Origin of the sequence: Gracilibacillus dipsosauri (assembly GCF_003176895.1) — a bacterium.
Taxonomy (GTDB): domain Bacteria; phylum Bacillota; class Bacilli; order Bacillales; family Amphibacillaceae; genus Gracilibacillus; species Gracilibacillus dipsosauri.
The window spans coordinates 403,700-461,370 of record NZ_QGTD01000005.1; the positions used below are offsets into that span (position 1 = coordinate 403,700).

Here is a 57,671-nt window from a genome sequence, read left to right on the forward strand (position 1 = left end):
TGGTAGGCTTCCTTTGAAGTATCACTAAGATGGATCTTATTAATGCGATTCAGTTTTTCATAGTAATTGTTCGGCTCTACATCTAATGGAACATGTGCCACATCAAAGGTTACCCGAATGCGATCAGGTAGCCCCTCCAATAGGTCGTTCATATCATTCGGAGTGGTGATAAGCTCCTTTTGCTTCTCCTCCATTAACTCTACGGATAGGTGGACATTGTATTGATTTGCTTTTTCAGCTAGTCTGAGCAAATTCTGTCTTAAGACCTTTATATAATGCTTTCGATCCACATGCTCGATCGTCATTTTCCCTGGATGAATTGTTATATTCCTTGCATCCAGCCTATCTCCTACTTCCATCGCATACTCGATTTCCTTTAATGAACTTCTTTGTACTTCCGGGTTTAATGCACAAGGATTTAGATCCCAGCTTGATGCATGAATTGTTAAGGATTGATTCGTATACTTTTTAGCTTCTATGATCTCTTCAAGAGTGGATTGATGAAAATGTATCTGGTCTATCCAAACCTCTACTCCATCTAAATGAAATGCTTCTGCTATTTGCAGCACATCAGGTATTGGGTAGTTCCAACAAAGGGTTGAAGACAGATATAAGTACATCAGCTACACCTCCTGTTTCCATTGGTCGATACAGTCCGATTCAACCAAAACACTTCCAATCGGATAAGGATTTCGGGAGCTTGGTCCATGATGATCACTTCCTCCAGATTGACGGCAGCTATATTTTATGGCGATTCCCTTCCAATATTGCGTGTCACTTACAGAATGCTTTGGATGATAGACCTCTATTCCATCAAGGCCATTCTCCATCAATTTTTTTATAGGAGGGATTTCAGGATAAATACCTGGATGTGCTAAAAAAGCTTGTCCACAAGCTTCATGAATCAAGTCAATTGCTTGTATTGCTGTGAACGGAGCTCTCGGCACAAATGCATCTGCGCCTTTTTTTAACAGTTTTTCATGGGCTTGCTTACTTGTGTGAAAATAGCCTTTTTCGACTAAAACATCTGCTATATGTGTCCGTACGATAATATCTCCAGTTGCTTTCTGAAGACATTCCTTTAAGGAAACAGCATAGCCTAACTGATTTAATTTTTCGATAATATCTTGAGCCCATTGCTTCCGTTCCTCTTTACGCCAAGCAATATGTCTTATTAATGCCTCACAGTCAGGGTTTATATAATAGCCGAGTATATGTAATTCGCCATCTTCCCCGTCTGTATTAAGCTCTATTCCGGGAATCACATGTAAATTAGCTGGCGCATTTTTTCTTGCCTTAACATAACCAGCCATTTCATCATGATCTGTGATCGATATTATCGTGATCTCTTTTCTCACTGCTGTGGCCACAATTTGCTCAGGGGTTAGCTCTCCATCGGAAAAAGTGGAATGTATATGCAAATCGATTATCATCACTCACCTCACTTCTAGTTGTCTGTATCTATCATTCTACTAGGCAAGTTTTAATTACGATTAAACAGAATGTCTAAAGTTTGTGAAGGAAATGTAAAGGGAAGGAAAACAGAATTCCTTGGAAAAGTATGATTTTATAGGTATTGGAAAGGAAAGGATGTAAATTAATTTACGTTTGGTTCATATGTTTGGGGTAGCTTACATCTAATTATCGAATCCATTTTTTAGAGGAGCTCGCGTTAGCTTTTCTTATACTACTAAAAAATCCCCGAGAATTGTCTCGGAGATCTATTTATTGCATTGCTAAGTATAGTGCACCTTTTACGCCAGCCTCGTCGGTTAGACCTGGTGGCACGATGTATTGATCAATTTCTTTTTCTGTAAGATAAGGAGAACTAACATAACCATTTAGCATTTCTAGTACATTTTTGCGAATGAGTGGGAAAAGCTGTTCTTGCTTCATTACACCACCACCCATAATAATTCGTTCAGGAGACAGAATATAAATATAGCTTGTTAATGCTTGGGCTAAATAATATGCTTCCATTTTCCAAACCTTCTGGTCATCTGCTAGCTCATGGCCCTTCTTACCCCAACGTCTTTCCAAGGATGGACCTGCGGCGATTCCTTCCAGACAATCACCATGGTATGGGCATGTGCCACTATACGTGTCATCTGGATGTCTTCTTACCTTAATATGACCCATTTCAGAATGAGACAGTCCCTTCAATGTTTGACCATGGAAGTAGGCACCTGCACCAATGCCTGTCCCAACCGTAATATATAGGCAGCTATCCACATCTGTCGCATTGCCCCATTTCGCCTCAGACATTGCTGCTACGTTTACATCTGTATCGATAATGACTGGTACGCCTAATGCTTCCTTTAATTTAGCTCCTAATGGATAGTTCACCCAGTCCGTTTTTGGTGTTCGCTGGAGTTGACCATATGTTGGACTCGTTTCATTGATATCGATTGGACCAAAGCCTCCTAAACCGAGACGTTCTATTCCTTTATCTTGAAAAAACTCGATGACTTTAGGAACGGTTATGTCTGGATGCTCCGTTGGAATGATGATTTTTTCTAAAATTTCCCCTTGCTCATTGCCAATTCCTAGTACAAATTTGGTTCCTCCTGCTTCAATTGCGCCTAACTGCAACCTTACGACCTCCCTATTGTAATGACCAAACCTTTAGATTACCTTCTCCTGTAATGGAGAGGCTTCTATTCTGTTTTTGTGGAAAAATTCTTGCTGTAAACACCAATTCTCCATGGTTCACAAAAATTTCTAGAGACGAGCGATCAAGATAGCACCGGATCTCCAATAAATGATCGGCCACAACAGCCACTCGTTCCTCTCGTTGATGACTACTCAGTTTTGGTCTTGTTAATTTGACTTGTTTTGTTGTTGGATCAAAATCTATTGTAGCATAACCAAACAAGTCTATGTGAAGGTTTTCTCTATTTTCTGGCGTGATAATAAATTCACTAACAGCAGGAACATCACCTGTCCAATTTATCTTTACCTGTGTATCTACTAGTTGATGTTTGCGCAATGCTTGCAATTCTTTGACAGGCTTTTGATAGATTCGATCCTGATGCATAACTAATTCTCTTGGGAGCGTAAGCTGGTGAATCCAATCATTTTCGATCGTTGGATGAAATGGCTCATTTTCATCTGCCATCCCCATCCAAGCAATTAAAATGCGTCTGCCTTTCTTATCTAAGGTTGTCTGTGGAGCATAAAAATCAAAGCCATGATCAAGCTCAAAGAAAGGTCCATGCGTAAAGTCAGTGGTACCCTGCTGCCAATTTCCAATCATATAGCCTGATTGAAAAGTATTCTGATAATGAATGCCATCTGCTTCGATTCCTTGTGGGGAAAATAGCAAGACATCCTTTTCGCCTAATCGAAAGAAATCGGGACATTCCCACATATAGCCAAAGCCCCCTGCAAGCTGTCCATGAAATTGCCATTCTTCTAAATCTTTGGAAGAATATAAAACTACACAACCTTCTTCCTCTATTGTCTGTGCACCTAGCACCATATAGTAGTGCTCCGCTTCTTTCCAAACTTTTGGATCACGGTAATGGGCTGTATATCCTTCTGGGACATCGAGCACGACCCCTTTCTTGTCAAATTTCCTTCCATCCGTAGAAACTGCTAGGCATTGGTACGATTGACGCTGCCCATTAATTTTCACATTCCCAGTATAATAAAGCTGTAATTTATTTTCGATTGCAATTGCACTCCCTGAATAACAGCCATCCTTGTCATACCATGAACTCGGGGCTAAGGCAATTGGTTCTTCCTTCCAATCAATCAAATTACTTGAGCTAACATGTCCCCAATATTTTGCACCATGTCCTGTCTCAAATGGCATCCATTGATAAAACAGATGGTAAGTGCCTTTCCACTCGATCCAGCCATTTGGATCATTTATTAGTCCTGTTGGTGGTGCGATATGATAGCTAGGAAAATAAGGATCCTGCTTTGCTTTTCCTTGAAATTGTTCTATTCGTTTGTATGCAAGTTCTTTCAGTTGTTGATCTTGATTCATGTTTAACATCCCTTAATAGATTTTATTTCTTTTTTTATTCATCCTTGTAACCGAACAGATACGTAAGTACAAAGGCAACAGCAATACCAACAATATTTACGATTAAATAGAGGAAGATTTGCTCATTTAGATATAATAACGTTCCTGGAATGACAGTAATCGCCATACCAGTTGCTTGTAAACGTAAAATATCTGCAAGAAATCCTCCAATCGCCCCACCAATTAACCCCATGATGAATGGTTTCCCGTAGCGTAGGTTCACACCAAATATTGCTGGCTCTGTAATACCTAGAAATGCCGACAGGGAGGATGGATAAGCTAGTGCTTTTAATTTTTTTGATTTTGTTTTCACGGCAACCGCTAATGCAGCCCCACCTTGTGCGGCAATGGCAGCAGTAACAATTGGATTAAATGGGTTAAACCCTAGATTCTCTAATAATTGGATCTCCAAGAAATTAAAAATATGATGAACACCCGTTATTACAATAATTTGATTGAAAAAGCCTATAATTAATCCAGCCAATCCAAACGGTAGCTCTAATACGGCTATCACTCCATCGAAAATGCCATTTTCTACTAGGTGGAGAATTGGCCCTAACACGAATAGAGACAAAGTAATCATAATAAGCAATACAATAAATGGTGTAACGATTAGATCCAATGCCTCTGGCACCCGTTTACGGAAAAACCTTTCTACTTTAGCACCAATCAGACCTGCAAAGAATGCCGGTAAGACAGAGCCCTGATAACCAATAACTGGGATAAAGCCAAGAAAATATAATGGATCTGCATTGCCTTCTGCTACTGCCCAAGCATTCGGAAGTGCTGGGGAAACCAACATTAACCCAAGTACGAATCCAATGATAGGAGTTCCACCAAATACTCTAAAGGTCGACCATGCTACAAGTGCTGGTAAAAACACAAAGGCTGTATCTGTTAGCACCTCAGTAAATAATAGAAAGTTATCGGATATACTATCGGGTGTCAGTCCAAAAAGAGATAAGACCTGTTCCTGTGTCAATAATCCGCGAAGTCCCATAAACAAACCTGTGGCAACAAGAACAGGTATAATAGGAACAAAAACGTCACCAAATGTACGAATCGCTCGTTGAAAGGCTGTTCCTTGTTTTGCCGCTTCCTGTTTCATTTCGGACTTTGTCGTTCCTGAAACTCCTAGATTGTTGACTTCTTCATAAATACGGTTGACTGTCCCTGTACCAAAAATAATTTGATATTGTCCTGAGTTAAAGAAGGCACCTTTCACCTTATCAATCTCTTCTACTTTTTTTTCATTAATTTTGTCTTTGTCATGAACCATAATTCTAAGTCTTGTCGCACAATGTGCCACAGATTGAACGTTTTCCGGTCCACCTATTGCTTCTACGACTTGTTTGGCAATGTCCTGATTGCTACTCATAAATATCCTCCTCTATACATGGTATCGATTCCACAACGAGCTAAAAAAATTTTAAAATAGGATTGCTTCTACTTCACACCTAACAAGGAATCGTTCCCATATTCTTTATTAAAAAGAACAATATGGTATCGATCTCATATTGTTCACGTTTTCATCATACACTATCTCGTTTTAAAAGTCTATAGCTGTGAATAACCTTTTTTTCTACTTCATCTTCTCCCTCTAATGCTTTCACCATTAATTGTGCCGCTAACGTACCCGCTTCCTCATTTTGAAAATCAATGGTTGTTAGACTCGGCTCTAAATATTTCGATAAAGTCGACGCACCCGTTGCTCCAATCGCGACATTCTCTGGTATACGGTACTGATGATCCTTCAAATATTGAATAGCACCAATTGCCATTCGATCTGTGACGACAAACACAGCATCAGGTCTAGATGACGAGGTTTCCATCAATCGCCTCATCGCTTGATATCCTGATTCAATACTAAAATCCCCTAGCTGAATCCATTGCTCTCTGACGGTAAGATGATATTTTTTCAATGTATCGACATATGCTCTTTTTCTCTCTATTCCGATAGCCGGATCTTCCTCCCCAACACCGATATAAGCAATTTGGCGATACTTTCTTTCTAGCATATATTCGATCATTTCAACGGTAGCTAGATAATCTGGATAGATAACCGAAGTAGTCTCAGGCATATCTTGTCCAATGACGACAATCGGAACGCGACTTTCCTGAATGGCCCTCATTAATTCTGTTGAAATATGTGTACCTAATAAGATAATTCCATCGACATTACGCGATTGAAGTAAGCGGATAAACTCAATTTCTTTTTCATGATTTAGGGACGTATCGGCTAACAGCACCTGATAGTGATTCTTTTGCAAGAACTGATTAATCCCGCTGACTACTCGACTGGCGGTTTCTGTGCTGATCTTTGGTAAAATCACACCAATCACACCTGACTTTTTCGTTCGTAATGATTGAGCAGACTGGCTCGGCATATAGCCGGTATCATGGATGACGTCTTGGATTCTTTTGGCAGCCTCCTCACTCACATAACCATTTTTGTTTAAAAATCGAGAGACGGTAGATCGAGAAACTCCTGCCATCTTCGCGATATCGTTAATTGTTGTCATTACTTATCTCCTTACACAACCTATTTCCCCTTATTCTATCGCATTCTATCTTCTAGGAAAAGTCATTCTTAGAAAGAAGGCATCAGAAAGTCTAAGTTGGGAGATGCTGTTCACTCTTTTCTTCGCGAATGGATGTCAATAGATAAGTTCATATTTTTCCACGATGAACCCCTGATTATTGTTTTTTATCACTACATCAAAATGCTGATGATATGGATGCATGAATAATTCATATTGTATTCTGCGCTCTTGATGAGAATCTCTTAGGTATTGAATATCTGTCCCTCTTTCAGATATATCTCGAATTTCTCTTCTCTTGAACTCCGTTTCTCCGTCCGTATATAAATAGACCGTCAAATCAAATAATTGTTGACTCAAAAAAGCCATACTCATTCCCTCTATAATAGTTACTTTTTTTGCGGAAGAAATAAACGTGCTTTCTTTAAAATGTGTGCCAATTGTATAAAAATCTAAACCTTTTCTAATCATGTGAATATCTCTTTCTAATGCGGACAAATGATGGGCTGTAGGATGACATGCGGTCATTTTATAATGATGTTCTTCATGGTTATATTCATAATTCAATACGGTGTACTTACGCAGATCCGAGCCGATAATATATGGGTCTGTATTCATGAAATTTAGCGCTTTATCTCCTAGATAATGGATAAGTTTATTGGCAAAGGTGGTTTTCCCAGAAGCACCATGACCGGAGATTCCTATGATTACTTGTTGATCTTTACTATTTATAAAATTAGCTATGTCATCTATTATTTTATCCATTATTCTCTCCTTTTTATATTGCATAAGGATTTATGCTGAATGCCTTTAATTTTTAATGATCAACATGTTAGAGTCATCGAATTCCCAGACTGAGCCATAGGCTACCTCCCAGTAATAACCATCAGGGTCAATGAAATACCCTCCGTATCCACCCCATGATAAATTTTGCGGCTCTTTGACTACTTGGGCACCGACTTTTTTGACTAATTGAAAAATATGATTCACCTCGATTTCAGATTTTGCATTATAAGCAAGCGTGATACCCGAGAATCCCCCTTTTGACAATTCTGGAGGATGATTTTCGTTGATATCCTTTGCCAATTCCTCGATTGGAAATAACTCTAACTTTGATCCCTCATTTTTAAAGAACACAATAACAGGCTTTTCCTCGTCACCCGTCACAGATGCTTCAAAACCTATGTCTCGGTAAAACTTCAGCGATTCCCCAATATCCTTTACACCTAAAGTAATAAGATTAATTCTGTTCATATTAGGCATCAACTCCTAGATAAGATATGACTACTACCATTAGTAGGTCTTACGATGTTCTTCTAGTTAGATTCGACAAATGATTAAATTTTCCTCTTTTAGGGTGCTAACCTTTGTCTATTTCAAAAGGACGTACTTATTGATAGGCGCGTCCTACAAAGAATTTTTCTTTTGTGGGTTAACTCTAAGAATCGTTCCACAGGGATCTGAAATCCAATAGCCCTCTGAATTCTCGTGAACCTCTACTTCGTCTCTTCTATTAATATGATTCTCACGCAAATAGTCTGCCGCTACCTTCACATTGTCTGTCTGGAGCTCCAGCCATACATCCTGTTTAGAATAATTGTCCATACAATCCAACCATAGTGTGACATCACCAAATTGAAAGGCATGTGATCCGGCCATATTGCCCAAATAGGGTAGCTTGATGACTTCTTTATAAAAATGGACTGTCTCGCTGTATTGATATTTAGGAATTTTTAGTGCAATGTTATTTCCACCTTTGAATTCTCCCTTTGGTTTGTTCAAACAGACAACCTCCTTTTATCTTTACTCTACCATCTGTTGTTATTCTTCGTTTCTTCTATATTGCTGTATTGCTACTCCATCACGTAAGAATCATTGTAAAAAACGGGATCTCTATGCAAAATAAAAGCTATTTTGGGGATAGTAAGCATAAAAGGTGGTGAAAAGAGAATGGATATGGAGATGTTTATGATTATCGGGATTTTAACTGGTAGTATGATTGTTTTATTAAAGCATTGGCCATTGCTTTTACTTCAGGTTATATATCTGATTATGGCTGGATTTACGGATGGTCTCCTTTTTGTCATTTTGTTCATTGGGCAAATACTGTTTGGTTTCTGGATACTTTATCGATTGTTCATGGCGGTTGACTATGATTATACCCTTCAGATGGATCAGATTGAAGTCATTCCACAAAAATACACAAAAGGCGGAAAGCTTGGACGGAAAAGAAATTTTCTTTTTTAGATTACATCGAACCCTTTTCCCATCATATTTCGGTATTTTCTGCTATAATATGTGAAGCCAAATATCTATAAAGGAGTACACATTCACATGTTAAAGCAATTTTTTTCTTACTATAAACCACATAAACGGCTATTTATGATTGATTTTACGAGTGCAATCATTGTAGCTATTCTAGAGCTTGCATTCCCGCTTGCTGTACAATGGCTGATCGATGATTTGTTGTTAGAGGGTAGCTGGAACGTCATTCTGACTGTCTGTATTCTCCTGTTTGCTGTTTATTTATTGAGTACCTTCCTTCAATTTATTGTGAGCTATCTTGGACATAAGCTTGGAATAAATATTGAAACAGATATGCGTGAGGAATTATTTGTTCATGTACAACGTCAGTCCTTTCGTTTTTTTGATAATACAAAAACAGGACATATTATGAGTCGGATCACGAATGATTTATTCGATATCGGCGAGCTTGCGCATCATGGACCAGAGGATGCCTTTATTGCAGTAATGACATTCGCTGGGGCTTTTGGAATTATGTTTACGATTAATCCGACACTTGCTGTCATCGCACTAGTCATTGTTCCACTGCTTGTTGTATTAGTTACCTATTGTAATATGGCAATGAATAAGGCATGGCATCAAATGTATGGCAAAATCGCGGATGTTAATGGACGAGTGGAGGATGCCGTTTCTGGTGTTCGTGTCGTTCAATCCTTTACTAACGAGGAGTTTGAAATTAATCGTTTCAAAAAAGACAATGGCCTGTTCCGTAAAGCAAAGATTAAAGCATACAAGGTAATGGCAGGAACGCATTCCAGCATTTATATGATGACAAGATTTCTTACTTTAATCGTCCTAGTTGTTGGTGCATGGTTAAGTCTTCATAACAAGCTCTCCTATGGCGAGTTAGTTAGCTTTGTGCTTTACACTAATGTTTTGATTAAACCAGTTGATAAAATCAGTGCATTGTTAGAGCTCTATCCAAAGGGCATGGCAGGGTTCCGTCGTTTCCGTGAGCTTCTTGCCAAGGATCCGGAAATTGTCGACGCTCCTGATGCCGTTGATGTAGCTAGTTTATCTGGTAATATTCAATTCCAACATGTCGATTTTTCCTATGATCAGTATCAGCGTGTCTTAAAGGATATTAGCTTAAAGGTTAACCCTGGTGAGACCGTTGCATTTGTGGGGCCATCTGGTGCAGGAAAAACGACGATTTGTTCCCTTATTCCTAGATTTTATGATGTGGATAGTGGATCAATCACCATTGATGGAATCGACATTCGGAAGATGACTAAAAAGTCATTGCGTGATCAAATTGGAATTGTTCAACAGGATGTCTTTCTATTTACCGGTACTGTACGGGAAAACATCGCGTATGGCAAGAAAGAGGCGACAGAGGAAGAAATTATTGAAGCCGCTAAAAAGGCACACTTAGATGAGGTTATTGCCAGTCTACCTGAAGGATATGATACTCAAATTGGTGAGCGCGGCTTGAAGCTTTCTGGTGGTCAGAAGCAGCGTTTAGCCATTGCGCGAACATTTCTTAAAAACCCACCGATTCTCATTTTAGATGAGGCGACTTCTGCCCTAGATACGGAGACAGAAAGATTAATTCAACAATCCTTAGATCAACTGGCAGAAAACCGTACAACACTTGTCATTGCTCATAGACTTGCTACCATTCGGGATGCCGATCGTGTAGTTGTTGTAACGAAGGACGGCATTGCAGAAGAAGGCACGTATCAAGAATTATTAGCTCGAGATGGTGTTTTTGCAAGACTACATGCGATTCAGTATGAACAGAAAGAGGACTAGATTTGTCTTCTTTCTTTTTTTTGCCATCGAGGGGGCTGTGTGCTAGCAAGGATAAAAAGATTCTACCAAACATATATATTTAGGGAGTATTTTTTTAAAAGGGGCTGTTTTGATGAAATGTAAGGTGAGGATTTTTATTTATTTTATTCTTCTCGGAATGATGTTAATTGGGTGTAACCAAAATGATCGCACTACACAGGAGGAGTCAAAAGTAGACTCAGAAATTACAATATTAACACCACTCCATACAGCCGAAACACCCGATCCCAAAATCGAAGAAAAAATAGAAGAATTAACAGGCGTTCAATTAGACCTTCAGTATGTGCCTGCTAGTAATTATCAAGATCGTATGAGTACAGCCTTTGCAACCGGCAATATGCCAGAGGTTGCGAACATACCTATCGAAGGGAACTTTAAAGAAGCAATAAGGGATGGACAGTTTTGGGAGATTGAGCCCTACCTTGATGAATTTGAAAATTTAAAGAAGCTAAAGAAGGAAATTTTAGATAATACAAGAGTGGATGGAAAGCTGTATGCTCTCTATCAAGGGCGCCCATTGTCTCGACAAGGCATTATCTACCGAAAGGATTGGGCAGATAATCTAGGGTTATCCACACCACAAACTACCGAAGAATTTTTTAATATGCTGAAGCAATTTACCGAGAATGACCCTGATGGCAACGGCAAAGATGATACAATCGGTTTGGCTGATCGCGGTGATCTAGCATATGGTTCCTTTAACACGATCGCCTCTTGGTTTAATACACCGAATGAATGGGGAGAAAAAGATGGGGAGCTACTTCCCGCATTTATGTTCCCTGCATATAAGGAAACACTACAATTTATGAGGCAATTACATGAGAAAGGCTATATTAATCAAGACTTCCCTGTTACGAGTAAACCGGATCAGCAGGATATGATTAAATCGGGGAAAGCTGGAGCTTATATCGGCTGTATGTGTGATGTTAGTGCTTTATACAGTGACGGGGTAGCGATAAATCCGGAAATGGAGCTGGATGTCCATAACCAAATAAAAGGACCTCATGGAGAATATCAAATATGGAGTATTCCAGGATACAATCATCCCTATTTCTTTCCAAAGTCTTCTGTCGAAACAGAGGAGGAATTAAAAACAATTTTGGCCTTTTTTGACAAGATGATGGAGCCTGAGGTTGCGAATATCGTTTATTGGGGAATAGAGGGGGAGCATTACACGTTAGAGAACGGGAGAGCACTTGCTATCGAGGATAGCGGGAAGCTTGAGCGAGAAGTTATCCCCTATCAAACACTTGAAATTGGCGAGTCTGATACAAACGGACGCTATGAAGGCGCCTTTCCATTAGAAGCAAGAGAAAAAGCAGAAGCGTTGTTTAAAGACAATGAAAAATATATTATAAAAAATCCGACCGTTACGTTAGACTCAGCAAACTTTGATTTAAAAAGCGAGGAACTAAATACGATGATAACAGATGCAACCTTCAATTATATCTTAGGCGAAATAGACGAAGAAGGCTTTGATCAAGCAATTGCGGATTGGAAAGCAGCTGGTGGAGATGATGTAATCATGGAATACAATCAAGCAAATTTAGAAAATTAAGCGAGGAAGATTGGAAATCCGAACCATCTTCTAACTAGCGGTCACAATCCTATGGTTTGGATTCCCCCCTTCCTCTCATCCATCTTCCTCCCAAAACAAATCATCTAACGTTTTATTTAATGTACGACAAATCGTTATACATAATTGTAGGCTAGGATTGTACTTACCTAGTTCAATTAGCCCGATCGTTTGTCGAGTGACGCCGACTAATTTGGCTAGTTCTGCTTGTGATAGATCATGTTCTGCTCTGGCCATCTTTAGCTTTAAATTTTTCATCCTCTCACCTATTCCTCTAGCTGCTTCTCTATGACTTTGTCACTCTTTTTCTTTGCTGCAGAATAGCTTCCAAGCATTAACAATAATAGAATTGGCATATAAATGATCAGAGTGACGATAAAAACTAGAAAGAAATAATAATAGGCTTGCATTTGACTGTCTGCATATTGATAGGCACTATTTACTCCGAAAATAATACCAAGCAATACGCCAATTCCAATTCCTGAGAAAATCGTTTTTGACTGGTAGCTCCATTTGTTTTTCTGATCGTGAATTTCCACCTCAGCTGAAAAAAGTCCAAGCTTAGCTGATCGTATCGCATAATAAATTCCGCTAACTAATACGATTAACATCTCCGTTCCTACAAGATTTAATGAAATCTCCCCATTCATAATGAACTTATAAACAATAGATAAAAAACAAATTACATATATCAATAAATAAATTTCTCGATAAATCCTATTTTGTTCCGCTGTTACTCGCTCATCTTGATAACGTTTTTTGCGAAATAGCATCTTCATTCCTCCATGTTTTTCTTTTATTATAATTCAACACATTACATTTTGCAATATATATTTGCCTTTAAGAATAATAAATCAAACAAAAAGACTCCTTTTCTATAAAAGGAGTCCCTTCGCTATCGGATTTTATGAAATTTTTGTTCCATTCTCTACTTCCTCATCAGGATGCAGAAGAACAACATCTGTATCATTTGGCACTCCACCTAATACGAGAACCTCTGACTTATACCCTGCTATTCTCATTGATGGAAAATTGACTACAGCAGCTATTTGTCTACCGATTAATCTTTCAGGGGTATAGCGTTTGGTAATTTGAGCAGATGATTGTTTGATCCCTAATTGTTCCCCAAAATCAATTTTTAGTTTGATGGCTGGTTTTCTTGCTTCCGTAAATGGCTCTGCCTCCAGAATTGTTCCTATTCGTAGATCCAGTTTCATAAAATCATCAAATGTCGCCATGCTATCACTCCTATCAATTTCTATCTATTAAAAATATCATAATTAAACAACTTTTTTAATTGGACGATATAGTCTATTGGGGCTTATAATTATTTTTATCGTTCATTAAAACACATAAAATTCCTTATTTTATCACTATAAAAAACAGGAAAAAAGTCCTGTTATGGAGATAAATATCTCTATATCAACTATTAGCACTATCTTTTCTATTAAGCTTAATATTTTCCCGAGTTTTTTCTATTGTAAAAAAGAACATTTTAAGATAGAATACAATATATAGTTAAAAAACAAAGAAATTCATCAATATATTGTATTATTTATAATTCTTTCTTTTAAAAAGATAATGATATTTTCGCTCTGATATGGGCGCTTTTATTATGTATATGGAGGTTTTCTTATGACAACAGAAGTTCAATCAATGAAGCAAAGTGTTTCAAAAGCACTGGAAGAGGCGACAGAAAAATATGGTCTAGACACAAAGGATATTCAAAGTAAAATTAACGAATCCATGAAATCTCATGATGAATTAACACAGGAAGCACTATTCTATTCTTTGAACAGAATCTCCATGGATCAACCAAACTGGACGTTTCTAGCGGCACACTTACATTTAACTCAATTATACCAGGAAGCAGCTAAAAATCGAAGCTTTTCTGAAACAGAAAAATATGGTGATTTCTATTCCCTTATCCAAGCATTAACCGATAAAGGTATTTACAATCCTGAATTATTAGCTAGCTATTCTAAAGAGGAAATGGACGAATTACATAAAGCCATTGTGCCAGACAGAGATAAATTATTCAATTATATTGGACTCTTCCTTTTGGCTGATCGATATTTGGCACGTGATCATGACCGTAATTTATACGAGCTACCACAAGAGCGCTTCATGATTATTGCGATGACATTAATGAAAAACGAACCAAAAGAAAAACGTATTGACTTCGTTAAGGAAGCATACTGGGCTCTAAGCCATCTCTATATGACAGTAGCTACTCCAACATTATCTAATGCCGGGAAAAGCTATGGCCAGCTATCTTCCTGCTTTATTGATACAGTAGATGATTCCTTAGATGGTATCTATCTTAATAACTGGGATATCGCCCGCCTGAGTAAGGATGGTGGAGGAATTGGTATCTATTATGGCAAGGTTCGTGCACTAGGATCAGATATTAAAAAATTCAAAGGGAATTCCTCTGGTGTTGTTCCTTGGATTCGTCTGATTAACGATACGGCAGTGAGTGTTGATCAGCTGGGTCAACGTCAAGGTGCTGTCGCTATTTACCTAGACGTTTTCCATAAGGATATTATGAATGGATTTTTAGATCTGAAAACAAATAATGGGGATGAACGCCGTAAGGCACATGATATTTTTACAGGTGTTGCGATTCCTGACTTATTTATGGAGCAACTACAAGAAAAAGATGCGAATGGAAAAAGTATTGGGGAATGGCATACCTTCTGTCCACACCAAGTGAAGCAAATAATGGGCTGGAAGGACGAAGCTGGTAACCCGCTTGGATTAGAAGATTTCTATGATGAAAAAGATCATAAATATTTTACCGAGAAATATTGGGAGGCCGTGAATCATCCACTACTTCCTAGAAAAACGTATCGTGCGATGGATATTATGGCACGTATTATGGTAGCACAATTAGAAACAGGTACACCATATATGTTCTACCGTGATGAGGTAAACCGTCAAAATCCAAACAAGCATAAGCGCGGAATCGGTAAAACGTCTATTTATTGTAGTAACCTATGTACGGAAATTGCGCAAAACATGTCACCAACTACTATTTCAAAAGAATACCAAGATGAAGATGGCAATATTGTGATTGTCCGTAAGCCTGGTGATTTCGTTGTGTGTAATTTATCCTCTATTAACTTACCAAATGCGGTGCGCGAGAAAGTATTAGAGCGTCTCATCAGCATCCAGGTCAGAATGTTAGATAATGTTATTGACTTGAATACTATTTCGGTTGGGCAAGCACAGGCAACGAATAAAAAATATCGTGCAGTTGGTTTAGGAACTTTTGGCTGGCATCATCTATTAGCATTAGAAAGCATCCATTGGGAATCTGAGGAAGCGGTAGACTATGCTGATAAAGTATATGAAGATATTGCTTATTATACGATTAAAGCATCCATGGAATTAGCGAAAGAAAAAGGAGCTTATTCTGAATTTGAAGGTTCTGAATGGCAATCAGGTGTTTATTTTGATCGTAGAGATTATCACTCTGATCGCTGGAAGCAACTACGTGAGGAAGTTGCCGAAAATGGGATACGCAATGGCTGGTTGATGGCTGTAGCACCAAACTCCTCCACTGCAAAAATCGGCGGATCAACAGATGGAATTGATCCATTATATGCAGTAGAGTATGCAGAGGAAAAGAAAAACTTTAAATTTAAAGTAACTGCACCTGATTTAGACCACGTCACGTATAACTATTACCGCCGCGCACGCCATGAGCTTGATCAAGTATGGAGTATTAAACAAAACGCTAAGAGACAACGCCATATCGACCAAGCGATTAGCTTTAACTTCTATGTGCGCCACGATATAAAGGCAAAGGATTTACTCAACCTACACATTAGTGCATGGGAAAATAAATTAAAAACAACCTATTATGTTCGTAGTACATCACAAACAGAGATAGAAGAATGTGAAGCATGCCATAGCTAATTGTTATGGCTTCGCTTTTCTACTGATTGATATGAAAAAGGAGGCACTATCATCATGGCAAAAACAGACGAAACTTTAACGAAAATAAAGCTACTTAATCCGACATATCCGAATAAAGCAACAGGGATCATTAATGGGGAATCATCAGGACTATTAAACTGGAACGATATTGCTTATCCACAAATGTATGATTTGTATCAAACATTATTGTCTAATTTTTGGAAGGCACAAGAAATTAATATGCAGGATGATATTAAACAATGGGATCATTTAAGTGAAACGGAAAAAGATGTTTTCCTACGTATTAATACACAATTGGCATCACTCGACAGCCTACAAACACCGACAATGACACATGTAATGGACTATGTAACAGACTCTAGCTTCAAATCAATTTTTGCCGTTATTGCCCAACAAGAGGCTGTACACAATGAATCCTATTCTTATATCCTTAGCTCACTTGTACCATTACGAGAGCAAAACGATCGCTTTAACCAAGCGAAGGATGACCCAATTGTTCGAAAAAGAAATCAACTCATTTTAGATAGCTATGATGCTTTCCGAGATAATCCAACACCTCAGCGTCTTTTTGAGCTAGCGATTAACTCCATTAACTTAGAAGGTATTTATTTCTATGCAGGATTTGCCTTCTTCTATCATTTAGCTCGTCAACAAAAAATGTTAAAAACAAGTACAATGATTAGCTATATCCAACGTGACGAAATGCAGCATGCTTATTTCGTTTCACAATTTGTGCGCATTCTACTTACGGAAAATCCGGAGTTAAATACAAAAGAAAATATTGATTTTGTTTACAAAACAATCGATCATGCTGTTCAATTAGAGAAGGAATGGGCAGACTATATTTTAAAGGACATCGATGGAATTAATCTGGAAGAATTCCATGGCTATGTAGAATATTTGGCTAACAAACGTTTCCGCCAAATTGGACTTGATAATTATTATCCAGACCGCGAAAATCCGATGGCATGGATTCATGTTTTTAGTGATGAAATGATGAATGAAACCAAATCAGATTTCTTCGAGCAAAAATCTCGTACGTATACAAAGGTTTCCTCATCTAATGGTTTTGATGAACTATAAGGGATTTTTTATCTAGGCGATCATTTTATAACAAGGAGGTTTCACCAATGAAAGCAGCCATTATCTATACATCTGTAACAGGAAATACATCTACCCTAGCTGAAATCATTCATGAAAAAATGGAAGCACGTGATATCGAAACAGATCTCCTACTAGTGGATGAATGTGATTTTAGTACACTGAAAGAATACGACATGATAGCAGTGGGAACATACTCGTGGGATAATGGAGAATTACCGCTTGAAATGGAAGACCTTTTTGAAGCATTTGAACAGGAAGATATGAAGCATGTGACCACAGGTGTGTTCGGAACCGGTGATAGCTTCTATCCATATTTCTGTGGTGCTGTTGATATTTTCCGTGACATGCTTTATGTGCAAACAAATCTTGCTGTCACCTTAAAGGTCGAACTTACTCCACAAAATGATGACTATTTGCGCTGTGAAAAATTCTGTGATCGTCTAGCACGCGAGCTCGTCTATGCATAAGAATGGCTTAACTATTTGACATCTATCTAAAAAATCGATAATCTTATTTCAAGATCGCAAGCAAAATATTTTGTTTGCGATTTTTACATATTCGAGCTCCACTGCTATTTTGCGAGATTCTGGATTATTTTTGCAACTTCGGCTACTTTTTTGCAGCTTCGGCGATTATTTTTGCAACTCTGGCAATTTATTAAGAGGGTGATCAAGATGGAATCCATCTATCCAATACTAGTACTGATTCATATCATATCTGCGATTGTTGGCATCGGGCCTGGCTTTGTATTAACAAAAATAATTAAGTCGGCGAAAACGATGGATGAAATTCGTTATGCTTTTAGGTTAAAAAAGAGAATTCATGTATTCGTCATGACTGGTGGCATTCTACTGTTAGTCACAGGGCTGCTGATGGGGTTCATCCATCCAATTTTATTTAAACAAGGCTGGTATTTGACAAGCTTAACGCTCTATTTTATTGCGATTGGACTTGGACCAACGTTATTAAAAAAATATGCAGCACCGATTAATGAGATGCTGAAAACACATAAGGGAGACGATGTACCAGAATCTTATGCCGATCATGTTCAAAAGCTACTACGTACAGAATATGTGGAAAACACGTTGCTACTGTTTATTATTATAATGATGATACTGAAGCCATTTTAAGACAAATCCCCTACCCTCCTCCTAGAACTTGTATATTTAGTGGATAGACATAGGGCTGCTCTGGTTGATCGATTGTCTGGTATTCCTCTATTTCTAGTAAAGGGATGGACGTGCCCTGGTATTCCGTTAGACGAATTGTTCCTGTCACCTCCATCCACGTATCCTCACTCACCGTCATTTCCTGATCAAATTCTGCTAAAAAGCCGATCAAGCCTGCATCTGCTATACAATGTGTGATCAAAAATCTACCAATAACTAGCTGATTGGATGCAAAGTCTTGCTCTCGATAAACAAAACCATTTAAGGTGATTTTTCTCCCATTGAACATATTTATATTTTGTGTGACCTCTTGGTAGATGAGGGCATACAGGGTATCTTCCATTTTCAGATGGGGTTGATGGAACAAATCCTGTTGTATCCACTCATACTCCTCTTTTGAAACCTTATTCTTATAAACATTTGGATCTATTTGATTTGGATCATTCGTAGGTAGAGGCGCAGATTCAACCTCTCTTTCTCCTTGGTTCCTTAAGGAAAGTGTTGCCCCCTTATTCTTAGCAATGGAAGCATCTAATGTTGCAAATGGTAGAAGGAAGCCCGTTGCTAATGGAAAAAGGATGATGAGATAGCTGATTACTTTTTTGATATTTATCGGCTTGTCACCATGATCGTGTCGATGATCTGTATGCTCACAATGGATATGGTTACTTGATACTGAGAAAATGCGAAAAAGCTGCACGAAAGACAGAACGAAGAAAATGGTAGCCCCTATCATACTTAGCGTCTCGTACTTCGGATTGATGAGCTGTAGTATTTCCCCACTATGATGTAATCGATAAATAAAAAATGCAAACAAGAAAAGGATGATCGCTCGTACTAATTGCTGGACATTTATTTTCATCTACCTCCCCTCCATTAAAATAAGAGTTGCCAGCAGCTGATGCTGATAAATACAATGACTGTTACGATCATGACAAAAGCAAAGACAAATCGTGCTTTGAACACACTTAGCATCATGAACGTATTTTTTAGATCAATCATCGGTCCATAGACAAGAAAACCGAGTATGGCACCCTTCGGAAAAATATTGCTGAACGAGGAACCGATAAAAGCATCCGCCTCCGAGCATAGGGAAAGGAAATAGGCTAATCCCATCATAACGAATAAGGAAGTGAACGGCCCGTCCCCAATCGAGACAAGTAGCTTGGTGGATACATATACTTGAACAAAAGCGGCGAGAAATGCTCCAATAATTAAATATTTGCCCATATCAAAAAATTCATCTACCGCATGAAGCAATGTTTTTCTTGCTTTGGTTAGAAGGCTTGTCTCATAATTAATCTGAGTGGTTGTATGGACAGCTTCTTGTTTTAATTGATTGGTTCGATAGAGAAGGCTGATGATAAATGCGATAATAAGTGCTACAATAAAACCAATTCCCATACGTAGTAAAGCAATTTCTAGGTCATTTCCGAATGCCATATAGGTAGAAAAAATGACGATCGGATTGATCAAAGGACCTGTAAGAAGAAAACCAATCCCCGCAAAAAGTGGTACACCTTTAGCAATTAATCTACGAACAATAGGAACAATTCCACATTCACACGCTGGAAATAATGCCCCAACGACACAGCTCATTAAAATCGCAGCATATTTGTTTTTTGGTATCCATCGCTTCAATTGATTTTCCGTAATAAACATTTGAATAAAACCAGCAATCAACACACCTATTAAAACAAATGGCAGCGCCTCAATTAATATACTAAGAAAGATCGTATTCATTTGATAAAAGGAATCAGGTATTTGAAAAACGCTGTTGTTTGGATTAAGACTAACAAGACAAACAACAGCCGCAAATAATAACAAGAGACAACTATCAATCGTAAGAGAGGACAGGTTTCTTTTCATAGCTTCTCCTTCCATTTTTTTATTAAAACGTAATCATTACGATTCTATGCTAGATTCCCGAATAATAGAACCAAAAACTAGCATTCTATTCTGTTTTTATCTTTAAAGCTGATTATGGTACAATGTTACACGTTATCTGTTTTTTTAATAGTTTCTTCTAAGATAGAATAATATAGAGCAGGTTTGGTTATAAGGAGGGAAATACATGTCACAAGAAAATTTGGCACGCACAACAGGTGATCGAAAAATAAATCAGCTAACCTTTCGTCTTGGCCCATTGGGTGCTGCCATTCCTTTATTGTTTTTTGTTATTTGGGCCATCACAACAAGTGTTCTTCAATTATCATCTGAAATCGGCTTAGTGCTTGGAGCTGTATTCGGTATTACACTAGGATTATTTTTCTGTAAAAGTAAATGGGCTGATTATGCACAGGGGTTATTTGACGGACTTGCGCAACCAATTGGAGTTGTAGCAATGGTTGCATGGTTCTATGCAGGGATGTTTGCACAAGTCCTGCAGGTAGGTGGTTTAGTAGAGGGCTTAGTATGGATTGGATCGATTACTGGATTTACTGGTGGATTATTTGTTGGCATGACATTTGTGCTTGCAGCGGTTTTTTCTACCGCAGTCGGAACTGGGTATGGTACTACAGTTGCTTTCTGTACTTTAATGTATCCAGCAGGGGTTGCAACGGGAGCTGACCCAACGATTCTATTTGCTGCGATATTGGCAGGAGCGGTTTTTGGTGATAACTTAGCACCTGTTTCCGACACGACAATTGTTTCTGCTACTACACAAGATGCAGATGTCCCGGGTGTTGTTCGTAGTCGATTCAAATATGCAATTGCTGCCGCTATCCCGACACTCCTTTTATTCATCATTTTTGGTGGTGGAGGCACCATAGAAAATCAGGCGAGTATTGAATCTACAACAAGTCCTACTGGCTTAGTAATGCTGATTCCATTTGCGATTGTTTTAATCTTAGCTCTTTCAGGACATCATATTATTACATCACTGACCTGGGGGATTCTAGTAGCAGTCGGGACGATTGCTCTGTTCCCAATTGGTTCTATTGGTGATATTCTAAGCTTTAATCCTGATTCTGATAGCATTGTCGAAGGCGCCTTAATAGACGGTATTAGTGGTTATATTAATATGGCCATCCTTATTCTATTAATCGTCGCTGCTGCCCATCTTCTTAAGCTTGGTGGGACAATGGAGGTTATAACTAAAACCTTAGTAAAATGGATTAAAAACTCTGTAAGAAGAGCAGAACTTGCCATCTGGAGTATTGTCGCATTACTCAACAGTGCGATTACGATTAATACTGCTGCTGAAATTGCTGCAGCACCTTTCGTTAAAGAAATCGGAGAAAAATACCATATCCATCGCTATCGACGGGCAAATATGCTAGATGCGGTCACTTCTGCATTAGGTTATATTTTTCCTTGGGGAGCGCCAGTTTTACTCGGCTGGTCTACGATTACGATGATGAAGGATACGTATGAGTGGTTGCCTATCGTTGCACCTACTTCCGTATTCCCCTTCGTCTTTCAAGGATGGTTCCTCGTTATTGTCATGCTTGTCGCGGCACTTACTGGCTGGGGACTACGTTACCAAGGCAAAAATGGAGAAGAATTAAAAAAACAAAAATAAGCAAAAGGATCGATGGGGGCTCCATCGATCCTTTGTTTTTATGATTGACTGAGCTCGTCTAGTTGATTTGGCGATAGTTCTCCTTGATAAATACGTAAATCATCGATAGCACCTTTAAATGGTGAATCCCAATGATTCACTGCTAGCCCAAAATCTGCCTCAGCATTGGTGAAAATATCAGGGAAATTAGCTCCTGAAAATTCCTCTTTTCCATTTAGATAGAGCTTAACCGTTCCATTGCTAACCGTAAATGCGACATGTGTCCACTCATTTGTTTTGATTTGGTAGCTAGCAGGTGCATCATACCAAGCTTCCCCAGACCAAAGCATTGTATTATCACCAGTTGGTCCTTTCGGAACTAAACTAAGCCAACTATCGGCTGTTCCACCAAAGAAGGTGGTCGTATAAGTGGTCAGCTGTTCTGGTTTCACCCAAAAGGAAACGGAGTACTCATGACTTGTAATAAGATCATCAGGTAATAAAATACCAGATTCCCCATCAAAATAGACAGCCTCTCCAGCTACCCCTTGCTCGTAGGAGATAGATCCACCAGTATTCGTGAGTCGATCACCAGTGACCGTCCCACTACCAAAATCACCATGCTGATCTGTTAAACTACCATCAAAAGAAAAATGGCTCGTCATCGATGCATCCTGATATGGCAATACCGTAATATCAAATGACTTTGTTGCTGACTCACTTCCTTTTGTGATCGTAGCTGTTAATGTTGCTGTAGATGGCCCTTCATCTGCAGATGGTCGATGAATCTCACCTGTATTCGTAATCACCAATTCATCGGAAGTTTGCCATACAATGGCAGCCCCTGTCGTGCCCTCGGTTGGAAGCACTAAATGACTAACCACCTCTGATGTGTTCCCAAGATCTAGATCCTCTACAATTGCTTGAACTACCTCTTCATCAAATCTGTTTTCTTGTTTACTACCCCAAACGGTTATTCCTTCATCAGATAATGCAGTAAAGGTCATCACATATTTTTCAGCTGCTGGATCCCACTGTGGAGCGAATACCCCTTTATATGTTTGACCATCCAGTGTTAATTCCGCTTGATTGTGGCTTGTTTTTTTCCAGCTACCTTCTACGGCACCTGTTACTTTGTTATTTTTGTGCAAGGTTATATACTCTGATTTTACTATCTCGCCAGAATATTCATTACCATGGTTGATATATTTATAGATTCCAGCAATGTCTTTTCTATTCACCTTTTCTAATTGCTTACCAGTATAGCGGAAAGGTGAAACAACTGGCCATCCCTCTTCATTCATGAAAATGGAGTGAATCCTTACTTCATGTGCTTCCCCTTGATTAGGAAAACGGGTATGGAAGACTAAAAGTTGCTCGTTTGTTTCTTCATCTACATAAACCGAATTATGACCAGGAGATTTATAGCCGAAGCCCTCTCCTTCTCCAGGGTCGCCTACTTTTTGATCAAATAAGAAATTCCCCATTATTTTATTTCCATAAGTATGATTAGATACATTACCTGGTAGTACCGCATCTTGTCCCTTTGCATCTAGATAAGGCCCATCTGGATTTTCGGAGCGGAATACACGCATATTATAGCCCCCATCAGCGCCTAACCATCCATACGTTACGTATAGGTAGTAGTAGCCTGTTTCTTGGTTATAGACAATGTATGGTCCTTCTCCAGATTTAGTATAACCCCCAGCTATTTTCGTGCCGAAATAGCGATCAATCATTCTACCATCCTTTGTTTGTCCATCTTCTCCAGGATGAATTAATTGACCCGTTTCTTTATCAACCTCTAGTAAGAAAATACCTCCAGACCATGAGCCATACGTCATCCAGAGCTTGCCATTCTCGTCATAGAATAAGTTGCCATCAATAGCATTCGGATACATCGCATTATTATAGGAACCATCACTATTAAACCAATTTTGATTTTCTGCTGTTAATGTTCCTTCCTCAATCATAGGTTGAATATTCGTGTTTTCCCACTGTTTATTTACATCACTATTGTTATCATATGCCTCATGCTCAGTAAATCCAGAATAAACGACTGTATCCACATATTCATACGGACCCTCAATCTCCTTTGATACAGCGTAACCGATCGCAGAGCGTATATACGTTGAGGATGCACTATAATAAATCATATAAGCCCCTTTGGAGCCATCCTCATTGACGTAATCCTTATTGTAAAAAATATCAGGCGCCCATACGGCAAATCCACCTGCACTATCGGCATCATCCTCCCCTGCCCACTCGAAGGATCCTGCCAAGTTTTCTGAAAGGTCTCCATAAAGTGCATTATTCGGTGTTGTATAACCATTAGTGAATCTCTCCCAGCTCATCAAATCCTTTGACTTCGCCGCTTCAATATGCGTCCCAAATACATAATACGTATCCCCCTCCTTAATGATCGAAGGGTCATGTACAGATACATCTTCAAAATTTGCTGGAGGGCCTTCCAAGGATTGTTCTGGTTTATTACTATTTTTATCCTTCATACTAGCACCTACTGTTGACGGAATAATGATCATTGCAAGAAATAATAAAAAAGCCTTAGAGAAAAGTGATTTCACATTTCCACTCCTTTCCATAGTTTAGATCTTACAGGTCTTACCATTACTAATTACTGAAGTATTGCATCCCCCCTTTCAAATAGTAAAAATAAGATTGAATTCGCTTACATAATATGTATGATTAATTTATTAATTAATTAAATTTTATATATTCAGAAAATACCTTTTTAGAGTTTACTTAATTGTTAAGTTCATAAACTATTTATGTATAAAAATATATTCATAGATTAACAATAGGATACAACAAGTTATCGCTATTTTCAACAAAAAAATAAAAATGTACGTACGAATAAAAAGACCTATATTCATAGGATCATAGATTAAAAAATACCACTTCACATGTAAAGTAGTGAAATGGCCGGACAAAGTTATCTGTACAAATTTTGATATTTTTTATTGGGAGAAAAGCGAATTTTAGCGAGATACAATTGTGCCTTTTCAAAAATTTAAGTAGTGATCAAATGTGCATTAAAAAAGGCAATCGCTTAGTAGCGATGCCTCCAGATTGATTACATCATTTCTTCTATACTTCCATTTTCTTTATTCACAATATACCAGCCCATTGTAGCTGTATGACTAACGTCTCCATTGGATACGGATTCGTACACTTGGATCACATAATTTCCATTCTCGTCCAAATGGTCGACAACGACATTAATTTCGCTATTTGCTCCAATTTGCAAGTGTTCTTTCACTTTATTTATGGCGACGTCCTCTGTTATTTCTGTATTTTCTTCTTTATCAGAAGGTTTTTCAGAGCCATCTGTATTTTCACCTGCTTGTTCTTCATTTGACGGCACACTTACTCCATCTTCCTCTAGTTGTTGCTCTTCTGTTCCCTCTTCTTGATCAGTTGGATCTTGATTTTGTTTGGGATCGTCTGTAGTTTGCTCTACTTTATTCTCTGAATCGGTTTCTTCCTGCGCCTTCCCTACTTGTTCCTCTTCATTTTGTGTACAGGCAACTAATACAAATAATAGTAAAAATAAAGATAATATTTTCTTTTTCAATGTCACCAGCCCCCTTTTTCTAGTATATTTTTACTACTTTTCGTTTCTACTCTAATCATAGCAGATTCCACTTCATGATGACAATTAGTAAATAAGGGTAGTTATTGATTGATCAATTACTAAGGGTGAATTCTACCTCTCTTTAATGCATAAATTGTCTCACTAATGCCTTGTTCAAATGGGGTTTGAGGGATGGTACCCAATTTATTCTTTGTCTTTTCTCCGTTTAGTACAAAAGGTTCTTCTGTTAAATAGAGCATTTCCACTACTTCCTTCATGACAGGCTGAAACAACCCCAAGATAGAAAGACTAAATTTTCCAAGTGGTAAAACTATTTTGTTCGATCCATTCACTTGTTGTGCAATTTTAACAATGTCCCTTCCTGAAATGAGCCCGGGTCCAGGAATATGCCAGTTTTGGCGATAAGCATCGTCATGATAAGCAAGTTCTAGAATCATTTTTGCAGCGTCTGGTAAATAGACAAATTCCCGGGGTATCCTCATATTTCCAAGGAAAAAAGTGGATTTATTTCTTGCGATATCCTTCATCGTCATTCCTAAATAAGAAGCATCATTAGCTGTTGGACCATAGTAATCTGGCAATCTTACTATCATTGGCATTGCATTAGCAAAGCGATTATCGAAGACTAAATTTTCATAATCTAATCTTACCTTCCCTTTTCTTGTATGCGGATTTTTCGGATGAGCTTCTGTTGCCGGTGCCATTGTTCTTTTTCCATAAGGATATATTCCATCTGCAACAATTACTTTCTTTTGGAACCGATGAGCGAATGTCATCACACTTTCCCCAAGGTCTAGTAACTGCTCCTCCATTTTGTGATAGGGAACATTTGCACAATGGAAAATAACATCTGCATTTATCCCTGCTTTTTCGAGATCTGTTGTCTTCATTGCATCCCCAACTGCCAATGTGAACAAATGTGGATGATGGAGTTTCGATTTTAATTGTTCCAATTTTTCCTTTGAACGGCCAAAAAGGATAGACTTCACTCCTCTAATGTCTAATTCATTTGTAATAGCAGCCCCTACACCGCCAGTTGCACCTAGAACCATTGCTACTTCCATTTGTTCTTCCTCCTCCTTTTTAGTGATTGATTAATCACTAACTAAATCCAAGTATAATATATAGTTAGTGATTAATCAATCACTTTTTTATAATAAAAAGAAGATAAGCGTATAAATCACTTATCCCCTTTTTTTATGAAGTAGTTCAGGCATGTCTAATGCCATGGATACATTACAGAGCATTCCTCTTGCCAAAAAGAGAAAAGCCCGCTCCTCTGAATTTTCTATATTTGCTTCTTTAAAAGCATCTACAACCAATGAATTCACCTCTCGAAATCCCCTTTGCATTTCTGTACGAATGGAGTCATCAGGAATGGTTTGGGACTGCATTTGCAAGAGAATCTCACTTTTATAGGATCGTAAAATCTCTTCATAGGCCTCGATTAGCTCCCATTCTAATTTGTCTGCTGAAGTTATCTCTACCGTTTTTCGAAAGCTTTTGATAATTCTTTCCCAAGATAATTGAAGTGCATTTAACAATAGCTCTTCCTTTGAAGAAAAGAATTTAAAAATGTACGGTTGGGAAATACTTGCTCGCTCTGCTACTTTTGCTGTTGTAGCACGATAATATCCAATTTCTGCGAATACTTCGATAGCAGCAGATAATATTTCATTTTTGCGATTTGTTTTTTTTGATTCTTTTTCCAATCTTTCTCAACACCTTTTTTTAGTAGTTAGAGATTTCCTCATCATTCTAAAACAAATTCAATTGCCCAATTCGTGCCACTGCGGCCACTAGACGCTCTTCCTTATCCAACAGACCAATCCTTACAAAGCCCTCTCCCGCTTGTCCAAAGCCAATTCCTGGTGCAGTAACGACATGTGCCTTTTCTAATAAAAGCTCCGAGAATTGCTCTGAAGTATAGCCTTCTGCGACTGGCATCCAAACAAAGAAAGACCCTTTTGCCACTCCTCCATGCCAGCCTATTTGTGCAGCAGCCTTCAGAAAAGTCGCTCGTCTACCTTCATACACTTGGTTATTTGTTTGCATTGCTTTTTCACCGTGAAGTAAGGCTTCCTTTGCTGCATATTGAATCGCACCAAATATGCTCACATAGAAATGATCCTGCATTCGTTCTATGCTCTCAATTACGGAGGCATTTCCTACAGCAAAGCCGATTCTCCAGCCAGCCATATTAAAGGTTTTCGAGAGGGTATACATTTCCACCCCAATATCCTTTGCCCCTTCTGCCTGTAAGAAGCTTGGTGGCTTCCTATCCTCAAAGCCGATTGCTCCATAAGCAAAATCATGGACGACACAAATATGATGCTCTTTGGCAACTGTGACAGTTTCTTCAAAAAATTCCAGTGTTGCCGTGGCTGCTGTAGGGTTATTGGGATAATTTAAAAACATTAATTTAGCACGATCCAAATCCTCTTTATCCATTAAACCATAGTCAGGTAAAAAATCATTTTCCTTTAACAAAGGCATATAAACTGCTTGCGCATTGGCTATAGCGATTCCAGACATATAATCCGGATAGCCTGGGTCTGGAACAAGCACCCGATCACCAGGATTGAGGAGACATTGGCTGATTTCTACTAGACCTGTCTTCGCACCAAATAAAATCGCTACTTCTTTGTTTGGATCAAGATTGACGCCATACTCTCTCAGATAAAATTCCGCCACTGCCTCCTTTAAAAAGGAATAGCCTTGAAAGGGCGGATATTTGTGAAATTTTGGATTTTTACTTGCTTCTTGTAATGCCTTCACAATAAATTTAGGTGTCGGGAGATCAGGATTCCCTTGCCCTAAATTAATAACATCATGCCCCTCTACTACTAAGGTTTGCACCTTTTTAACGAGATTTGCAAAAAACTGCTCTGGTAATCTTTTTAAAGTGTCTGAGACGTCAAATTTATGCATGGAAATCTCCCTTCACTGATTCATATAAATGTGGGACACGACTTGTAAATATCGGAATGCTTTTACGTGTTTCTGTCACTTTTTCTAGCTGTAGTGTCACATGGAGGCTCGCTTCTTTTTCACTCGGACCACTTGTAACAAGCTTACCTGCAGGATCAATCACAAGTGATTCGCCAGCGAATTGTGTTTCCTTACAACTGCCAGAGCTATTCACTGCAATGATGTAGCATTGATTTTCAATCGCACGAGCATGCAACAGATACTTCCAATGCTCAATCCTCGCGCTTGGCCATTGGGCTACAATATGGATTACCTTTGCACCATTTAATGCTAATGGTCGTAATAGCTCAGGAAATCGGAGATCATAGCAGATGACTACTCCCATCTTCACCCCATCTAATTCAAAATGACCTGCTTTATTTCGACCACCTTCTAAGTACTTAGGTTCATCGAGCATAGGAACTAAATGAATTTTGTCATATCGATGAATGACCTCTCCTTCTCGATTCAACACAAAGCTAGAATTATAGATCCCGTCCTCTTTTTTATTGGCGACAGAGCCGCCCACTATATTAACGGAAAATTCTTTCGCTAAATTACTTAAAAATGGAATCGTCGCTTTGCCATTTTGATCAGCTATTGGTTCTAATTGGTCTAGGGCATAGCCTGTGTTCCACATTTCTGGTAGGACAATGGTATCTGGCTTTGTCTCCATCATTTGCTTTTCTATCCAACTAGCAATCTTCTCGCGATTTTTTTCTGGGTTTGCCACATGGACATTCATTTGATATAAGGCATACTTCATCCAATCACACCTACTAATGATTTTCTTTCTATTGTAAATCATTCGACCAAATAAAGAAATATAGAAAAACCGATAAGCTTTAACTCATCGGTTCTTCCCGTCTAATTCTTTTGTCGACTGCCTATATTGAATTTCGTATGGAACAATAATACGCTTTACTGGCTCTTCTTTATTTTTCGTTCTTTCAATTAAACAACGTGCGGATTGAAATCCTAGCATATAGATTTGAATATCCACCGTAGTTAATGGAGGTGTAGTAATCTCTGATAAATAAAGATTGTTAAAGGATGTAATCGAAACATCCTCCGGACAACTTAAACCTAGCTCTTCTAATGTACTAATCACCCCAAAGGACATTAAATCATCCGCTACGACTAATCCAGTTGGCGGTATATCCAATGCGAATAATTGCTCTACCGCGTCGCGTCCCCCTGATTTCAGAAATTCAGCATGGGCAAAATATTCCGCAGGTAGCTCTAAATTTGCTTCTTTAATTGCCGTTTTATAGCCATTCAGACGGTCAATCGTTACCGTGAGCTCAGGTGCTCCACCAATAAAGGCAATATGTTCATGTCCTAAATCGATTAAGTGGTTGGTTAGTTCCTTACTAGCCTTTACGTTATCATTATCGACATAAGTAATTTCATTTTCTTGTTCTTGCGGTTTACCAACAATGACAAAAGGGAAACCTTTCTCGATTAAAAATTGTTGAACAGGATCAGCAATGCGAGAATAGAGCAGGATAATTCCATCTACTCGGTTCCCATTCACCATCCGCTTTACCTCTTCAAATACCTCTTCTTCATTTCCTCCTGTCGATACATACAAGGAATATTCTGTCTTATGCGCATAGGCGCCAATTCCTCGTAATACCTCTGGAAAAAAAGGATTTTGGAGCGCTTTATCGGCAGAGGATGGCATAATAACACCGATTGCTTGAGACGACCTAACCGCTAAATTCCGCGCATTAAAATTTGGATGGTACCCCAAATCCTTCATTGCTTTTCGCACACGTTTTTTTGTTTCTAAACTGATCCTTGGATTATCTGCAATCACTCTAGAAACGGTGGATGGTGCTACTCCAGCCTTTTTTGCCACATCTTTTATTGTAACTCCCATAAACGACACCTTCTACCAATCTATTCTTATCATTTGTGAAGCTTTCTTCATATTAGCAAATATCAAGTCTCCCCTATTATAATCTATTTTGCTTATCTGGGACACCCTACCCTTTTGTACCACCAGCTGTTAGCCCCGATATGAGGTAGCGCTGCAAGAATAAATAGATTGCTGCGACAGGTACGGCGATAAGAATCGAGCCTGCTGCAAATCGTGTAAAGTTATTGGCAAATTGATCATTAATAAAATTATAGAGGCCTACAGCCAATGTGTAATTTTCCTGACTAGACAAAACAATGGATGGCAATAAGAAGTCAAACAATGGCATCATAAAGTTAAACAAGGCAACAACAGCTAAGATAGGCTTCGCAAGTGGGAGCATCACACTCCAGAAAACACGGAGATGTCCAGCACCATCAATTCTAGCAGCCTCATCTAGCTCTCTTGGTATCGTATCAAAATACCCTTTCACTAACCAAGCATTAAATGGAATTTGTCCACCTAAATAAACAAAAATTAATCCGGTTAACGTATCGAGTAGCCCTATCATGTTTAGAAAAATATAAAGGGCAACCATTGCCATCATTACCGGGAACATTTGTAGTAAAAGGAACACATACAGCCCATTTTTTCGACCGACAAACTTATATCGGGAAAATGCATAAGCTACTAAGGAAGTTAAGACAACACTCCCCAAAGCAACGGATATCGATACAATCATCGAATTTTTATACCAAATTAAATAGTCACTTTGTTCACTAAAAAGCCATTTGTAATGCTCAAACGAGAAATTTTCTGGTATTAAAGAAGAAGAATATAAGCTATTCCCTTGATTTAGTGACATGCCAATTGTCCAAATCAATGGATAAAAAATAATGATCGATGTTAGGATGATAACGAGATACATAAAGGTTAGTTCTACAATCGATTTTTGCTTCTGATTCATTAAATTTCACCTTCTTCTTTAAATGATTTCGTTTGTCTAAATTGGTAGAATGCAAATCCAGAAATAATCAATCCCATGATCAAGGAAATAACAGCTGCCATGGCATAATTATTCGTATCAAAGGTTAGCTTATAGACCCAAGATATGAGGATATCCGTCCCACCTGCGTTTTGGTTTCGCACTGGAGGTCCACCTTCATTAAACAGGTAAATAATATTAAAGTTATTAAAATTCTGTGCATATTGCATGATCAGTAGTGGCGCTGTTGCAAACATCACGTGAGGAAAGGTAATGTATCGGAATTTCTGAAAACGAGTTCCTCCATCTACGTCAGCTGCCTCGTACCAATCCTTCGAAATACTTTGTAGAACCCCTGTAAACAATGCAAAGATAAATGGGAAGCCTAGCCATGTTTGAATCAAGATAACCGCCGTACGGGCATAAATCGGTTCACTTAGCCATGGGATACCATCTCCACCGATAAGTGGAATAATGATATCTCGGTTAATCGCTCCAAAATCGTCATTGAACATGGCAGAAAAAATGAGAATGGTCACAAATGCAGGAACCGCCCATGGTAGGATAAAAATGGTTCGAATTAATTTTTTAAACCGTATTCTCGGATCATTCACGATTAAGGCTAACACTAGCCCAACCGCAATTTGTAAGGTGGTAGCAATAACTGTCCATACAATCGTCCATGCCAGTACACTGACAAAGGTTTCCTGCCAAATAGGAACGGTCACTAATTCTGTAAAATTGGTAAAGCCGACCCAATCTACTAGATTACGAGGTGGAGAATTATAAAGATTGTAGTTCGTAAAAGCTAGTAATACGGAAAATAATAATGGAAAAATAACGACAAATATCATTAGCAAAAGGCCAGGAAAAGTCATCAAATAAGGAAAGGCACTATCATAAAAATCGATAATCGTGTCCTTGAATCCCTTTGGCTTCCAGCCTTCCTTCAGCTTTTTCGCTTGTTTTCTTGCATCAATAATATTAAAGATATACAACACAAGTAGAAAAACCGTGGCAATTAAGGACAACACACCAAACACGAGTAATCGAACCGAATGATCTGTACCCGGTATCGTTCCAAGTGTCCTTAGTCCCCATAATCCAAAATTGATGGAATCAAGTAGTGTTAAGAGAAACGCTACTTCTAATAAGATGAAGATAAATCCTTTTAAAAATCGTCGATTATATAATTGACCAAGCCCTGCAAAAATAATCGATAAAAGCGTTGCTATCGTTGGGTTATGATTTTTAAAAGGATGGTTACTTATTTCTTTTTTCAACAGAATTACCCCCGTTCATTGATGAAAAATACATCCATGTATAAGTGCTACGTTACTTTGCTCTTGGCACATTTTATTAAGTCGGGCTCACCATTATAGGATTCAACTCACATTATGGTATAGCAAACGCCCAAAGCTCTTTACCTCACCACAATAGGAAGCTTTTTTGTCATACTTAGAGGAGCGGGTATCAGACACCCAACTCCTCTAAAAAGTTCTTACTGAGCTCCACCGCTTGCTTCAATATTGGAATGAATATATTCCACTGCCTCTGTTAACACTGATTCAGGATCTTCCCCTTCCGCTAAAAATTGTAGAGCATTGTTCATTGGTTCCCACACTTGTGACATTTGTGGGGTACTTGGCATTGGCACACCATTTTCGATTTGTCCACTAAACGCAGCATAAATCGGGTCTTCAATCGATGCTAAAGCATTGGTATTGGTTGGAAGCTCCCCTGCCACTTCAAAATACTTTTGTTGGTTCACTTCATTTGTAATAAATAACGCTAGATCTGTTGCCCATTCCGTATTTTCTGAGAAGTAAGAAACCATCCATGATTTCACACCAACCAGTGTAGACGCAGGTTTACCATTAATTTCAGGGAAAGGTACAAAACCAAGCTTATCCCCTAGCGCTTTTTGGTAGCTAGGTATACTCCAAGGTCCATTAATCACAGCACCGATTTTTCCTTCTGTAAACAATCCATCAATAACATCCGTAGTAGTAGATGCTGGAATCATCCCATCACCAAAGAAAGATTGGTATAACTCTCCACCTTGAATCGCTCCTTCATTAGCTAAGCCTACATCCGTGATATCATATTCCCCTACATCACCACCAAAGATATACGCACCATAGTTCTTAAAGAATGGATAAGCAAAATATAAGTCATTAGGCTTCATTAAAAATCCGTATTTATCCTGTGATGCATCGGTATGTTGTTCCAAGGCTACTTTCAAATCTTCGATTGTACTAGGCTCTTCCGTTATAATATCTTTATTATAAAAAATCCCATATGTTTCAATAACAGCAGGTACACCATATAAATCTGTCTGACCATCATACTCATAAGTAACCGCATCCAATGAAACTTGGCTATAGGAGGCTTGATCTGATTCTTCTATTTCTAATGGTTGAGCGAGTCCTTGAGCGACAATATCACCTATACGATCATGTGGTTGAAAGTATAGATCGGGACCTCTTCCTTCTGGTCCAGCTAGTGCCAACTCATCTAGTTGTTCTAGCATCGATTTCGCCACAACGTTCACCTTAATTCCTTCTTCTTCCTCATATTTGGCAGCGATTTCTTCAATAGCCTGTAATTGCTCTTCTTCGTCATTTGCCCAAATCGTCAGTTCTTCAGGCTTATTATCAGAAGCTTCATTTGTTGATTCTTTACTACCTTCACTATTACTTGCCTCTTCTCGGTCTGGTGCACATCCTACTAATGCTAGAAGGGCAATCAATAGAACCCCAATTGAGAATAAAAATGTTTTCTTTTTCATTTCTAACTCCCCTTTTTATTTAATTTGCGCAATCGCTTGCACTTAATTGTTTACATTATACATCCGCCACTTATTTCGCGCAAGCGTTTTCTTTTTATTTTTGTATTTTAAATTTTTCCTTCATTAAATAACCTTTTTAATAAAATTTTAAAACATATTTTATATTGACTTATTTTATACTTTCTTGTAATAATATATATAACAACAAGATTTATCTTCGATCATAATTTGAGGGCAATGCTTTGGATTTTACCAACAACCCCGGCTTCCAATCGAGAAGTCGGGGTTGTTTTTTTAGAAAGGAGGCTCTGGTGAAAAGTCCAAATTTAGCTGGAAAGGATGAGGATAAATAGTGAAATTTTTAGCAAATTTTGCGAAATCGTTTGCATTTATGTTGCTTTGTTTGCTCGTTTTCCAACAATTTAGCTCGGAAATCGAGGCTTCGTCAAAAGTCGATTATTCCCAAGATGTCATTTATCAAATTGTAACAGACAGATTCTATGACGGTGATCCAACGAATAACCCTCCAGGTGAGCTTTATAGCCCAGATGCCAGTAATCTGCATAAATATTTAGGCGGAGATTGGCAAGGAATTATCGAAAAGATTGAAAATGGCTACTTAACGGATTTAGGTGTAACCGCTTTATGGATTTCTCAGCCAGTTGAAAATGTGTATGCTGTTCACCCTGAGGGTTATACTTCTTATCATGGGTATTGGGCAAAGGACTATAAGAAAACCAACCCATTTTACGGAGACTTAGCGGATTTTCAGCAATTAGTAGAGGTGGCTCATGAAAATGGGATGAAGATTATTATTGATTTTACTCCAAATCATTCTTCTCCCGCTCTTGAGACAGATCCTAATTATGTAGAAAATGGTGCGATTTATGATAATGGTACGTTACTCGGTAATTATTCTAATGATGATCAAGGCTTATTCCACCATAATGGGGGAACTGATTTCTCCTCATTGGAGGATGGGATTTATCGAAACCTCTATGATCTCGCTGACTATAATCTCCAAAACGAAACAATTGATCAATATTTGAAAGAATCGATCAAGCATTGGTTAGATCTTGGGATTGACGGCATTCGCGTCGATGCGGTCAAGCATATGTCCCGAGGGTGGCAGGAAACACTAGTCAATCATATTTACACTCATCAGCCTGTTTTTACATTTGGGGAATGGTTTTTAGGAAAAGGAGAAATTGATCCGAAAAATCATGATTTCGCAAATGAAAGTGGTATGAGTTTATTAGATTTTCGTTATGGTCAAGCGCTCCGCTCTGTATTAAAGGATGAAGATGCTACGTGGACTGACTTTCATGAAATGATTGAGCATACATCTGCTAGCTATGACGAAGTAAATGATCAGGTTACCTTTATTGATAACCATGATATGAGTAGATTTACATCCTCTACTACTTCAAAAACCGACACGGAAATGGCATTAGCCGTGCTTCTCACCTCCCGAGGTGTCCCTACGATTTATTATGGCACAGAGCAATATCTAACAGGAGAAGGAGATCCGGAAAACAGAAAACCAATGCCAGGCTTTGATCAAAATACGAAAGCGTATCAACTGATCAGTAAGCTATCAGCCTTAAGACAAGCCAATCCAGCACTAGGCTTTGGAAATACAACAGAGCGTTGGATCAATCAAGATGTTTATATTTATGAAAGAAAATTTGGAGACCATGTTGTCGTAACTGCTGTAAATAGTGGAGACACCGCATACAATATCTCAAACATGCAAACAGCATTACCAAGCGGAAACTATGACGATGTACTTGCTGGATTATTAAATGGAAATTCCATCACGGTGAACCAGGATCAACAAGTTAACAGCTTTGAATTGGTTCCAAATGAGGTAGCGGTATGGCAGTATACAGCAGAGAGCAATGGGCCATCTATCGGACATGTTGGTCCAATGGTAGGTCAACAAGGGAATGACATAACGATAACTGGTGAAGGGTTTGGAAGCTCCAACGGAAACGTGTTCTTCGGTAACGAAACAGCAGAAGTAAAAAGCTGGAGTGACTCAGAAATTGTTGTGACGATCCCTGCCCTTGCTGCTGGAAAATATGCGGTTACGGTGGAGACTTCGTCGCAAGTATCAAGCAATAATTACGAGGGATTTGAAATTTTGACAAACCAACTCGTCCCCGTTCGTTTTGTTGTCGATAACGCAGAAACAGATTATGGTACTTCTATTTATCTAGTTGGAAATACACAGGAGCTTGGTAATTGGGATGTAGATAAAGCGATTGGTCCATTTTTTAATCAAGTTATGTATCAATATCCTTCTTGGTATTATGACATAGGTGTACCAGCAGGACAGGAAATCGAATTTAAATTTATTAAAAAAGATAGTCAAGGAAATGTCACCTGGGAAAGTGGCACGAATAGAACCTATTCAACCCCTACCACAGGAACAGACACCATCCAATTTAACTGGAGAAATTAACCTATTGAAGCGGGCAATGCTTTTGATAACAACCCCATTAAATTAATGGGGTTGTTTACTATATATAAAAGGAGTTTTGAACAATGCTAACAGATATTCGTCATCGAGCAATTCTTCCATATGTATATGGCAAGAATAAAGAAACTGTAGAAATTATGCTAGAAACAAAAAAAGAATTCATAAAAAAAGTGGAGCTAATCTATGCCGACCCTTATCATTTTAAAGAAAAGGATTGGCAATATCAGCTCAGTGAAATGAAGCGAACTGGTTCCACTAGAGATATCGATTATTGGAAAATCCAAATAAAACCACCCTATCGAAGATTACGATATGGTTTTCGCTGTACCACCGCGCAAAATAAAACGATCATCGTGACAGAGCGAGGTTATTTTGAGGAAATACCTAAGGAAATTGGCAATTTTTATTGTTTTCCATACCTTCACGAGGCCGATAATTTTCGTGCCCCTAAATGGGTAAAGGATACGGTATGGTATCAAATTTTTCCTGAGCGGTTTGCTAATGGGGATTCCTCCCTTAATCCAAAAGGAACCTTACCATGGGGCAGCACTAATCCGACACCAACAAATTTTTTTGGCGGGGATTTTCAAGGAATCATCGATCACCTTGACTACCTAGTGAATTTAGGGATAAACGGCATTTACCTCACCCCTATCTTTAAGGCTTATTCTAATCATAAATACGATACGATTGATTATTTTGAAATTGATCCCCAATTTGGAGATAAGGAAACCTTCCGCCGGCTTGTGAAGGGATGTCATGCACGTGGCATAAAAGTCATGCTTGATGCTGTTTTTAACCATAGTGGCTTTTATTTCGAACCATTCCAGGATGTATTAGAAAACCAGGAAGATTCACGATACAAGGATTGGTTTCACATTTGGGATTTTCCGATAGAAACAGAACCGAAGCCTAATTATGATGCCTTTGGATTTGTTTCGACCATGCCTAAATTAAATACGGCGAATTCGGAAGTGAAAAAATATTTGCTAGATGTAGCGGAATATTGGGTCAAGGAATTTGATATTGACGGATGGCGACTAGATGTTGCCAATGAGATTGACCATTCCTTTTGGCGTGAGTTTCGACAGGTAGTCAAAAAAGTCAAGCCTGATGCTTATATCCTCGGTGAAATTTGGCATGATTCCTTACCATGGCTCGAAGGAGATCAATTTGATGCTGTGATGAATTATCCTTTCACCAATGGTGCGATAGAATTTTTTGCGAGACAAAGGATGGATAGTCAAACATTTGTGGATAGCATCACGAATGTACTGCATATGTATCCACAAAACGTGAATGAGGTCGCCTTTAATTTATTGGATAGTCACGATACAGCTAGGATACTAACCTTAGCAGATAACGACAAGAGAAGGGCACGACTACTGTATCTATTTCAGTTATCCTTCCTCGGTTCCCCATGCTTGTATTATGGGGATGAAATTGGCTTATCTGGCGGAGAAGATCCAGGATGTCGTGCATGTATGGAATGGGAAGACGAGAATCAAGACCAATCCTTGTTTTCATTTGTTCAACAGTTAATCCAGTGGAGAAAGGAAATTAAAGGCTTCGGCAATTCGGGGGAATTCCAGTTTTTAACAGGGCAAGGAAATGTCATTGTTTATGAAAAAAGAACAAACACGAACAGGCTAATTTTTGTTTTGAATAATGAGGATAAACAACAAGACATTATTTTAGATGAATTAGCTAATCGCAGTGCAAAGGAATTGTTCACAAACAGACAGGTAACCTTTCAAGATCAAGCAAAAATTAGTGTACAGGCATATGGCTACTTTTGTTTTCAACTATAGTAACTGACTAGATGCCTCTTTCCGCATAACGTGCCATCATTAGGGAATAATGGAGATGACTAGTTATCAAGGAGGCATCCAAATGGACAAAAACAAGAAGGAAAAGGAAATTTTGACAAACCAGCAAGGCCATGACGTGACAGACAATCAAAATGTTCGAACCGTTGGCAATCGTGGTCCAATGACATTGGAGAATTACGATTTTTTGGAGAAAATAAGTCATTTTGATCGTGAAAAAATCCCTGAGCGTATTGTTCACGCCCGTGGTACAGGAGCGCATGGTTATTTCCAGTCATATGGAACAGTAAACGGGGAGCCTATCTCCAAATATACCCGAGCAAAGGTGTTTACCAATACAGAGGTACAAACACCGGTATTCGTGCGATTTTCTACTGTGGTTCACGGCAAGCACTCTCCAGAAACGTTGCGTGACCCTCGTGGCTTTGCGATTAAATTTTACACAGAGGATGGCAACTGGGATTTAGTCGGGAATAATTTGAAAATATTCTTTATCCGTGATCCATTAAAATTCCCTGATATGATCCACGCATTCCGCCCTGATCCAGTGACGAACTACCAAAACCTTGAGCGTATGTTTGACTTTGTCAGCAGGTCCCCAGAGGCGATGCATATGATTACATTTGTCTATTCTCCTTGGGGGATTCCAGCGACTTATCGCCATATGCAAGGCTCTGGAGTACATACGTACAAATGGATCAATGCGGAAGGTAAGGCTGTTTTAGTGAAATATCATTGGGAGCCTGTGCAAGGAATTAGAAACTTGACACAGCAGGAAGCCAATAAAATTCAAGGACAGAACTTCAACCATGCTACTCAAGATCTCTACGAAGCCATTGAGGAAGGCAATTACCCTGAATGGGAGCTTTATGTACAGATTATGGAGGACGGAGAGCATCCGGAACTAGATTATGATCCGTTAGATCCGACAAAGATTTGGTATAAGGAAGATTATCCATGGCATAAGGTTGGAAAAATGGTGTTAAATAAAAATCCTGATAATTTCCATGCGGAAGTAGAGCAATCGGCATTCGGTACAGGGGTGCTAGTCGATGGGCTTGATTTTTCCGATGATAAGCTTTTGCAAGGGAGAACCTATTCCTACTCTGATACACAGCGCTACCGTGTAGGTGCTAATTATCTTCAGTTGCCAATCAACCGTCCACATAAAAGGGTTGTGACAAATCAAACGGGTGGACAAATGGATTTCAGAGAGGACTATGGGGAACATAAGAATCCTCATATTGATTATGAGCCATCCTTACTTGGCGGGTTAAAGGAAGCGAAAAATCCAGGCGTTGAGCATGAGCCACATGTGGAAGGAAATCTCCAACGTAAAGCTATTTCTCGCGAGAACAATTTTGGTCAAGCGGGAGAAACCTACCGTCGTTTAGCGGATTGGGAGAAGGATGATTTAATCGCAAACCTTGTAAATGCCTTGGCTAGTTGTCACGAGGAAATTCAGCAAAAGATGGTGGAGATGTGCTATCAATGTGATCAAGACTATGGTAAACGATTAGAGGATGGACTCAAGAATGCGACAAGCAGTCGTGAAGAGAAAATGGAAAAAGCGGTTGATATGGCAGAGGAAATGTCCAAGCCTTCAGATCCTTATTAAAATTAGGAGGGCCACTTCTTTTTTAAACGAAGCGGCCCTTTTCCTATTTATGATGACAATATGCTACTACTTCCTGGTAAGATAGCTCCCCACCGAAAATATCTAAGGCACTTCCAATAGTAATATCAAGCTTACCTTTCGATAGCTCGCGAAAATGGTCAAGATCCTCCATCGAACGAATCCCACCAGCATAGGTTGTTGGAATCGATACCCAATCCGCGAGCTTTTCCACTAAATTTGCTTCAAATCCACTTCTCTTCCCTTCCACATCTGCTGCGTGAATCAGGAACTCATCGCAGTATTGCTCAAATTCTCGAATGGTCTCTTGATTGATTTCAATCTGGCTGAACTTTGTCCATTTATCTGTGACGACAAACCATTTTCCATCCTTTTGCTTACAGCTCAAATCAATCACAAGCTTGTCTTTTCCAATGGTATCCAGCAATTTCTCTAATCGTTCTTTATTCAACTCACCATTTTGAAAAATATAGGAGGTGACAATAACGTGAGAGGCACCATTTTCAAGATAAAACGATGCATTATCTGCATTCATCCCCCCACCAATTTGCAGTCCGTTTGGATAGGCATTTAAAGCTTCTAAGGCTGCTTCTTGATTTCCATCTCCTAGCATAATAACATGCCCACCTTTCAGCCCATCTCGTTGAAACATTTCCGCATAGTGATTACTTTTATAGGTTGATATGTAATTTTCGACAACAGGCTTTCCCACTTCGTTTAACGTATCTCCAACGATTTGCTTTACTTTTCCTTGATGCAAATCAATACAAGGTCTAAAGTCCAAAGCGATCACGTACCTTTCTTCTTGTTTCTTCCTTTCATTCTAAATCATTTTTGAGAAAAAAACATCTAGATTGGGGGATTTAGTTGTGTACTTCTTTCAGTTTTTACTTATGTCCTCCATCCCTACAATAAAAGCACTGTCGGTATTAAGGTAATCTTCTTCTTGAATTATTCCATAAACCGCACAGTCTTTATATTGGTTTTTGGCATTACGAATCATATGTCTAATAACTCCTTCTTGAACCAGTCCAGCTTTAACCATTACCTTTCCAGAAGCCGGATTATCGGTGTTATGGGCTGCCGCAATTTTATGTATGTTCATATATCGGAAACCAAATTCCACCACTGCTTTTAAGGCTTCGGTCGCATACCCTTGATTCCACCATGTGTGTCCTATCGAGTAACTTACCTCACAGTTTCCTGTATAGTTATCAAAATCATACAAGTCGATTTCACCAATTAATTCGCCATTGACTTTTCGCTCAATAGCCCACCAACAAAATTCCTTTCTGTCATAATTCTTGACTATCTTTTCTACCCTCTCCATTGTTTCGATAACAGTTTTATGCGCCGCACTAACTCGATTATCCGATACGCGTTCATCAGAAAGCCAGTGATTAAATACCTTTTGAGCATCAGACAATGCCACCTTCCTCAATTATTTAGAAGAGCTAATAGATATTCAGGAGCGAGACGTAGCTTACTAACAATTGATGTTTATTTCTATCATAAAACATATGGTGAAATTACTCATAAAAAAAGAGTAAATAAAGAATAAGGAGCACCACTCAGCGTGTGTGCTCCTTTTATTATAACCATGTGCTAGACTTACTGCAGGGCTATTAATCTGTTAATATCTTTGAACCCATCCTTTAATCTCTAAGATATTTATAATCAAATGTAACACCAGGACTATAATAACCAGTAACTTGAAAAAGAGTTTCTATACTTGAGGTAATAGCCCACTGTTGTTTTACAAATAAAGGATTTTCGTCTTCTGGAGGTAAACCTAGAATCACGTTAAGACCCGGATTAGTTTGATACCACTCCCCACTTTGGGCGGAATATATGAAATCAGTTTGATTTCCCCATCTTCCTAAAGAACTGGCTGTATAAAATCGAATTCCGGTTACTCTAGCCGAATCTGGAATTCCGGGTTCCTCTATTAAATCTAGAATCTGGTATGGCAATATGGTTCCGACATTGTTTTGACTATAGTTAAATCCCATACCTGTATCTACAGAGAAGCTATCCTGTAACCAAGCATCTCCTACAAATAATTGATAGTTTTCTTCAGCATTATAACTGTTGTAAGGCATAATGGCTATATACCAAGTTCCAGTAGTATTTATATTCAGGTAAAGTTTCTCATCTGCGTTCCCAATATTTTCGGATAGGGCATAATTTAAATCTGGATCAAATATATAAAGGTCATAGTCTGCATCACTAGGAATATTTTTTAATAGAAATGCGACATCCGTACCTGCAGTAAGATCTATTTGATACCAATCTACATCTTCTGCATCTCCAATATTAGCATTTAATTCTTGTCCAAATAAAATAGGTGTACTTGTCTCCATTGTGTTGTTCGGTTCATATGAATCATTTAATATCTGAGAAGTAATTGACTGATAGGTAGGGTTGAGGTCATTAGTTTTTTTAATCAAAGTATCAATATCTACATTCTTAGATGAAATCGATTCATTATTTACTTCACTAAATTCATTTGTTTTACTACTTTTAAAATTTAGGGAAGGGTTCGACGACGTATTTTCATTATCCTCGATAGCTAATACCGTTACACCAGTACTTGTTAGAATAAATGTAAGAATTAGCATAAAACATAGTCTTGTGAATTTCAATTTAACATCCCCACTTTCATAAGTTTCCAATATTTTTAGCGCTTTCAAAATGGTAGAATACAAATTTTTATAGCATAGTTCTTTTGCTACCACCTCCAATTAATCCTTATCCTGATTTTCGGTATTTTTTGGAAAAATTAAATAGGTAATATTTACTATTTTAATAAATATTACCTATACAGTATTAATAAATTCTTATTTTGTAAGCAGTTAAAATTGGATGGAGTGTAATCAAACAATTAATCTCCTTCCCTGTACTCTCTTTTAAAATAAAAAACTGTTCCACCCCTGTCAGCTCCCAGCCATCCTTGCCAAGGGAATTTAGCTTTTTAGTCATTACTGTATTGAAATCTATATCAGACAATTAATTAGATAATTATTCCCTAACAAATAAGCCCCTAGGTTGAGTTATCCAAATCATCCACAAAAATACGACCTGGATTTATATTCTCAACGACTGCTATAGCTTCTAATTGACCATTTTCATTTAGTAATTTTCTACATTTACTAAATTGGGTTTTATTCAATTCTGTTATCATAAACCTATCCCACCTCTTATAGCTTGTAAAAAAACAATTCGAATCCTAAGGAATTAACTTAATACTAAATATACTGGCGAATATAACAAATGCAGCCGTGAGAAAAGAAATAATGGCATATCCTTTGCGTTTTGCTTGAAGTTCATTAATTCCCATAGCCAAGAGCATGAATCCTAAGATTAATTGTGCATATGGAATTATACTAAAACTCCCAGTAACTAAAGCATATCCTGACAAACAAACAACGAAAACTGCTAAAATAACTTTTAATAATTTCAACAATAATCATTCCTTTCCCTAATATTACTCCCCATTTACTATCCTAGTACTTGTGACTTTTTCCATCCATTAATCGAATAATAATCGCGAGTGTACCCCATTCCTTTTCCTTCTCTGGAGAATATATTTGATAGGTTTGTTCGACCATTTCTCCGATCGAACTACCAACTGCATCAAAATCACTTGCTGGGATATTTTCATACATTTCTTTGAAAGACGAATACTGCTTTAGACTGATAACCTCGACTGTTAATGTTTCGTTGCCTTCAGGGATTTTTGTGAATGTTATTGTATCTCCTACTTTTACTCTTCTTCTTTTCTCATCATTTAATCTGACCTCTACTTTTTTTCTCCCAGATTTCATTGAATAGAAAGGTGTTTCATTTAGGCGCATGGTGTGTTCCATTTTCTCAACTCCTAATAATCTTTTTGCCATTTTATCACCAGACTCCATCTTATATTAACATAAATATCCAATATCACAGATAATATTATTGGCCTGATCGCAGAGGGGATTACTATTCTTACAATAAAAAAACTGCACCCTATTTGTTTAACAAATTGGGGTGCAGGGCATTTCGTTAGTATTTTTAAAATCCTCGCTCGTATTGGACAGGTATTTCGATTTCCTGGTGTAATTGGCGGGCAGCATGAATGGCCCAGTATGGATCTCTTAGCATGCCACGTCCGACTGCCACGAGATCGGACGCTTTATTTCCGATAATAGCATCAGCTAGTGCTGGGTCTTCTAAGCGTCCTACCGCAATAACAGGAGCTTGCAATGCGTTACGCATTTCTTGTGCAAATGGTACCATATATCCCGCATGTCCTCCTGGATTACGAGATGGGGCTATTGCTCCTTCTCCTCCAGCACTGACATGAATCATATCTACTCCTGCATCCTTATACACTTGAGCGAGTTTGACACCATCCTGTAGCTCATAGCCATTTTCGGCAAATTCTGTTGCAGAGATTCGCATAATTAATGGCATATCTGCAGGCATCTCACTTTTAGCTGCTTTGATTACTTCTACACCAAATTTGGTGAGATCCGCATATTCATCCTCCCGCTTATTGGTTAGATGGGAATGAAATTGATGAATTAAATAACCATGGGCACCGTGGAGCTCAATGGTATCAAATCCCGCTTTGACTGCTCTTCGTACCGATAAGCGGAATTTTTCCACCATTTCCTTGACTTCTCCTGTTGTTAACGCTCGTGGAGTTTTGTAGTTCCCATCAAAACGAATTGCAGATGGTGCGACAGGCAGATCTGCATCCTCCGCTTTACGTCCTGCGTGAGCGATTTGAATACCGATCTTAGCACCATTCTCATGGACCGCATCCACAATCCGTTGATAGGCTGGAATTTGATCATCAGACCAAAGGCCTAAGCAATGATTCGAAATCCGTCCATCTGGCTCCACATTTGTCATTTCCACAATCACCAGACCCGTACCACCTATTGCTCGACTGACATAATGGGTATAATGCCAATCATTTGGTGTTCCGTCTTTTTTTGAAACGGAATATTGACACATCGGTGGCATTACCACTCGATTTTTTAACGCTAAATTTTTTATGTTAAATGGGCTAAATAATGTATCCAACTTGTTTTCCCCCTTTAGAAAATAACTTCGATGGATAGTATACCAAGATTTTGCCAAACATTCACTTAATTGAACTCACGGTAAAATGATCACAAATATTAGGCGGGAGCATAGATTAAGTACAGATACCTATCTTAGGGAAAAGGATGTGAATTTATGTTTTACCATATAAAGGAATTACAGTATCCTGCCAAACCAGATAGGCCGGATCCTCTATTCGCAAAGAAATTACAAGAGGTGTTAGGTGGACAGTTTGGCGAAATCTCTGTGGCTATGCAATATTTATTCCAAGGCTTTAATGTTCGAATGGATGGAAAATATAAAGACTTGTTAATGGATGTAGGAACAGAAGAGTTAGCACATATTGAAATGCTCGCTACTATGATAGCACGTCTGTTAGATGATGCTCCTGTCGGGGACCTTGAAGAGGCAGCAAAGGATCCTGTAATGGCTGCTATTATTGGTGGGATGAATCCGCAGCACGCTATTGTTTCTGGATTAGGTGCCATGCCTGCTGACAGTGTAGGTAACAGGTGGACTGCCGATTATATTATTTCTAGTGGGAATTTATTAGCTGATTTTAGAGCAAATTTAAATGCAGAATCCCAAGGAAGACTTCAGGTTGCTAGACTGTACGAAATAACCTCTGACCGTGGTGTGAAAGATATGCTATCCTTTTTAATTGCAAGGGATACGATGCATCAAAATATGTGGCTTGCAGCAATTGAAGAACTTGAGCAAAAAGAAGGGGTAGTCGTTCCTTCTACCTTCCCTCGCCAATTAGAAAAACAACAGGTTGCCTATGATTTTTATAATTTCTCTCGAGGCGAGGAATCGGCACAAGGTAGATGGGCACATGGTCCAAGCATGGATGGATGTTCTACCTTCTGTTATGTTCAAAACCCACCTGCCTATGGATCTGCTCCTAAATTATCTGCAGCTCCTCCCTATACATTTAACACGAATTTTCATATTCCTCCATCTTTATGTTAGGCGATTTCCCTCAGTTATTTTACTGAGGGGATTTTTTATTGCATTCTATTTTTATTAATAGGGGTTACGGACAATCCATGCTATGATAGAATGAACCTATAACATGCAAGTGGAGGTTGCTATGAAACTCATTTCAGATAAAGATTTACAGGCAGATTGTGAGCAATGCTTTGGCCTATGCTGTGTGGCATTACCCTATGCAAAATCAAGTGACTTTGCCTTTCAAAAAGCTGCAGGTGTGCCTTGTCGAAACCTAGAAGATGATTTTCGATGCAGCATACATAAAGAACTAAGAACCAAAGGCTTTCGTGGCTGTTCAGTCTATGAATGCTTTGGGGCTGGACAAAAAGTGGCCAAGCAAACATATTCCAACAAAAACTGGCGGGACCATGAAGATATTGCCCAGGAAATGTTCGAGGTTTTTCCCATTATGCAACAGCTGCATGAAATACTCTATTATTTGAATGAAGCGATGGATAGAGAAGAAACGGCTTCCTTCCATGCTGATATAGAAAAAGCCTTTCACAGCATAGAGGATTTGACGTATCTTTCCCCAGCGGCTTTATTAGAATTAGATATTCAGCATCATCGCTCCCAAATTAATCCACTACTCGTCCAAACAAGTGAAGTGATTCGGGCAAAACACACTCGAAAACATCGAAAATTACCTAAAGAATTAATAGGAGCAAATCTAAGTAATAAAGCAATACAAGGAGTTCCTCTTCGCGGTGCCTTACTTATTGCAACAGATTTTAACAATACCGATTTAAGAGGTGCTGATTTTCTCGGTGCGGATCTGCGTGATGCGAATTTAAGTGGCGCTGATTTAAGAGAGTGTATTTTTCTGACACAAGCACAGTTAAATGCAGCAAAGGGAGATAGCGAGACAAAACTACCTTTACATTTACGCCACCCTGCTCATTGGTCTTAAGGCTGTTATTAGAAAAGTAGGTGATTTAATTGATTATTTGGGTTAATGGAGCTTTTGGTTCCGGGAAAACACAGACTTCTTTTGAATTACATAGAAGAATTCCTAATTCCTTTGTGTATGACCCGGAAAACATTGGATTTTTTATTGATAAGAATATACCGAAAGAAATTGGTAATGGAGATTTCCAAGATTATGTCATCTGGCGTGAGTTCAACTATACCCTTTTGAAGTATATCGAAAGCGAATATGATGGAGTTATCATTGTGCCAATGACCATAGTCAACCCTCTGTATTTTGATGAAATTATTGGCAGGCTTAGAAAGGAAAAAATGATCGTTAATCACTTTGTATTATGGGCCTCCAAAGAAACGATACAAAAGAGATTACGGAAGAGAGGTGAAAGAAACAATTCCTGGTCAGCAAAACAAATAGATAGATGTTTACAAGGATTATCAAATGATATATTTCAACAGCGGATAAATACGGAAAATAGGACGATTGAAAATGTAGCAGAATTAATTGCATCACAATCTCGTATTGACTTATTACCTGATAATAGAAATAAGTTCAGAAAAAAATTAGATAGAATGAAGACACAACTAAATCATATTCGATTTTTCAATTAAAGTGATGGTGTCTACGTCTCCATAATAATATTTGCAATCCAAAAATACAAACTAAAAGCCAGGCTAAACCTAAAGAGACACCTGCCAATACATCTGTAAAATAGTGAACACTTAAAACCGTCCTACTTAACGGTATCAGTACAATGAGCAGACTTAACACACTGTTACAGAGCCATTTTGTCCTGCTTTTCCAACGACTTCTTGCAACAAGGTAGATGCAAAAACCGTAAAATGCGATTGATCCTGTGGAGTGACCACTTGGAAAACTGAAGCCCGTGCCATCATATTGCATCAGAATTTCTGGCCGATCTCGTTGAAATATTAGCTTCAAGCCTTTGGTAAGCAGGCTGATTCCAACCATGTTAATCCCAAAAAAGATCGCTTCCCATTTCCTTTTCTTAAAAAGAAATAAGTAGCTGACCAACACGATTGTTGCGATCGTTAGTATTGGGACAGAGCCTAACTCGGTTATGGTTTCCATCAAGGAATGGAACCATGTATCTCGTGCAGATTCCATTACATCTTGGACAACCTGATCTATATAAAACTTTTCATCCTCTAAAATATCATCGGCAATCTCAATAAAAAGAAAGGTTGAACCAATGATAAAGGCAAATCCTATGATCAAAATGATTAACGCCATTTCAGAAGAATCTTTTGGTATCCACTTTTTCCAATACAAGCTTATTCACCCTTTACCGACTTTTCCTCCCTTTTCCCTTTTCTACGATCACAAAACCTACTGCAAATGCTTCGGCGGATCTTGATCATGAGATTGCTTGCTCACTTCCGTAAATAGATTATTGGAGGAAGGATTTGGCTGAGAGGTAGTTAAGATTTGCATCAATTGTTGAAATTCTTTTTTGGTTACTGGTTGAGCCTCTTGTTTTAAGGTATACCCTATCTGACCATTTGGTTCCAATGTGGCAAACTCCACATCCTTTATATTCGCCACATTACTCTGTCTTAGCATCATTTCTAGCTGGTCGACGGTTAAGCGCAATTTTTTTAAATTTTGTTCATTTATTGTTCCATTCTCTATCAATATTTTGGATTTTCCTGTGATTAATTTTTCAATACTATCTGATTTCATTTGTAGGTATTCCATTGTAATAAGCGTGATAACTAACAAGGCCCCAACGATTAAGGTTGTCCATATATTTTTTCCCGACACTGGCTGAATAAGCAAGGTTCCGATTGAAATCATGATAATCGTTTCAGCTAGTGTCATTTGTGATATCGTTTTTCTTCCGGCAAATCTTAGTAACAATGTACCTGCTAGTACAATAAGGATTGCTTTCCAAACTAAATCCCATTCCATTGAAACGACCTCCTCTTTGATTGGCTTTCCCTATCTTTTCCATTCTTCTTGAAGTTATTCCATATAGAAAAAAAGCCATCGTGAAATGGCTTTTTAGGTTCCTTTATCTCATGTATTTGGTTAAAAATTCGGTTAGCTTCGTCTGATATTGCTCTCGATAAATGGCATATGCCTCTCCGTGACTTGCTTCAGCAAATAGCATGATCTCTGCTTTTTCCGTGTTCTGGTAAAGCTTACTCGCCATTTTAGTTGGAACAAAATCATCATTTTTACCATGAAAATATAAGATTGGAACATTTGCTTTCTTTACCTGTTCAAGCGCAGAGGCTTCTTTCAAGGAGTAATCTGCTCTTATGCTTGTGATCAGACTTGTTGTCGGTAGAATGGGGAATGCAGGTAGATGATACATTCGATTCATCTGATATTTAAAGAGGTCGTACACACTTGTGTATGCGCTATCAGAGATAATGGCCTTAATATTTTCTGGTAGGCGCTCGCCACTCATCATTAATACTGTTGAGGCTCCCATCGAAAGTCCATGAACGACAATTTCTGCATCTTTTCCGACGCGATTGATTACTTTGTCGGTCCAATCTAAATAGTCAAGGCGATCATGCCAACCAAAGCCAATGTAATCTCCTTCACTCCCCCCATGGCCTCTTAAGTCTGCTGTAAAAATATTATAGCCTAGCTCTTCATAATAATATTGGCCATATAATCCCATATCCATCGCATCGCCTAAATATCCATGTGCTAAGATTACTGTCTTATTTGTCGGCTTTTTTGCTTCTAAAAAATAACCATTTAGATGGAGTCCGTCATAGGATTCTAGTTGCCATTGTTCAAAATCCTGATTCGCTACCCAACTACGCCAATCTCCCTTTAAAAAAACATCCATCGCTGCAGTGGAGACAGTTAAATCCTCATTTCCTTGCAGAAACTCCTTCTTCTCTCTTTTAATGGCTAAATCATAAAAGAAATTACCTGCAATTAAGTCTATGATTAATAGAATACTAATAAGTGCAAAACTAAGCTTTATCCAAGTTTTTCTCCTCAAGATGATCCCCTTTCTAAGCTGCTTATTCTATTATATCAAGAATAGCGGATCATTTGAGCTATTAATTTTTTGTAGGAATAGTATATTATGGATTTTTCCCGCCACTATTATAAGTGATACCGCCATTAGCTCGCTTAAAAGAAAAAAGCAAAATCGGTCTGATTTTGCTTTTTACTCTACAGCTATTTTTTTATCTTCGACTTTCGTTTCTGCGTCTTGCTGATGTGGTGGCTTCACGCGTTTAATAAATAATGCTAAAATCAGCGCGAGACATGCAATTAAGGTAGAGACAAAAAAGCTAAAATTAATTCCCGCAAGCATTCCTTCATGCAGCACATCTAATGGGATCGAACCAGCTTGCTGTGCACCTGCCTCTACATTTCCTGCACCATTAGCTAGTAAGTCTTCAATTTTGTCATCTCTTCGATTGTTCATCACAGATACTAACAATGCTGATCCAATCGCACCTGATACTTGCTGTAAGGTATTATTCATTGCTGTACCATGCGGGTTATTGATAGCTGGTAATTGATTCAAACCATTTGTCATGACAGGCATCATCACCATAGACATACCGAACATTCGAAAGGTATACAATAACACTAGTGTAGAATAGGCTGTATCCATACTAATTTTACTAAAGAAGTAGGAGGTGACGACGGTAATCGTTAGACCGATTACTGCCAATGCTCTTGCACCGTATTTATCAAAAAGTCGTCCGGTAATTGGTGACATAATTCCCATCACAATTGCTCCTGGTAGCATTAATAAGCCTGAGTCAATTGGAGAAATACCTCTTATTGTTTGTACATAGATCGGCATTAAGATCATCGCTGAAAACATCGCAACTGCAATGACAATCGCGATAGCAGAAGACAATGCGAACATGGGATATTTATAGATACGAAACTCTAGCATTGGTTCATCCATTTTCAATTGGCGGATGATAAATAAGATAAGTCCAATAGCTCCTGCTATGATTGTTCCATATACAACAGGATCATCCCAGCCTCTATCCCCAGCATTACTAAAACCATAGAGCAATCCGCCAAAACCGATACTGGATAAAATCAATGATAAAATATCGAGCTTAATAGAGCGTTGGCCCGTAACATCCTTCAGTTTAAAGATAGAGATGACTAAGGTTAAGAGGGCAATTGGTAAGACGACATCAAACAGCATCCTCCAGCTATAATGCTCCACTAACCAGCCTGATAATGTTGGTCCAATAGCAGGTGCTGTGATCATGACAATACCGAATGATCCCATTGCTGCTCCTCTTTTTTCTACTGGAAAGGCTGCGAGCATTACGTTCATTAATAATGGCATCATAATCGCAGAGCCTGATGCTTGAATCATTCTAGCGAGTAATAATACCCAAAATTCTGGTGCAACACTTGCTAGAAAAGTACCAAGTGTAAATAAAGACATGGCAGTAATGAATAATTTCTTGTCAGAAAAACGTTGAATAAAAAAAGCACTGGCTGGAATTAATATTCCATTTATCAACATATACCCAGTTGATAGCCATTGCACATCTGTTTCATCCACAGCAAAGTCTGCCATAATAGACGGTAAGGCAACATTTAATAAGGTTTCATTCAAAAGTGCTACAAAAGCTCCAATAAACAAAATAGCAATCATGCCATAAGGAGGCTTTGCATGCATCGATGTTTCGTTAGTCATGTATTTTGTTTCCTTCTTTCCATTAATTTGTTTTAGTACTTCATTATTTTATACCTATAGTTCAATTTTTTCAACAATAAAATTTGTTTCAAGTAATAAATATTGATATAATAAGGTTTATACAAGTATACTTACGTTATAAAAGGGTGAAAAAATGAGTAAAAAAACAAGAACCAAAATCATAGAGGCCGCCCATCAATTATTTATTCAAAAAGGTTTTGATACTACTTCTATTCAGGATATTTTAGATAAAGCTGGGATTTCCAAAGGGACATTTTATAATTATTTCCAATCTAAAAATGATTGTTTAATCGCTATCATCTCGGTTGTTAGGGAAGAAATTATCGATAAAAGAAGAGAATTGGCTTTTGGGAAGGACAAAGCAGATGAAGAAGTCTTCATTCAACAAATTGCCATTCGAATTAATATGAATCGTCAACATCATCTAATGACCGTATTTGAGACGGTATCTTTTTCGGAGGACAAGGAATTAAAAGAGCATATAACCGATGCCCATCAAGGAGAAATTAGGTGGATTGCTAAACGATTAGAGGACTTATATCCATCAGAAGGCCATCCCTATACACTAGATCATGCTATTATGTTGATCGGAATCACCCATCCCATGCTATACGCAGCAAGACTTGGCGTTGATGAGCATATTACGACAGAAACGATCATTCGTTATGCGATGAGAAGATTGAGGTCCATGCTAGACGAGCAAATCAGCCAAAAGGATCTATTTTTTCCGAAGGATTGGTTTGTACAAACAGATGTGAAAGAAAAGCAGGAACAGGAGCACATCCTAAAAAATCGACTAGTAGCACTCCAGAAGGTCGTAAAAGAAGAGAAAGAGAGACAATACTTATCGTTCTTATTAAAGGAGATACAAGAGGATGAACCTCGCCATTTCTTACTCGAAAGTGTGTCTGCGTCTTTAGAACAGCTCGCCATAGGAATGACATATGAGCATAAGGTAAAGCAAGCTGTTCAATGGATGGCAAGAAGATTTCATTGGTAAAAATTACTCCATTGTTTTATAGCGGAAATGCTTCATTTTTTTCTCCAAATCTTGGACGATTTCGGTGATGGATTTATTCGTAGTATCATATAAAAAAGGGATATTGGCTTGCTTTGTCGATAATTCTTGTAATAATTGAGAGGATCTGTGAAGTAATTCGATATCTCCTCTTTTTTCTATTCTATCTCTGATGGCTTCATCATTGGCGATTAATACAATATAATAGACTTCGACGTTTTCATTCGTTAATTGGCTAATAAACCAATCTAGTTCATCCTCTACTACATAATCAATAACAACATTCAAATTAGATTGTAGTGCATTATTTGTCACAGACAATATATTTTGCCATGTAATCGCTAATTTTTGTTCCCAGTTCATCGTTTGATCAGATATCATATGAAAGAGTAGGTCTCCTTCAACGAGCATCGTTTTTTCTATGTTGTTGACTAACGCCTTTGTGATCGTTGATTTTCCCACACCACATGGTCCAGATATGATTACTACGGAAAGCTTCATGACAATATCTCCTTTTATTCAGTAAAATTAGTTTCATACCCACCACTAATGTGGTAATAAATATAATATAACACAAAATAAGGAGTGGAATAATGACAATACCTGAAGTAACATTGAATGATGGCATTCGTATACCAATGATTGGTTTAGGAACCGCTAAAGTGAAAGGAAGTGATGGTGTCCGTGCTATTACATCTGCGCTGGATGGCGGTTATCGCTTAATAGATACTGCCTATAATTATGAAAATGAAGGCACAGTTGGGGCTGCCATTCGAAGAAGCTCAGTAAAGCGGGAGGATTTACGGATTTCCTCAAAACTCCCGGGTCGATATCATTCCTATCAAAAGGCAGTAACTGCCATACAGGAGTCCCTTTACCGTGCGAATTTGGATTATTATGATTTGTACCTGATTCATTGGCCAAACCCTAAGCAGGATCAATATGTGGAAGCATGGCAAGCATTAATCGATGCAAAGAAATGGGGACTCATTCACTCGATAGGTGTCAGTAACTTTTTACCAGAACATCTTAAAAGATTAGAAAAAGAAACTGGTGTGTTACCGAGCATTAACCAAATTGAGCTTCATCCATTCTTTAACCAAGAGGAACAAAGAAAATGGCATGAACAGCATGGGATTGTCACCGAGTCGTGGAGCCCTTTATTCCGAACGAGTGAAATACTTCATCAGGAAGTCCTTCAAGAGCTTGCGCATAAGCATCACAAATCGGTTACGCAAATCATCCTACGTTGGCACTATCAGCTTGGGGCTGTTTCGATTCCGAAATCTTCTTCCCCTGAGCGTCAATTAGAGAACATCTCCATCTTTGATTTTTCTTTGGGTCAGGAGGATATGGATAAAATAGCGAAGCTTACAAGGCCTGATGGTCGTATTAATGATCAGGATCCAGCTGTTTATGAAGAATTTTAGGGAGCTAGCAGGTGCTAACTCCCTAAATTATTATTATTTATCCTCTTCTGATTGTGAAGTGTTTTGGCTTTTTTTCTTATCCTTTTCATTTTTTAAATCTATTTCTAGATCTCTTAGCGGGATTTCGTCGACATGCTGTGGCTCTCTTCTTTTATCGTCGTTTGACTTCCTTTCCATTCTCTTCACCCTCCTTATATTAAGCAATAATGATTGTGACTTTGCTTTCTGGAAGACTCGGGATCTCACTCATGCTGTAATCTAAGTCCTGCTTAGGAAAATGATAGGAAACATCATGCAGGAAAAATTTCAGGGTCACTTTTAAAATGGCTAGTGTAATAAATTCTCCTGCACAACGATGACCTATATCGTATTCCCCACCACCCTGTGGAATAAAATCAAATGGACTTCCCTCCCACTCTTTAAATCGACTAGGATTAAATTGGTCTGGAGCTTCCCATAAGCTTGGATCATGATTAGTTCCATATAAATCTAATAAGGTAAGGGTTCCTTTTTTAAAGGGATAGTCGTTCCAAATAAAATCCTGTTTTACTCTTGCTGTAGCAAACGGGAAGAACGGGTAATAACGTCTAACCTCTTGAATAAAATTCTCGTAGCTAAATTCCTTTTGATGCAATTTATCGACCTGTTCTGGATACTGATGCACTGCTAATATAGTGAAATCCACGTAAACAGATATAGCGACAATTGGTCTAAGGAGATTTAGTACTTCCACAGCTGCAGTTTGTTTATCTAACAAGTTGCCATCTAGCCCTTGGTGCCAAGCAAACTGATAAATGGGACTTGACTTGGCTACTTTTATTTTTTCCTTACGAATGTCCTCGATTAATTGCTTTAGCCATTTCTCTGCTTTGGATCTTGACCTTCTTGCTTTCCAATGCTTTGGTCCTACGTTTGACGCATTTTCAAACATGGCACTCAGTTCATCTACCCATTTTTCTGATTCCTGTCTATCTAGTGGAATGCCTGTCCATTGCATAGCAACCCTTGTTAGAACATGTTTAGCCATATCATAAACGGTGACCTGTTCTGCTGAATGACGAGAAATTTCTTGACTCCATTCCGCTTCTGTAAGCTCTTGGATTTCCTTTAGCATCTCTCTTGTCATTAGTGACATGAACATAGCTTTTCGATGATGATGCCGATTTTCATCTAACCCTTGCACACCACCCTCGCCAAGCAACGTTTTTTGTAACCTTTTTGGTGCTGCCCCTTTGCGTTCAAATTTTCCATTATCGTAAAATAATTTTGCTTGCTCTTTTCCGACCATACAAATGACCTTTTCACCTAATAGCTTTGTTTCAAAAATCCTTGATTCGTACTTGTTCTTACGATTTTGGATAAAGGTATAGCCTTCCTTTAGTAATTGCAATGTATGATCAATGCCTTTTTCTTTTGGCATGCTTATCTCTTCACTTGACATTTTTCACCCTCCCAAAAACATATTGTTTGTCTATATTTTCCCCCTTTTTTGAAAAGCTAAAACAATAAAATGAAAGAATGGAGATCTAATGCATGATCGCAGAAACTAGTGTAGTCAAAATATGCAGACTCCAGCGGGAACAGCGCGACCCGAAGACCCCGCAGGAAAGCGATTTTCTCTTTCTGAGGAGGCGAAGGCCGTGCTCGCGGAAAGCGAAGTATTTTGACGAAGGGGTATCACAGGCAGACAATTGGATCGTTCGTCCCTCTTATCCCATCAAATGGAATAAATAAAATCCATGATAAATGGTAATGCTGCACCAACTGGAACTCCATTTTTTGGGGAACGGCTTAGATGAACAAATGATTCTTTGCTTGGAAATGCTGCCTGTTTTCTTATTTTGTCATGAAGGATGTCAATATCTTGTTCGATTAAATATGGAGAAAGATGGCCACCGAGAATAACTTCTCGATCAATGACTTGATGAACATTACCAATCGAGAAAGCTAGATGCTTTAAAAAGTCATCCCATCTTAACACATAGCTTGTCACCCCTTCACGCAGCTCTGAGAAAAAGCTGTCTAGTGTTTCCTCTTCTCGCAAAAGCGCACTGACTGAACAAAAGGTTTCCATACAACCTTTTTTACCACAATAGCAAGGAGGACCATTAGGGTCAATGGTCATATGCTCTACCGTGCCACTATAGCCTTCATTACCCATTTCAATCTGGTTATGAATAATAATAGCCCCACCAAGATGCATGCCAATAGATAAATAAATGGCATCACCAATATCGTTCCTGATCCATAGCTCTGTTGTTGCAGCACATTTGGCGTCATGCAAAAATCTACACGGGTAATCTAAATAAGTAGAAAACCTTTCGATTCTTAAACCAGTACAATCCAAAATCTTTCCATAAATAATTTCCTTACCATCTTTAGTAGTCAATGCCTGTACCGCAAAGCCAATGCCTAGTACCTGCTCTTTTGAAACTTCTAATGAATCGATAAAGGCTTTTACTTTATTACATAATGTGCGGAAATAATGATCCTCTTGAGCAAAACGGAGAGAAAACTCGGTTTCTTGAAAAACATGACCTAGTAAGTTGACCGCTAGCATTCTAATGGAGTTTCGTTGAATTTCTACCCCTATGCTAATACGTGCTTCTGGTCGGAGTGCATAAGCCGTAGCTCTACGTCCAACAGAAGATTGGAATTGTCCACTTTTTTCAATCAATTGCTCCTTTTCTAGCTTCACGAGATTTTGTGTGATTGTAGGTAAGCTTAATTGTAACTGATGAGCAATTTCTTGCTTCGAAAGCTTTTCATTATGATAGATCAAATGAAAAATGGCGGAATAATTACTGTTTTTAATATCTTTGAATGTGACCATATACATAACCTCATTAAATCAATATATTTTATAAAATAATTTTCTTTAAATATAGCACACGAATCATGACTAGCTCAAAAATTTGCTAATAGAAGGAAAAATTTAATGTTGACGTTTTCATTATTGCGTTTTATTATATAAATATATTTTATAAAACTATTTTACAAAATACATTAACAAAAGAGAGGTTTTACACATGGGAATTATCGAAAAAATGCGACTGGATGGTAAAAAGATCTTTGTAACAGGGGGAGCTCGTGGAATTGGCAAAAGTGTTGCAACTGCTTTTGCCGAGGCAGGGGCGGATATTGCCATCGTAGATTTAGATATCAAGGAAGCAACAAAGACAGCGGAAGAAATTAGTACAACTAATGGAACAAGGGCCATTGCAATCGAAGCCGATGTTACCAAGCCTGATGATGTTAACCACATGATGGATCAGTTTCTTCAAGCATTCGGGCGCTTGGACGTTGCTTTTTGTAATGCTGGAATTTGTATCAATGCCCCTGCAGAGGATATGAGCTTTGAACAGTGGA

Annotated in this window: 56 protein-coding genes (2 of these 56 running past the window's edge); 17 read left to right on the forward strand and 39 right to left on the reverse strand. The window is 38.4% G+C overall.

Annotated features, from left to right (window positions below; translation table 11 throughout):
• The 9 genes from DLJ74_RS05905 to DLJ74_RS05945 form a co-directional block, all read right to left on the reverse strand.
• Positions 1-620: the 5' portion of a sugar phosphate isomerase/epimerase family protein gene (locus DLJ74_RS05905; protein ID WP_109983734.1), read on the reverse strand. It extends 190 nt beyond the left edge of the window; the window shows 620 of its 810 coding nt (coding positions 1-620); its start codon is at positions 618-620; the stop codon falls past the left edge of the window.
• 3 nt (positions 621-623) lie between these two features.
• The gene (locus DLJ74_RS05910) at positions 624-1,433 is read right to left on the reverse strand and encodes a PHP domain-containing protein (protein WP_109983735.1); all 810 of its coding nucleotides are present in this window, start codon (positions 1,431-1,433) and stop codon (positions 624-626) included.
• A 292-nt stretch (positions 1,434-1,725) separates the two neighbouring features.
• Complete coding sequence (locus tag DLJ74_RS05915; RefSeq protein ID WP_109983736.1) at positions 1,726-2,592, reverse strand: ROK family protein; 867 nt, start codon at positions 2,590-2,592, stop codon at positions 1,726-1,728.
• Positions 2,593-2,605: 13 nt separating this feature from the next.
• Positions 2,606-3,994 (reverse strand): glycoside hydrolase family 32 protein, encoded by a 1,389-nt coding sequence (locus tag DLJ74_RS05920; RefSeq protein WP_109983737.1) that lies wholly within the window; start codon positions 3,992-3,994, stop codon positions 2,606-2,608.
• Positions 3,995-4,028: 34 nt separating this feature from the next.
• Entirely contained in the window at positions 4,029-5,411 is a 1,383-nt protein-coding gene (locus tag DLJ74_RS05925) for a sucrose-specific PTS transporter subunit IIBC (protein ID WP_109983738.1), read from the reverse strand.
• Positions 5,412-5,565: 154 nt separating this feature from the next.
• The gene (locus DLJ74_RS05930; protein ID WP_109983739.1) at positions 5,566-6,555 is read right to left on the reverse strand and encodes a LacI family DNA-binding transcriptional regulator; all 990 of its coding nucleotides are present in this window, start codon (positions 6,553-6,555) and stop codon (positions 5,566-5,568) included.
• A 135-nt stretch (positions 6,556-6,690) separates the two neighbouring features.
• A complete protein-coding gene (locus DLJ74_RS05935; protein ID WP_054859733.1) occupies positions 6,691-7,338 on the reverse strand; it encodes a uridine kinase family protein in 648 nt (215 codons plus the stop codon).
• A 45-nt stretch (positions 7,339-7,383) separates the two neighbouring features.
• A complete protein-coding gene (locus DLJ74_RS05940) occupies positions 7,384-7,827 on the reverse strand; it encodes a VOC family protein (protein WP_109983740.1) in 444 nt (147 codons plus the stop codon).
• A gap of 153 nt (positions 7,828-7,980) precedes the next feature.
• Positions 7,981-8,355 (reverse strand): hypothetical protein, encoded by a 375-nt coding sequence (locus DLJ74_RS05945; RefSeq protein ID WP_054787168.1) that lies wholly within the window; start codon positions 8,353-8,355, stop codon positions 7,981-7,983.
• A 168-nt stretch (positions 8,356-8,523) separates the two neighbouring features.
• On the opposite strand from DLJ74_RS05945, the gene DLJ74_RS05950 reads away from it, so the two are divergent.
• The 3 genes from DLJ74_RS05950 to DLJ74_RS05960 all read left to right on the forward strand — a co-directional run bounded on the left by DLJ74_RS05950 (position 8,524) and on the right by DLJ74_RS05960 (position 12,229).
• Entirely contained in the window at positions 8,524-8,820 is a 297-nt protein-coding gene (locus tag DLJ74_RS05950) for a hypothetical protein (protein WP_109983741.1), read from the forward strand.
• Between the two features lie 87 nt (positions 8,821-8,907).
• Positions 8,908-10,632: an ABC transporter ATP-binding protein gene (locus DLJ74_RS05955; protein WP_109983742.1), complete on the forward strand. Its 1,725-nt coding sequence runs from the start codon at positions 8,908-8,910 to the stop codon at positions 10,630-10,632.
• Between the two features lie 112 nt (positions 10,633-10,744).
• Positions 10,745-12,229, forward strand: a complete 1,485-nt coding sequence (locus DLJ74_RS05960; RefSeq protein WP_109983743.1) for an extracellular solute-binding protein — start codon at positions 10,745-10,747, stop codon at positions 12,227-12,229.
• A 75-nt stretch (positions 12,230-12,304) separates the two neighbouring features.
• Here the strand turns inward: DLJ74_RS05960 and DLJ74_RS05965 are convergent, their stop codons facing one another.
• From DLJ74_RS05965 to csaA, 3 genes are all read right to left on the reverse strand, one after another.
• Positions 12,305-12,505, reverse strand: a complete 201-nt coding sequence (locus tag DLJ74_RS05965) for a helix-turn-helix transcriptional regulator (protein ID WP_109983744.1) — start codon at positions 12,503-12,505, stop codon at positions 12,305-12,307.
• Between the two features lie 8 nt (positions 12,506-12,513).
• Positions 12,514-13,020 carry a DUF6773 family protein gene (locus DLJ74_RS05970; protein WP_109983745.1) on the reverse strand — a complete coding sequence of 169 codons (507 nt, stop codon included), beginning with the start codon at positions 13,018-13,020 and terminating at the stop codon, positions 12,514-12,516.
• 132 nt (positions 13,021-13,152) lie between these two features.
• Entirely contained in the window at positions 13,153-13,485 is a 333-nt protein-coding gene (gene csaA, locus DLJ74_RS05975; protein ID WP_054787165.1) for a chaperone CsaA, read from the reverse strand.
• A 397-nt stretch (positions 13,486-13,882) separates the two neighbouring features.
• On the opposite strand from csaA, the gene DLJ74_RS05980 reads away from it, so the two are divergent.
• The 4 genes from DLJ74_RS05980 (at position 13,883) to DLJ74_RS05995 (ending at position 18,426) form a co-directional block, all read left to right on the forward strand.
• A complete protein-coding gene (locus DLJ74_RS05980) occupies positions 13,883-16,171 on the forward strand; it encodes a ribonucleoside-diphosphate reductase subunit alpha (RefSeq protein WP_109983746.1) in 2,289 nt (762 codons plus the stop codon).
• 54 nt (positions 16,172-16,225) lie between these two features.
• On the forward strand, positions 16,226-17,275 hold the full coding sequence (locus DLJ74_RS05985; protein ID WP_109983747.1) for a ribonucleotide-diphosphate reductase subunit beta: 1,050 nt from the start codon (positions 16,226-16,228) through the stop codon (positions 17,273-17,275).
• A gap of 47 nt (positions 17,276-17,322) precedes the next feature.
• Positions 17,323-17,763, forward strand: coding sequence for a flavodoxin domain-containing protein (locus DLJ74_RS05990; RefSeq protein WP_054787164.1), 441 nt, complete (start codon positions 17,323-17,325; stop codon positions 17,761-17,763).
• 207 nt (positions 17,764-17,970) lie between these two features.
• Positions 17,971-18,426, forward strand: coding sequence for a DUF2269 family protein (locus DLJ74_RS05995; protein WP_054787163.1), 456 nt, complete (start codon positions 17,971-17,973; stop codon positions 18,424-18,426).
• Positions 18,427-18,436: 10 nt separating this feature from the next.
• On the opposite strand, the gene DLJ74_RS06000 is transcribed toward DLJ74_RS05995, so the two are convergent.
• Both DLJ74_RS06000 and DLJ74_RS06005 read right to left on the reverse strand, forming a co-directional pair.
• Complete coding sequence (locus tag DLJ74_RS06000) at positions 18,437-19,327, reverse strand: TIGR03943 family putative permease subunit (RefSeq protein WP_109983748.1); 891 nt, start codon at positions 19,325-19,327, stop codon at positions 18,437-18,439.
• Between the two features lie 14 nt (positions 19,328-19,341).
• Positions 19,342-20,334, reverse strand: coding sequence for a permease (locus tag DLJ74_RS06005; protein ID WP_109983749.1), 993 nt, complete (start codon positions 20,332-20,334; stop codon positions 19,342-19,344).
• A gap of 205 nt (positions 20,335-20,539) precedes the next feature.
• Here DLJ74_RS06005 and DLJ74_RS06010 point away from each other — a divergent pair, with 205 nt between their 5' ends.
• A complete protein-coding gene (locus DLJ74_RS06010; protein WP_109983750.1) occupies positions 20,540-21,991 on the forward strand; it encodes a Na+/H+ antiporter NhaC family protein in 1,452 nt (483 codons plus the stop codon).
• A 38-nt stretch (positions 21,992-22,029) separates the two neighbouring features.
• Here the strand turns inward: DLJ74_RS06010 and DLJ74_RS06015 are convergent, their stop codons facing one another.
• From DLJ74_RS06015 to DLJ74_RS06060, 10 genes are all read right to left on the reverse strand, one after another.
• Positions 22,030-24,513, reverse strand: a complete 2,484-nt coding sequence (locus DLJ74_RS06015; RefSeq protein ID WP_245902285.1) for a LamG-like jellyroll fold domain-containing protein — start codon at positions 24,511-24,513, stop codon at positions 22,030-22,032.
• Between the two features lie 551 nt (positions 24,514-25,064).
• Complete coding sequence (locus DLJ74_RS06020; RefSeq protein ID WP_054859725.1) at positions 25,065-25,565, reverse strand: hypothetical protein; 501 nt, start codon at positions 25,563-25,565, stop codon at positions 25,065-25,067.
• 119 nt (positions 25,566-25,684) lie between these two features.
• Positions 25,685-26,650, reverse strand: coding sequence for an NAD-dependent epimerase/dehydratase family protein (locus DLJ74_RS06025; RefSeq protein ID WP_109983752.1), 966 nt, complete (start codon positions 26,648-26,650; stop codon positions 25,685-25,687).
• A 120-nt stretch (positions 26,651-26,770) separates the two neighbouring features.
• The gene (locus DLJ74_RS06030) at positions 26,771-27,298 is read right to left on the reverse strand and encodes a TetR/AcrR family transcriptional regulator (RefSeq protein ID WP_109983753.1); all 528 of its coding nucleotides are present in this window, start codon (positions 27,296-27,298) and stop codon (positions 26,771-26,773) included.
• A gap of 46 nt (positions 27,299-27,344) precedes the next feature.
• The gene (locus tag DLJ74_RS06035; protein WP_109983754.1) at positions 27,345-28,517 is read right to left on the reverse strand and encodes a pyridoxal phosphate-dependent aminotransferase; all 1,173 of its coding nucleotides are present in this window, start codon (positions 28,515-28,517) and stop codon (positions 27,345-27,347) included.
• Positions 28,510-29,322, reverse strand: coding sequence for a carbon-nitrogen family hydrolase (locus tag DLJ74_RS06040; protein WP_054859723.1), 813 nt, complete (start codon positions 29,320-29,322; stop codon positions 28,510-28,512). Before DLJ74_RS06040 ends, DLJ74_RS06035 begins: the two co-directional genes overlap by 8 nt.
• An 84-nt stretch (positions 29,323-29,406) precedes the next feature.
• Positions 29,407-30,441: a LacI family DNA-binding transcriptional regulator gene (locus DLJ74_RS06045; RefSeq protein ID WP_109983755.1), complete on the reverse strand. Its 1,035-nt coding sequence runs from the start codon at positions 30,439-30,441 to the stop codon at positions 29,407-29,409.
• A gap of 106 nt (positions 30,442-30,547) precedes the next feature.
• Positions 30,548-31,387, reverse strand: coding sequence for a sugar ABC transporter permease (locus DLJ74_RS06050; RefSeq protein ID WP_109983756.1), 840 nt, complete (start codon positions 31,385-31,387; stop codon positions 30,548-30,550).
• Entirely contained in the window at positions 31,387-32,688 is a 1,302-nt protein-coding gene (locus DLJ74_RS06055) for a carbohydrate ABC transporter permease (protein WP_109983757.1), read from the reverse strand. The genes DLJ74_RS06050 and DLJ74_RS06055 overlap by 1 nt, the downstream gene beginning before the upstream one ends.
• A 218-nt stretch (positions 32,689-32,906) precedes the next feature.
• On the reverse strand, positions 32,907-34,196 hold the full coding sequence (locus DLJ74_RS06060) for a sugar ABC transporter substrate-binding protein (protein ID WP_109983758.1): 1,290 nt from the start codon (positions 34,194-34,196) through the stop codon (positions 32,907-32,909).
• 352 nt (positions 34,197-34,548) lie between these two features.
• On the opposite strand from DLJ74_RS06060, the gene DLJ74_RS06065 reads away from it, so the two are divergent.
• The 3 genes from DLJ74_RS06065 to DLJ74_RS06075 all read left to right on the forward strand — a co-directional run bounded on the left by DLJ74_RS06065 (position 34,549) and on the right by DLJ74_RS06075 (position 40,128).
• The gene (locus DLJ74_RS06065) at positions 34,549-36,663 is read left to right on the forward strand and encodes an alpha-amylase family glycosyl hydrolase (protein ID WP_245902270.1); all 2,115 of its coding nucleotides are present in this window, start codon (positions 34,549-34,551) and stop codon (positions 36,661-36,663) included.
• Positions 36,664-36,746: 83 nt separating this feature from the next.
• Positions 36,747-38,492, forward strand: coding sequence for an alpha-glycosidase (locus DLJ74_RS06070; protein WP_109983759.1), 1,746 nt, complete (start codon positions 36,747-36,749; stop codon positions 38,490-38,492).
• Positions 38,493-38,541: 49 nt separating this feature from the next.
• Entirely contained in the window at positions 38,542-40,128 is a 1,587-nt protein-coding gene (locus DLJ74_RS06075; RefSeq protein ID WP_425454565.1) for a catalase, read from the forward strand.
• Positions 40,129-40,171: 43 nt separating this feature from the next.
• On the opposite strand, the gene hisA is transcribed toward DLJ74_RS06075, so the two are convergent.
• The 7 genes from hisA to DLJ74_RS06115 form a co-directional block, all read right to left on the reverse strand.
• Positions 40,172-40,930: a phosphoribosylformimino-5-aminoimidazole carboxamide ribotide isomerase gene (gene hisA / locus DLJ74_RS06080; RefSeq protein ID WP_109983865.1), complete on the reverse strand. Its 759-nt coding sequence runs from the start codon at positions 40,928-40,930 to the stop codon at positions 40,172-40,174.
• A 96-nt stretch (positions 40,931-41,026) separates the two neighbouring features.
• A complete protein-coding gene (locus DLJ74_RS06085) occupies positions 41,027-41,578 on the reverse strand; it encodes a GNAT family N-acetyltransferase (protein ID WP_245902286.1) in 552 nt (183 codons plus the stop codon).
• A gap of 223 nt (positions 41,579-41,801) precedes the next feature.
• The gene (locus DLJ74_RS06090; RefSeq protein WP_146202427.1) at positions 41,802-42,791 is read right to left on the reverse strand and encodes a PPC domain-containing protein; all 990 of its coding nucleotides are present in this window, start codon (positions 42,789-42,791) and stop codon (positions 41,802-41,804) included.
• Between the two features lie 398 nt (positions 42,792-43,189).
• Positions 43,190-43,330, reverse strand: a complete 141-nt coding sequence (locus DLJ74_RS06100) for a GNAT family acetyltransferase (RefSeq protein ID WP_109983764.1) — start codon at positions 43,328-43,330, stop codon at positions 43,190-43,192.
• Positions 43,331-43,375: 45 nt separating this feature from the next.
• The gene (locus DLJ74_RS06105) at positions 43,376-43,609 is read right to left on the reverse strand and encodes a DUF3953 domain-containing protein (protein ID WP_054789269.1); all 234 of its coding nucleotides are present in this window, start codon (positions 43,607-43,609) and stop codon (positions 43,376-43,378) included.
• A 43-nt stretch (positions 43,610-43,652) separates the two neighbouring features.
• The gene (locus tag DLJ74_RS06110; protein ID WP_109983866.1) at positions 43,653-44,015 is read right to left on the reverse strand and encodes an ASCH domain-containing protein; all 363 of its coding nucleotides are present in this window, start codon (positions 44,013-44,015) and stop codon (positions 43,653-43,655) included.
• 184 nt (positions 44,016-44,199) lie between these two features.
• Positions 44,200-45,219: an NADH:flavin oxidoreductase/NADH oxidase gene (locus tag DLJ74_RS06115; RefSeq protein ID WP_109983765.1), complete on the reverse strand. Its 1,020-nt coding sequence runs from the start codon at positions 45,217-45,219 to the stop codon at positions 44,200-44,202.
• Between the two features lie 156 nt (positions 45,220-45,375).
• Between DLJ74_RS06115 and DLJ74_RS06120 the strand changes: the two genes are divergently transcribed.
• The 3 genes from DLJ74_RS06120 to DLJ74_RS06130 all read left to right on the forward strand — a co-directional run bounded on the left by DLJ74_RS06120 (position 45,376) and on the right by DLJ74_RS06130 (position 47,769).
• A complete protein-coding gene (locus tag DLJ74_RS06120; RefSeq protein WP_054789270.1) occupies positions 45,376-46,212 on the forward strand; it encodes a manganese catalase in 837 nt (278 codons plus the stop codon).
• A gap of 103 nt (positions 46,213-46,315) precedes the next feature.
• Positions 46,316-47,143: a pentapeptide repeat-containing protein gene (locus DLJ74_RS06125; protein ID WP_054789271.1), complete on the forward strand. Its 828-nt coding sequence runs from the start codon at positions 46,316-46,318 to the stop codon at positions 47,141-47,143.
• 29 nt (positions 47,144-47,172) lie between these two features.
• Entirely contained in the window at positions 47,173-47,769 is a 597-nt protein-coding gene (locus DLJ74_RS06130; protein WP_054859713.1) for an AAA family ATPase, read from the forward strand.
• Here the strand turns inward: DLJ74_RS06130 and DLJ74_RS06135 are convergent.
• The 4 genes from DLJ74_RS06135 to DLJ74_RS06150 all read right to left on the reverse strand — a co-directional run bounded on the left by DLJ74_RS06135 (position 47,762) and on the right by DLJ74_RS06150 (position 51,833).
• Positions 47,762-48,451: a phosphatase PAP2 family protein gene (locus DLJ74_RS06135; RefSeq protein ID WP_245902272.1), complete on the reverse strand. Its 690-nt coding sequence runs from the start codon at positions 48,449-48,451 to the stop codon at positions 47,762-47,764. The two genes, DLJ74_RS06130 and DLJ74_RS06135, sit on opposite strands and share 8 nt — an antisense overlap.
• Before the next feature lie 57 nt (positions 48,452-48,508).
• Positions 48,509-49,090, reverse strand: coding sequence for a DUF421 domain-containing protein (locus DLJ74_RS06140; RefSeq protein WP_109983766.1), 582 nt, complete (start codon positions 49,088-49,090; stop codon positions 48,509-48,511).
• 103 nt (positions 49,091-49,193) lie between these two features.
• Positions 49,194-50,150, reverse strand: coding sequence for an alpha/beta hydrolase (locus tag DLJ74_RS06145; protein WP_425454567.1), 957 nt, complete (start codon positions 50,148-50,150; stop codon positions 49,194-49,196).
• 168 nt (positions 50,151-50,318) lie between these two features.
• Entirely contained in the window at positions 50,319-51,833 is a 1,515-nt protein-coding gene (locus DLJ74_RS06150) for a DHA2 family efflux MFS transporter permease subunit (RefSeq protein WP_109983767.1), read from the reverse strand.
• A gap of 154 nt (positions 51,834-51,987) precedes the next feature.
• On the opposite strand from DLJ74_RS06150, the gene DLJ74_RS06155 reads away from it, so the two are divergent.
• Positions 51,988-52,854 (forward strand): TetR/AcrR family transcriptional regulator, encoded by an 867-nt coding sequence (locus tag DLJ74_RS06155; protein WP_109983768.1) that lies wholly within the window; start codon positions 51,988-51,990, stop codon positions 52,852-52,854.
• A 3-nt stretch (positions 52,855-52,857) separates the two neighbouring features.
• Here the strand turns inward: DLJ74_RS06155 and DLJ74_RS06160 are convergent, their stop codons facing one another.
• Positions 52,858-53,373, reverse strand: a complete 516-nt coding sequence (locus DLJ74_RS06160; protein WP_109983769.1) for a P-loop nucleotide/nucleoside kinase family protein — start codon at positions 53,371-53,373, stop codon at positions 52,858-52,860.
• 92 nt (positions 53,374-53,465) lie between these two features.
• Here DLJ74_RS06160 and DLJ74_RS06165 point away from each other — a divergent pair, with 92 nt between their 5' ends.
• Complete coding sequence (locus DLJ74_RS06165; RefSeq protein ID WP_109983770.1) at positions 53,466-54,302, forward strand: aldo/keto reductase; 837 nt, start codon at positions 53,466-53,468, stop codon at positions 54,300-54,302.
• 33 nt (positions 54,303-54,335) lie between these two features.
• On the opposite strand, the gene DLJ74_RS20380 is transcribed toward DLJ74_RS06165, so the two are convergent.
• The 3 genes from DLJ74_RS20380 to DLJ74_RS06180 form a co-directional block, all read right to left on the reverse strand.
• Positions 54,336-54,479, reverse strand: a complete 144-nt coding sequence (locus DLJ74_RS20380; RefSeq protein ID WP_181397442.1) for a hypothetical protein — start codon at positions 54,477-54,479, stop codon at positions 54,336-54,338.
• A gap of 19 nt (positions 54,480-54,498) precedes the next feature.
• Positions 54,499-55,743, reverse strand: coding sequence for a CYP152 family fatty-acid peroxygenase CypC (cypC, locus tag DLJ74_RS06170; RefSeq protein WP_109983771.1), 1,245 nt, complete (start codon positions 55,741-55,743; stop codon positions 54,499-54,501).
• 276 nt (positions 55,744-56,019) lie between these two features.
• A complete protein-coding gene (locus DLJ74_RS06180) occupies positions 56,020-57,135 on the reverse strand; it encodes an ROK family transcriptional regulator (protein ID WP_245902274.1) in 1,116 nt (371 codons plus the stop codon).
• A 196-nt stretch (positions 57,136-57,331) separates the two neighbouring features.
• On the opposite strand from DLJ74_RS06180, the gene DLJ74_RS06185 reads away from it, so the two are divergent.
• Positions 57,332-57,671, forward strand: the 5' portion of a protein-coding gene (locus DLJ74_RS06185) for an SDR family oxidoreductase (protein WP_109983774.1). The gene runs 437 nt beyond the window's last position; the window shows 340 of its 777 coding nt (coding positions 1-340); the start codon lies at positions 57,332-57,334; its stop codon lies beyond the right edge, outside the window.

Coding starts and splice junctions, on each gene's coding strand:
- DLJ74_RS05910 (WP_109983735.1), bottom strand. CDS start 1,433: ATGATAATCGATTTGCATATACATTCCACTTTTTCCGATGGAGAGCTA.
- DLJ74_RS05920 (WP_109983737.1), bottom strand. CDS start 3,994: ATGAATCAAGATCAACAACTGAAAGAACTTGCATACAAACGAATAGAA.
- DLJ74_RS05925 (WP_109983738.1), bottom strand. CDS start 5,411: ATGAGTAGCAATCAGGACATTGCCAAACAAGTCGTAGAAGCAATAGGT.
- DLJ74_RS05930 (WP_109983739.1), bottom strand. CDS start 6,555: ATGACAACAATTAACGATATCGCGAAGATGGCAGGAGTTTCTCGATCT.
- DLJ74_RS05935 (WP_054859733.1), bottom strand. CDS start 7,338: ATGGATAAAATAATAGATGACATAGCTAATTTTATAAATAGTAAAGAT.
- DLJ74_RS05940 (WP_109983740.1), bottom strand. CDS start 7,827: ATGAACAGAATTAATCTTATTACTTTAGGTGTAAAGGATATTGGGGAA.
- DLJ74_RS05950 (WP_109983741.1), top strand. CDS start 8,524: ATGGATATGGAGATGTTTATGATTATCGGGATTTTAACTGGTAGTATG.
- DLJ74_RS05955 (WP_109983742.1), top strand. CDS start 8,908: ATGTTAAAGCAATTTTTTTCTTACTATAAACCACATAAACGGCTATTT.
- DLJ74_RS05960 (WP_109983743.1), top strand. CDS start 10,745: ATGAAATGTAAGGTGAGGATTTTTATTTATTTTATTCTTCTCGGAATG.
- DLJ74_RS05965 (WP_109983744.1), bottom strand. CDS start 12,505: ATGAAAAATTTAAAGCTAAAGATGGCCAGAGCAGAACATGATCTATCA.
- DLJ74_RS05970 (WP_109983745.1), bottom strand. CDS start 13,020: ATGCTATTTCGCAAAAAACGTTATCAAGATGAGCGAGTAACAGCGGAA.
- csaA (WP_054787165.1), bottom strand. CDS start 13,485: ATGGCGACATTTGATGATTTTATGAAACTGGATCTACGAATAGGAACA.
- DLJ74_RS05980 (WP_109983746.1), top strand. CDS start 13,883: ATGACAACAGAAGTTCAATCAATGAAGCAAAGTGTTTCAAAAGCACTG.
- DLJ74_RS05985 (WP_109983747.1), top strand. CDS start 16,226: ATGGCAAAAACAGACGAAACTTTAACGAAAATAAAGCTACTTAATCCG.
- DLJ74_RS05990 (WP_054787164.1), top strand. CDS start 17,323: ATGAAAGCAGCCATTATCTATACATCTGTAACAGGAAATACATCTACC.
- DLJ74_RS05995 (WP_054787163.1), top strand. CDS start 17,971: ATGGAATCCATCTATCCAATACTAGTACTGATTCATATCATATCTGCG.
- DLJ74_RS06000 (WP_109983748.1), bottom strand. CDS start 19,327: ATGAAAATAAATGTCCAGCAATTAGTACGAGCGATCATCCTTTTCTTG.
- DLJ74_RS06005 (WP_109983749.1), bottom strand. CDS start 20,334: ATGAAAAGAAACCTGTCCTCTCTTACGATTGATAGTTGTCTCTTGTTA.
- DLJ74_RS06010 (WP_109983750.1), top strand. CDS start 20,540: ATGTCACAAGAAAATTTGGCACGCACAACAGGTGATCGAAAAATAAAT.
- DLJ74_RS06015 (WP_245902285.1), bottom strand. CDS start 24,513: ATGATCATTATTCCGTCAACAGTAGGTGCTAGTATGAAGGATAAAAAT.
- DLJ74_RS06025 (WP_109983752.1), bottom strand. CDS start 26,650: ATGGAAGTAGCAATGGTTCTAGGTGCAACTGGCGGTGTAGGGGCTGCT.
- DLJ74_RS06035 (WP_109983754.1), bottom strand. CDS start 28,517: ATGCATAAATTTGACGTCTCAGACACTTTAAAAAGATTACCAGAGCAG.
- DLJ74_RS06040 (WP_054859723.1), bottom strand. CDS start 29,322: ATGAAGTATGCCTTATATCAAATGAATGTCCATGTGGCAAACCCAGAA.
- DLJ74_RS06045 (WP_109983755.1), bottom strand. CDS start 30,441: ATGGGAGTTACAATAAAAGATGTGGCAAAAAAGGCTGGAGTAGCACCA.
- DLJ74_RS06050 (WP_109983756.1), bottom strand. CDS start 31,387: ATGAATCAGAAGCAAAAATCGATTGTAGAACTAACCTTTATGTATCTC.
- DLJ74_RS06060 (WP_109983758.1), bottom strand. CDS start 34,196: ATGAAAAAGAAAACATTTTTATTCTCAATTGGGGTTCTATTGATTGCC.
- DLJ74_RS06070 (WP_109983759.1), top strand. CDS start 36,747: ATGCTAACAGATATTCGTCATCGAGCAATTCTTCCATATGTATATGGC.
- DLJ74_RS06075 (WP_425454565.1), top strand. CDS start 38,542: ATGGAGATGACTAGTTATCAAGGAGGCATCCAAATGGACAAAAACAAG.
- DLJ74_RS06100 (WP_109983764.1), bottom strand. CDS start 43,330: ATGATAACAGAATTGAATAAAACCCAATTTAGTAAATGTAGAAAATTA.
- DLJ74_RS06110 (WP_109983866.1), bottom strand. CDS start 44,015: ATGGAACACACCATGCGCCTAAATGAAACACCTTTCTATTCAATGAAA.
- DLJ74_RS06120 (WP_054789270.1), top strand. CDS start 45,376: ATGTTTTACCATATAAAGGAATTACAGTATCCTGCCAAACCAGATAGG.
- DLJ74_RS06125 (WP_054789271.1), top strand. CDS start 46,316: ATGCAAGTGGAGGTTGCTATGAAACTCATTTCAGATAAAGATTTACAG.
- DLJ74_RS06140 (WP_109983766.1), bottom strand. CDS start 49,090: ATGGAATGGGATTTAGTTTGGAAAGCAATCCTTATTGTACTAGCAGGT.
- DLJ74_RS06150 (WP_109983767.1), bottom strand. CDS start 51,833: ATGACTAACGAAACATCGATGCATGCAAAGCCTCCTTATGGCATGATT.
- DLJ74_RS06155 (WP_109983768.1), top strand. CDS start 51,988: ATGAGTAAAAAAACAAGAACCAAAATCATAGAGGCCGCCCATCAATTA.
- DLJ74_RS06160 (WP_109983769.1), bottom strand. CDS start 53,373: ATGAAGCTTTCCGTAGTAATCATATCTGGACCATGTGGTGTGGGAAAA.
- DLJ74_RS06165 (WP_109983770.1), top strand. CDS start 53,466: ATGACAATACCTGAAGTAACATTGAATGATGGCATTCGTATACCAATG.
- DLJ74_RS20380 (WP_181397442.1), bottom strand. CDS start 54,479: ATGGAAAGGAAGTCAAACGACGATAAAAGAAGAGAGCCACAGCATGTC.
- cypC (WP_109983771.1), bottom strand. CDS start 55,743: ATGTCAAGTGAAGAGATAAGCATGCCAAAAGAAAAAGGCATTGATCAT.
- DLJ74_RS06180 (WP_245902274.1), bottom strand. CDS start 57,135: ATGGTCACATTCAAAGATATTAAAAACAGTAATTATTCCGCCATTTTT.